The sequence below is a fragment of the Gemmobacter sp. genome (assembly GCF_046292685.1).
Taxonomy (GTDB): Bacteria; Pseudomonadota; Alphaproteobacteria; order Rhodobacterales; family Rhodobacteraceae; genus Wagnerdoeblera.
Window position 1 is genome coordinate 1 of sequence record NZ_JBKBQM010000006.1, and the last position, 55,786, is coordinate 55,786.

Genomic DNA, 55,786 nt, shown 5'->3' on the forward strand with positions numbered 1-55,786 from the left:
TGGTCAGCAGCCGGTCGCGGTTCTTGGTGAAGACCGTCGGCACCCAGACGGGATCGTCGATGCCGAGGCCCACGAACCAGCGGAACATCAGGTTATACTGCATCTGTTCCATCAACTGCCGTTCCGAGCGGACCGAAAACAGGATCTGGATCAGGCTCGCCCGGATCAACCGCTCCGGCGCAATCGAGGGCCGGCCAAAATCGGTGTAAAGCGCCTCGAACTCGGCATCGAGACTGGCCAGCGCCTCGTTGACCACCTGCCGGATCTTGCGCAGCGGATGCCGGGCGGGGATGCGCTCTTCAAGATCGACATAGCTGAACAGCGACCCGCTCGCCTCGTCCGTCCCGCGCATCATCACCCCCACCGTTGTCGTGCAAAGGGTGAAACATGTTCCTAACTCCGGGTCGAGGGCTGACTTCTTCAGCAGCCTGCTAGACCAGCCGGGCACCCTCCACCGCGGCACGCACGAAATCGGCGAACAGCGGGTGGGGGGCGAAGGGCTTGGATTTCAGCTCGGGGTGGAACTGCACCCCGATGAACCAGGGGTGCCCCTTGACCTCGACGATCTCGGGCAGACGTCCGTCGGGCGACATGCCCGAAAACACCAGACCGCAGGATTCCAGCTTGTCGCGGTAACGGATATCCACCTCATAGCGGTGGCGGTGGCGTTCCTCGATCTGGGTGGTGCCGTACACCTCGGCCACCTTCGACCCCGGCGCCAGCGTGGCGCTGTAGGCGCCCAGCCGCATCGTGCCGCCCTTGTCGTCGGTCGCCTTGCGTTCGACCTTGTGGTTGCCCTGCACCCATTCCTTCAGGTGGTAGACCACGGGGGTAAAGCGTTTGGCCCCTGCCTCGTGGTCGAATTCCTCGGACCCGGCATCGGCCATTCCGGCCAGGTTGCGCGCCGCCTCGATCACCGCCATCTGCATGCCAAGGCAGATGCCCAGATAGGGCACGCCCTTTTCGCGGGCGAATTGCGCCGCCTTGATCTTGCCTTCGGTGCCGCGTTCGCCAAAGCCGCCGGGCACCAGAATGGCGTGAAAGCCCTGCAACCACGGTGCCGGATCCTCGCGTTCGAAGATTTCCGCGTCGATCCATTCGGCGCGCACCTTGACCCGGTTGGCCATGCCGCCGTGGGTCAGCGCCTCGGCGATGGATTTATAGGCGTCTTCCAGCTGGGTGTATTTGCCCACCACCGCCACGCGCACCTCGCCTTCGGGGTGGGTGATGCGGTCCATCACGTCTTCCCAACGCGCCAGGTTGGGCCGCGGCGCCGGCGAGATGCCGAAGGCATCGAGCACCGCCTGATCCAGCCCCGCACGGTGATAGGCCAGCGGCGCCTCGTAGATGGTCTTGAGGTCATAGGCCGGGATCACGGCATCCTTGCGCACGTTGCAGAACAGCGCGATCTTCTCGCGCTCGCGGTCCGGGATCGGGTGCTCGGACCGGCAGACCAGCACATCGGGCGCAAGGCCGATGGATTGCAGTTCCTTCACGCTGTGCTGCGTGGGCTTGGTCTTCAACTCGCCGCTGGCGGCCAGGTAGGGCAGCAGCGTCAGATGCATCAGGATGCACTGGCCGCGAGGACGTTCGTGGATGAACTGGCGGATCGCCTCGAAGAACGGCAAGCCTTCGATATCGCCCACGGTGCCGCCGATCTCGCACAGCATGAAATCGCACTCATCCGCACCGATCCGCAGGAAGTCCTTGATTTCGTTGGTCACATGGGGGACCACCTGAATGGTCTTGCCCAGATAGTCGCCTCGGCGTTCCTTTTCCAGCACATTGGAATAGATGCGCCCCGAGGAAATCGAGTCGGTCTTGCGCGCGGCAACCCCGGTAAAGCGTTCGTAATGGCCAAGGTCCAGGTCGGTTTCCGCGCCATCGTCGGTGACGAAGACTTCGCCATGCTCGAACGGGCTCATCGTTCCGGGATCCACGTTCAGATAGGGGTCGAGCTTGCGCAACCGCACCGAATAGCCACGCGCCTGCAACAGCGCCCCGAGCGCGGCCGAAGCCAGCCCCTTGCCAAGCGACGAAACGACACCACCGGTGATGAAGATGTAACGAGCCAAGGCGGCCTCCCGTGGGCATGGGCGCAGAATCGCACCATCACGGGAATCCAGCTTTTAGCAGGACCGCGGCAGTGCGCAATGCACGTCTAGGATTGGGGGCACGATTTCCGCCCCCGACAAGCGGTTGTATCAGTCCACCCGCGGCGGCGTCAGCGGCTGGTCGCCCAGGCCGGGCGGCAGCAGGCTGGACCCGGGCGCTGCCGGTGCCGCCGGGGCGGTGGTTCCGCCCGTGGTGTCGATCACCGAGGTGGACGAGGCGTTCTGCCGGGCCAGAACCGTCAGCGTGATCGAGGTGGCGATGAACGCTACCGCCAAACCCCAGGTCACCTTGCCCAGAGCCGTGGCCGCCGACCGGCCCGAAACGACGCCACCGCCGCCGCCCATGCCAAGCCCGCCCCCTTCGGAGCGCTGCAGCAGCACAACGCCGATCAGCGCCAGCGCAAGGATCAGATGGACGGTGAGAACGACGTTTTCCATGCGCAAGGGGACCTGTCTGCTGCCGACAGGGCTATCTAGTCGGACCGTGCCCGAGGCGCAAGGGCCAAGGCTGCGGCACCGGCGGCGGTCAGCCGGTTTCCACCAGTTCCAGCGGCAAGCCGTCGGGGTCGGCGAAAAAGGTGAAGCGGGCCCCGGTCAGCGGATCGGTGCGCACAGGCTCCACCACCACGCCCTGCCCGGTCAACCAGTCCATCCAGACCGCCAGATCCTGCACGGCCAACGCGATGTGGCGCGCGCCGGCCGCCTCGGGGCGCGTCGGCCGCGGCGGCGGATCGGGAAAGCTGAACAGTTCCAGCTGCGCCCCGCAAGGCAGGCGCAGGTCCAGCTTCCACGACGAACGCTCGGCGCGCCAGGTCTCGGCCAGCACCGGCAGGCCCAGCACCTGCGTGTAGAATGCGCGGGCGCGATCATAGTCCGACACGATCAGCGCGACATGGTGCAGGCGGCGAAAGGGCGGTGCAGGCATGCGGTGTTTTTCCTGTTTCGCAGCCGGGGTGCTGCCGCTATAGGAAGGCGGGTTTTCAAGAGAGGCAAGGACCGTCGCAATGGCCAACGTGGTTGTCGTGGGCGCCCAGTGGGGCGACGAAGGCAAGGGCAAGATCGTCGACTGGCTGTCGGAACGCGCCGATGTGATCGCGCGCTTTCAGGGCGGGCACAATGCCGGGCACACGCTGGTCATCAACGGCAAGGTCTACAAGCTGAACGCCCTGCCTTCGGGGGTGGTGCGTGGCGGCAAGCTTTCGGTCATCGGCAACGGGGTGGTGCTGGACCCCTGGCACCTGGTCGAGGAAATTCGCAAGATCCGCGAACAAGGCGTTGAAATCACGCCGGAAACGCTGATGATCGCCGAAAACGTGCCGCTGATCATGCCGTATCATGGTGAACTTGACCGCGCGCGCGAGGCGCAGGCTGCCGGTTCCAAGGCCCAGATCGGCACCACCGGGCGCGGCATCGGCCCGGCCTACGAAGACAAGGTCGGCCGCCGCGTGATCCGCGTGGCGGACCTGGCCGATGCCGCAACGCTGGAATTGCGGGTGGACCGCGCGCTGGTGCATCACAATGCGCTGCGCGCCGGGCTGGGCCTCGACCCCATCGACCGCACCGCACTGCTGGCGGCCCTGGCCGAGATCGCGCCGCAGATCCTGCCCTATGCCGCCCCGGTCTGGCAGGTGATGAACGACCTGCGCCGCGCCGGCAAGCGCATCCTGTTCGAAGGCGCGCAAGGCAGCCTGCTCGACATCGATTTCGGCACTTACCCTTACGTCACCTCGTCGAACGTCATCGCCGGTCAGGCCGCGACCGGCGTGGGCCTTGGCCCCAATGCCATCGGTTTCGTGCTGGGCATCGTCAAGGCCTATACCACCCGGGTCGGCGAAGGCCCCTTCCCCACCGAACTCAAGGACGACATCGGCGAACGCCTGGGCCAGCGCGGGCACGAATTCGGCACCGTCACCGGCCGCAAGCGCCGCTGCGGCTGGTTCGATGCCGCGCTGGTGCGACAGACCTGCGCGATTTCCGGCATCAACGGCATCGCGCTGACCAAGCTCGACGTGCTGGACGGCTTCGACACACTGAAGATCTGCGTGGGCTATGACCTGGACGGCAAGCGGCTGGATTTCCTGCCGACCGCGGCCGACCAGCAGGCCCGTTGCGTGCCGATCTATGAGGAGGTCGAGGGTTGGCACGAATCGACCGAAGGTGCCCGGTCCTGGGCCGACCTGCCGGGCGCCGCGATCAAGTATGTGCGGCGGATCGAGGAACTGATCCAGTGCCCGGTGGCGATGCTGTCCACCAGCCCGGAACGCGACGACACCATCCTTGTCACCGACCCCTTCGCGGACTAGCTGACCGGAAACCACCGGAGCCGCCGATGACCCACCGCAACCGCAAGCGCCTGGCGCTGTTCATCCTGCTGGTCGGCATGCCGACCTATGTCGTGCTGGCGGCAACGGTCGTGGGCTGGATCGACCGGCCGTCGATCTGGGTCGAGCTGTTGGTTTATGCCGGGCTCGGCGTGGCGTGGGTTGTGCCGCTGCGCCGGGTGTTCCTGGGTGTGGCGCAGCCCGACCCCGGAAACGACAACGACGGCCCCGCAGGGCCGTCGCGCTAGGTCTGCGAAAAACGGTTCAGCGCGCGGCCTTGCGCGCCTTGGCCAGCGCAGGAGAGCCTTCGGGCAGCGTGAACATGCCACGACGCGCCTTCACGATGCGGCCTTCGCGCAGCAAGGTGCCAAAGGCTGCCATCGCCGCCTCGCGGCTTTCGGCCGCCTCGTCGGCGGCGGCAAGACGCATCAGTTGCGGGCGGTTGAACCCCTCCAGCCCTTCGGCGGCCATCAGCCAGGCGCCGGCCGCTTCCAACCGGTCGGCCAGGTCTTGCGGTGCGGTTTCGGCAGCCCAGTCAGCAAAGGCGCCAAGGCCGCCGAACAGGTTCGACGGGCCGCCCTCGAGGGTATCGCCCTGGTCAGGCTCGCTGTCGTCGAAGGCAAGGGCAGTGGCCGTGGCGGTCCGGGAGGGGCGCGTGGGCATCGGCGCAGGCCGGTCGATGCGCTGCGCCGACACCAACACCAGCGGCGCCACCCGCGACGTCTCGGTGCTGGGTGCACCGGCAGGCGCCGAGGCTTCGCCCGGGCGACGCGGCCGCACGGCGCTGGCCAGATCTTCGCGGTAAGCGGCGCTGACATCCGCAGCGGGTCGCGCGGCTTCGGCATTGCGGGGCGCCAGACGTTCGGCCACCGTCGCGGCGACGGCGGCCTTGAGATGCGCGATGGTCGAGGTGCGGCGGCGGGTTTCGGCTTCGGCCATTTCGGTATCGGCGTGGCGCAACAGCCGGTCCACCGCCGCTTCGTCGCGCGGCGGGGCGTCGGGAACCGAGGGGCGGCGGATTGCGGCCCGTTCCGGCCGGACCGGCCGCGCCGGGCTGACCGGTGTGCCAGGCGCAGCCGACCCGGCCTCGGGCCGAGGTGCGACCGGGCGCTGCGTGACCGGCCGCTGCGCCACGGGGCGCGCCGGCATCGGGCGCGACGGGCGAACAGGGGCGGCCGGCTGCCGGGCCTCGGCGGCAGCGCGAGCCTCCGCCTCGGCAGCGGCGCGAGCTTCCGCCTCGGCGACAGCGCGAGCTTCGGCCTCGGCGATAGCGCGAGCTTCGGCCTCGGCAGCTGCGCGGGCTTCGGCCTCCGCAGCAGCGCGGGCTTCGGCCTCCGCAGCAGCGCGAGCTTCCGCCTCGGCGATAGCGCGAGCTTCGGCCTCCGCAGCAGCGCGGGCTTCGGCCTCGGCAGCGGCGCGGGCCTCGGCTTCAGCAGCGGCGCGGGCTTCGGCCTCGGCGGCAGCGAGCGCTTCGGCCTCGGCTGCAACGCGGGCCTCAGTCTCGACGACGGCCGGGGCGGGAACCTCTGCTGCAGGGGGGGCGCGGCGCACCTTGACGACGCGAACGCGAGCCGGCGGTTCGGGCAGCGGCGCGGGCGCGGGCCGGGTTTCCGGCCCGGCAAGACGAGAGATCAGCGCAGCAACATCATCTTCGGCGGCAGCGGCCGGTGCAGGCGCGGCAACGTTCGGGCTGCCTGCCCCGGCAGCCTCGGCCTGAACCTCGGCCTCGATCCCCTCCAGCGTCGCTTCGAGCGCATCGAGATCGAAGTCCACCGCAGCGGCAGGCTCGGCCGGCCGGGACTCTGCCAGCGGTTCGCCGGCAGGCTCTGCAACAGCAGGATCGGGCGCGCCGGAGGCACCGGCAGCCTCGGCGGCGGCACGCGCGGCAGCTTCGCGGTTCAGGCGCCGTTGCCGACGACGCAGATGCCAACCCGAGACCTGACGCGGGGCCGGAGGCTCCGCAACCGGCGAAGCTACGGCGGGCGCTTCGGCGACCATCGTTTCGTCAGCGGTGGTTGCGTCGGACACCGCTTCGGCGGCGGCCGATGCGGCCGGCGCCTCGGCGGGTTCGGCGGCTGCGGCAAGCTCGATGGGGGCCTCGGGCGGAACCGAAGCAGGCGCCTCCTCGGCCACGACCGTTTCAGCTTCGGTATCGGCTTCGGGCGGGGGGGCGGCGGGTTCCGGAGTGGCCGCCACAGGAACGACCGCTTCGGCCTCGGGCCAGTCGCCGGATTCGCTTGCAAGTGGCGTGTTGTCTTCGGGCAGATCCTCGATGAGGTCGGCGGCCGGCGCCGGCGGCAGAGGCGCGGCTTCCGGCAGCTCGGCGTCTTCGATCTCGTCCAAGGTCGGCGCGGCGGCGCGGCTGCGATCCACCGCAGCGCGGATGCGGGCCAGTTTGGCCACGACACCTTCGTCCACGCCGCGCAGCTTCGGCGCCGGCTCGCCCCCTTGGGCGACGCGCGGCGTGGCGTCAACCGGCGCGACGGCGGGCGTGGCCACAGGTTCGGCCGGACGGGTCTTGACCGGCGCATCCAGCAGGTCGGCCGCGCGCAGGATGACGCCGTTGTCCTGGATTTTCGCCTCCACCCGGCGCTGAATCTCGCGCTCGGCAATGCGGTGCAGCATGGCGGCATCGGGCTGCGGCGGTTCGGCCCCGAAATAGCGGTCTTCGGCCGCGAGGTCGCGGAAATACTCGGCAATCGCCTTCATCGTGCCGAACGGGTCGTCGAACCCCTCCAACGTGCAGGAGAAGGTCCCGTAGGAAACGGTTAGGATCCGGTTCTGCGACACCATGACGTTCTGCCTTCTGCCTTTGGCCTTCATGCCCTTGTCGGTTCCTGATGGATCGATTCCGTGATCCGGCGGTGGCAATTTGAAGGATTGATCGTGTCCGCCGTTGCCAATGCCTGCCTTAATTGGAATGAGTTTCCGCATGGATAACGCGATTGTCGAGTCACATCAGGGCGTGACGCTGGTGGGGGGGGCGCCGGTGACGGCGGCTGCCCTGGCGCTGGCGCTGACCCATGCGCCGCGGCTGGTGGCGGCCGACGGGGGGGCAGACCGGCTGTTGCGCCTGGGGCACTTGCCCGAGGCGGTGATCGGCGACATGGATTCGCTTTCCGCCCCGGCGCAGATGCGGCTGGCAGGGCGCATCCACCGCATCGCCGAACAGGAAACCACCGATTTCGACAAGGCGCTGCGCAGCATTTCGGCGCCCTTCGTGCTGGGCCTCGGCTTTGCCGGGGCGCGGCTGGACCATGGGCTTGCGGTGCTGAACGGCCTTGCGCGCCACCCCGACCGGCGCTGCCTGATCCTGAGCGGGCAGGACGTGGCCTTTCTGGCGCCGTTGCGGCTGGAGCTGGCCTTGCCGCCCGGTTCGCGCCTGTCGCTGTTTCCGCTGGGGCCGGTGTCGGGCACCAGCGAAGGTTTGCGCTGGCCGATCGACGGTTTGCGCATGGCCCCCGACGGGATGATCGGCACCTCGAATCAGGTGGTGGCGCCGCGGGTGCGGCTGGGCTTCGACGCGGCGCGGATGCTGGTCATCCTGCCGCGCGTGCGCCTGCCTGCCGTGCTTGCCGCACTTTCGCTGCCGTCACCCGTTCGCGGTGGATGATGTAAAGGCCCGAGGCGACAATCACGCCGATGCCCGCCCAGGTCAGCGCGTTGGGAAAATCGCCGAACACGAGGTAACCGAGCGTCGCGGCCGACACGATTTCCAGGTAATGCAGCGGCGCCAGCGTGGCCGAAGGCGCAAGCTTGAGCGCATAGGTCATGAACATGTGGCTGACCGTGGCTGCCAGCCCCACGCCGAACAGCCAGGCCCAGGCCAGCCCTTCGGGCCAGACCGGATCGAGCGTGGCGATGCCGGTGCCTTCGGCCAGCACCACCACCGGCAGGCAGATCGCCGCCGCCACCCAGGCGGTGTGGAACTGCATCGCCTCGGGCGTCATGGCGCGCGAGGCTTCGCGGGTGATGAGCATGTAGGCCGCAAAGCTGAACGCCGTGCCGACCGGCAAAAGCGCGATCCAGCCGAAGGTGGCAAAGGACGGCTGAATCACCATCAGCGCGCCCAGGAACCCGACCGCCGAGGCCGCGATCCGGCGCGGCCCCACCTCGTCGTCGAAGATCAGCCGCCCGAGGATGAGCAGGATGAACGGCTCGACAAAGGCGATGGCCAGCGCGTCGGCAATCGGCATGTGGCTGACCGCCCAGACAAAGGTGAAGGTCGCCGTGATCGACGCGAGCGCGCGCCAGAGCGTCAGCCGCAAGGCGCGGGCCGAGATCCGCAACCCCTGGCCCAGCAGAAACAGCAAGGGCAGCATCAGCCCGCCTTGCACCACGAAACGGGCCAGCGTGATCTGACCGACCGGCACCGTTGCCGACGCCAGTTTCGAGGCGACGTCGATCAGCGGCGCAATCGCGCAAAAGCCCAGCATCAGCGCCACGCCGGGCAAGATACGGTCGTTGGTGGCGTTCATCGCGCAGATCCTTGCGGCGCGCACCTGGCGGTGCCGTCGGCAGCGGGGGTTTTGCACCCCCGCTCCCCCGCAGGATATTTCCGCAAGGTGAAAGGCAAGGGCCGAGGCGTGAGTATCCCGGCCGCTTGCCGGCGTCCAGAAGCAAAAGCGGGGGCAGGGTTGCGCCCCCCCTGCCCCCGCCGCCTGCCTGCGGCGTTACTGGCGCGCCTTGAGGTTCCAGATGCCGCCCGAGACGACCGAAATCGTCACGTCATTGGCCCCCTGGTGGTTTTCAGGGGTGTAGCGGATGCGGGTATCCAGCAGCTCGTCCTGATAGTCGAGGCTTTCCATCGCGGCGCGGAAACTGTCTTGCGTCAGATCCTTGCCGGCCGCTTCCAGCGCACGCACCAGCGTGTCGGCGGTGGTGTAGCCCAGCATGGCAAAGCCGGTCGCGGGCTGGCCGTATTTTGCGGTGTAGTCGGCGATGAACCTGGCCGGCACCGGATCGTCCTTGCGGGCCTGCAGGTCGACCCAGCCGGCGGCCGCGTAAAGCCCGTCGGTCACGCCGCCGGGCACGGCCGCCACCGCCTCGAGGAAGCCGGCCGAGGTGGCCAGGAATTTCACATCCGTCCAGCCGAGCTGCTTGGCGGTGCCGACCACGGTGATGCCGGCGCGCACGCCGAGCGCCATCGTCACCACCTGGCAACCGTCGGCACGCAACTTCTGCACGGCGCCGACGAAATCCTGCTCGTCGGGCTTGTGGGTGGTTTCGGACACGAAGGTCATGTTGGCCGCCGCCGCCTGTTCCTTGGTGGCGGCCGAGATTTCCATGCCGAAGTCGGTCGGCAGATACATGGTGCAGACCTTGGTCGCACCGTAGGTTGCGTTCAGGTATTTCATCCCTGCGACCGTCTGGTCGTAGTAGCTGGAAAAGGCGGTGAACTTGTTGGGGCTGTTGGGCTCGGGCAGCATTTCGCGCGCGGCCGTCAGCGGGTTGATGTTGAAGATGCCTTTCGGGTCCATGATCTGGAAGCCCGCCAGGTTGTGCGGTGTGCCGAGGCTGAGGATCATGGCAAAGACCTGGTCGCGATTCACCAGCTTGTTGTAGGCCTGCGTGGCCTTCGGCAGCTGATAGCCGTGATCCTCGACCACGAAGCGGATCTGGCGGCCGTGAACGCCGCCCGCGGCATTAGCCTGTTCGATGCGCAGCATGGCGCCGTTGATGGCCGGAACCCCGACGGCGGCGAAGATGCCGCTGAGGTCGTTGACCGAGCCGATCACCACTTCGGTGTCGCTGACGCCTTGCGTTTGCGCCGAAGCCTGGGCCAACCCCAGCGCCAGGGCGCCGGCGGCCAGTGCGGTTATCGTGCGTTTCATGGTTTCTCCTCCCTTTTTCCCGGTGCCGGGCCTTAACGATACATGTCGTCGATCAGCGCCTTGTGTTTTTTCTCCACGAAGCTGCGCTTGAGCTTCATGGTGGCGGTCAGTTCTTCGTCCTCGGCGGTCAGCAGCACGTCGATCAGCCGGAAATCCTTGATCTGCTCGACCCTGGCGAATTCGCGGTTCACCGCGTCGATTTCCGCGCGGATCAGTTCCTGCACGGCTTGCGCGCGGGTCAGCGAGGCGAAATCGGCATAGGGCACCCGGTGGGTCTGGGCGAATCTCTCGACATTCTCCTGGTCGATCATCACCAGGGCGGTCAGATACTTGCGCCGGTCGCCGATGATGACCGCATCGGAAATGTAATGGCTGAACTTCAGCCGGCTTTCGATTTCGGCCGGGGTGATGTTCTTGCCGCCGGCGGTGATGATGATGTCCTTGAGCCGCCCGGTGATGGTCAGGAAACCATCGTCGTCGATGTGGCCGATGTCGCCGGTGCGCAGCCAGCCATCTTCGGTAAAGGTTTCGGCGGTCTTTTCGGGCAGGTTCCAGTAGCCCTTGAAATTGGCCAGCGTCTTCGACTGGATTTCGCCATCGGGTGCGATGCGCAACGCGGTGCCGGGCATGGCGGGGCCGACGGTGCCCAGGCGGTTGGCGCCGGGGCGGTTCACCGTGCAGGTCGCGGCATTTTCGGTCATGCCATAGCCTTCGTAGACCGGCACCCCGATGGCGCGATACCAGCGCAAGAGCGCCGGGCTGATCGGCGCGGCCCCCGATATGCCCTGCTTCAGCCGATCCATCCCCAGCAGCTGGCGCAGGTTGCGAAACACCATCAGATCGGCCAGCGCCACCGCCGCGCGCTGCGGCAGCGTCAGGGCGCGGCCCTGCGCCTCGGCATCGGCGCGCAGCATCCCGGCCTTCATCGCAAGGCCATAGGCCACGCGCCCGACCCAGGTCGCCTCTTGCGCGAGGATCAGCACGCGGGAATAGATCTTTTCCCACACCCGGGGCACGGCGGAAAACGTGGTCGGGCTGACCTCGCGCAGGTTGTCGAACACGGTTTCGGGGCTTTCGGCAAAGTTCACCACCGATCGCACTGCTATGGGAAAATAGGCCGAATTGTTGCGTTCGAAGATATGGCACAGCGGCAGGAAGCAAAGCTGTTCGGCCCCAGCGTCGATGGCCAGTTCGCGCAGGCCCGCCTGCATGGCCGACAGGATGTTTTCATGGCTGAGCATGGCGCCTTTCGGTGCCCCGGTGGTGCCCGAAGTGTAGATCAGCAGCGCCACGTCCTCGGGGCGGCCACGTTCGATTTCCGCCTCGAAGGTGCCGGGGCGTTCGGCCTCCTCCTGCTGACCCAGGGCGTAAAGCTCTGGCAGAAACAGGAAACGTTCGCCCTTCAGGTCGTGCAGGCCCTCGTCCTCGAGGATCACGACCCGCTCCACGCCCGGCGCGCCATCGGGGATTTCCAGGAACTTGTCGAGCTGTTCCTCGTTTTCCACGATCAGGAAGCGGCAGCCGGAGTCGCGCAGGATATAGGCCACCTGCGCTGCGGAATCGGTGGTGTAGATGCCCGAGGAAATGCCGCCCACACACTGCACGCCCTGGTCGAAATAGAGCCACTCCTTGCGGTCTTCCGACAGGATCTGTACCACGTCGCCGCGTTTCAGCCCCAGGCGGCGCAGCCCGAGGCCGATCCATTTCGCGTGTTTCCAGTAGTCGCCCCAGGTGAAGGCGCGCCAGATGCCCAGCGTCTTTTCGCGGTGGGCGATGCGCCCGGGTTCGGCGGCGCAGCGGGCAGCAAACAGGCGGCTGATGGTATCGCAGCCGTCGACCAGCACCGGACGGCTGCCGGGTTCGGCGTTGATGGCAACGCCCTTGACCACGGTCATTTCGGGGATGGCGGCGTGGCGGGTCATGCTCATCTCCAGGTCTTGCGGCGCTTCCAGCGGCGTTCGCCGCGCGCACCTTCATTGGCGTGACCAAGATAGAAGTTGCGGATATCCTCGGAGGCCGCCAGCCGCTCGGCGCTGCCGTTCATCACGATGCGGCCCAGTTCCAGCACATAGCCGTCGTCGGCCAGTTCCAGCGCCACCGCAGCGTTCTGTTCCACCACCATCATCGTCACGCCTTCGTCGCGCTTGAGCCGCTTGAGGATGGCAAAGATTTCCTGCGTCAGCAGCGGCGACAGGCCAAGACTGGGCTCGTCCAGCAGCATCAGTTTCGGGCGCAGCATCAGGCCGCGGCCGATGGCCAGCATCTGCTGCTGGCCGCCCGAGAGGGTTCCGGCCTCTTGCGCGCGGCGTTCGGCGAGAATCGGGAAATAGCTGAACACCAGATCGCGGTCGCGGGCGATTTCGGCCCGGTCGCGCCGGGTATAGGCGCCAAGGGCAAGGTTTTCCTCGACCGTCAACAGGGGAAAGACCTCGCGGCCTTCGGGGACGTGCACGATGCCGGCCTGCACGATGCGGTGCGGCTCCCACCCGGCGATGTCCTGACCCTGAAAACGGATTTCGCCCTTTTCGGGGTCCATGATGCCCGAGACGGTCTTGAGCAGCGTGGTCTTGCCTGCGCCGTTGGCACCCAGCACGGTGACCACCCGGCCGGGGTGCACCTGCAGCGAAACCCCGCGCAAGGCCATGATCGGGCCGTAGAAGGTTTCGAGGTTGCGGATGTCGAGAAGGGGGGGCGTCATGCGAATTCACCCGTTGCAATGGGGGGCGCTGCCCCCCGTCGCGCAAGCGCGACTCCCCCCGGGATATTTGAGGACAGGAAATGAAGGGGGCCCGCAGGGAGGTGGTTCATCGGCGCGCGCCCCTTGCATCGGCGGTCTTGGAAATGGCGCCGGTGCCCAGATAGGCCTCGATCACCGCGGGGTGGGATTGCACCTTGAACGGCGTGCCCTCGGCGATGCGGCGGCCGCCGTCGAGCGCCAGCACCCGATCGCAGACCTTGGCCACCAGCCCCATGTCATGTTCCACCATCAGCACAGTGATGCCCATGTGGCGGCGGATGTCGTCGATCCACCAGCGCATGTTCTGTGTTTCCTCCACCGACAGCCCCGAAGCCGGTTCGTCGAGCAGCAGGAGCCGCGGCTTGCTGGCCAGGGCACGGCCGAGCTCGACCACCTTGCGCACCCCGTAAGGCAGGCCCGCGATGCGCTGGTCGCGGTAGGGTTGCAGATCGAGAAAGTCGATCACCTCCTCGACCGCGGCGCGATGGGCGCGCTCCTCGTCACGGACGCGCGGGGTGAACAGCATGTTTTCCACCATGCCGGCGCGGCGATGCCGGTGGCGGCCGACCAGCAGGTTCTGCAGGACGGTGGCCTGGTGGAACAGTTCGATGTTCTGGAACGTGCGCGCAATGCCGAGCGACGGCACCCGGTGCGCCGGCAACGCCAGCAGATCGGCGCCGTCGAACCGGATGGCCCCGGAAACCGGCGTGTAGAACCGGGAGATCAGGTTGAAGACCGTGGATTTGCCCGCGCCGTTCGGCCCGACCAGCGCAAAGACCTGGCCTTCCTCGACCGACAGGGACAAGGCGTTCACGGCGGTCAGCCCGCCGAACTTCAGGGTGACGTCGCGGATGTCGAGCAGGCTCACCGCAGGCGCTCCGTCTTGAGGTAGGATTTCTGGCGGCGGAACATGTCCTTGCGGGCAAAGGGGAACAGTTCCAGCCAGACGCGGATCTTCAGCCAGCGGCCGTAAAGGCCCATCGGCTCGAACAGGATGAACAGGATCAGCAGCCCTCCGAACACCGCCGCCTCGAGGCCGGGAATGGCCACCCCGCGCCCGAGCGTATCGGTCACGATCGACAACAGCTGCGGCAGGAAGGCGATGACCACCGCACCGAGGAACGCGCCGTGGATGAAACCCAGCCCCCCCACCACGATCATCATCACCAGCTGGATCGAGATGAGGAAGTTGAAGGTTTCGTTGTTGAACACCTCGGAAAACAGGCCCATCAGCGCGCCGCCGAGCCCGGTGATGGCGCAGGACAGGCCGAAGGCAAGGGTCTTGGTGCGCGCCACGTCCACGCCCATCGCCTGGGCCGAAATCTCGGAATCGCGCACCGCGGCAAAGCTGCGGCCCAGCGGCGTGCGCAGGATGTTGCGGTAGGCCCAGGTGACCAGCACCACCACCGCCAGCGCCAGCCAGTACCATGCGGCCGGATTGGACCAGCGGTTGAACTCGACCCCCAGAATGGTCACCGGCGGGGCATACTTGCCGTTGACGCCGCCGGTCCAGGCCGCAAGCAACACGATGATGTCGTCGGCCAGGATCGCAAGGGCCAGCGTGGCGATGGCCAGATACACCCCGTGCAGCCGCAAGGCCGGCACCGCGATGGCCGCGCCCACCAGCCCCGTCACGACCCCGGCCAGCAGGAACGCGGCGACAAAGGGCAGGCCCGCCTCCATCAGCAGCACGCAGGCATAGCACCCCAGCGCCATGAAGGCCGAATGCCCGAGGCTGACCTGCCCGGTCTGCCCGGTCAGCAGCATCAGCCCCAGCCCGGCCACCGCCCAGATCAGCACATTCGTTGCCTCGCCGACGTAGAAGTCGTTGATGAGAAACGGCAAGGCCACCGCCAGCGCCAGAAGCGCCAGGTAGAGGCCCCGCTTCCACCAGTCGGGAAACAGGTCGATGTCGGTGTCATAGCTGGTCTTGAAGTGGAACCGCATCGCTTACACCTTTTTCGTGCGCACTTGCGCGAACAGGCCATGCGGGCGGAACACCAGCACCAGGATCAGCAGCGCATAGGGGGCGATCTGGCTGTAACCGGGCGGCAGATAGCGGCCGGCGAAGGGCTCGATCACCCCGACGATCAGCCCCCCCAGCAGCGCGCCCGGCAGCGACCCGAAGCCGCCGATCACCGCCGCAGCAAAGGCCTTGATGCCGATGAAACCGGCGTTGGGCTCCAGCGCGCCCTTCGAGGCATACAGGATGCCCGCCACCGCCGCCACGATGCCCGCCAGCGCCCAGACCAGGCCCTGCACCCGCTTGACCGGAATGCCCATGTAATAGGCCGCCATCTGGTTCTGGCTGGCCGCCTGCATGGCGAGGCCCACCTTGGTCTTCTGGAAGAACTGCCACAGCAGCAAGGTCAGGATCAGCGTGACGACGATGACCGCAAGGTCCACCGTGCGCAGCACGACGCCGCCGAAACGGATGTCGCCAAGCGCCAGCGGCGAATGCAGCGACTGCGGCTCGTGCCCCCAGATTGCCCCGGCGACGAAGCGCAGGATGAAGCCGAGCGCGATGGTCAGGATGATGATGGCGGTCTGGCTTTGGCCGAACACCACGCGCAGGATGGTGGCGTCGATGGCATAGCCGATCGCCCCCATGAGCAGAAAGACCAGCGGCAGCGCCAGCCAGAACGGCAGCCCGGCATATTCGGGGTTCACAAGGCCCAGCGTGACGAAGGCGCCCAGCATCATGAAGTCGCCCTGGGCGAAGTTCACCGCTTCGGTGGCCTTGTAGATCAGCACGAACCCCAGCGCGACCAGACCGTACACGCAGCCGTTCGCAAGCCCGCTGACCAGCAGCTGCAAGACGTCCATCCAATCCTCCCATCGGCGGGCCGTCCTCTGTCGGGGCGGTCCCGCATGCCTGTCCTGCCCCGGTTCCGGGACGGACAGTTTTGTGGCGTGAACGTCATGTTGGCATGTCGGCGCCCTGCGTCAATGGGGTTGCGGGCATGACGCAACGGAAACCCCAGGCCAGGAAAAAACCCCGCCCGGTCAAGGGCGGGGTTCGTTTCGACAGGCAAAGACGCGATCAGGCGTGCAGCTTCTTGCCCTTGACGCCCGACCACAGCTTCTTGTTGGTCAGGTACAGCAGCGAGGTCAGCACGATCAGGAAGATCACGGCGGTAAAGCCGGCCTGCTTGCGCGCCATCATCTTGGGCTCGGCCGTCCACATCAGGAAGGCGGCCACGTCCTGCGCCATGTGGTGCACGTCGTTGCCGTGGCCGTCGGCGTATTCCACCTGACCATCCGACAGCGGCGGGGCCATCGCGATCCAGCTGCCCGGAACGGTCGAGACGCCCTTTTCGTCCTTGCAGCCTTCCGGCACAGCGCCGGCGGCGAAGGCGGTGTTGTAGTAGAAGCCGTCGATCCCGTCCGGGGCGCAGGCCGGGTTATCCTGATAGCCGGTCAGCAGCGAGGCGATGTATTCCGGCCCGCCGATGCCGCGCAGGAACTGGTTGATCCCCAGACCATAGGGGCCGTGGAAACCGGCGCGCGACTTGGCCATCAGGCTGAGGTCGGGCGCGTTCGACAGGCTCGACCCCGGGAAGGGGTCGGTCGGCACGCGCGGGCGGTCCTCGCCGCTTTCCTTGTCGGTGATCTCGGCCAGGTTCGCGGCATAGGCGCGCACCTGGTCGGCGGGCAGCTGCGGCCCGCCTGCGTCGGCCAGCGACCGGATCGGCACGAACTTCAGCCCGTGGCAGGCCGAACACACCTCGGTAAAGACCTGAAGGCCGCGCTGCAGCTGCATCTGGTCGTAGGTGCCGAAGGGCCCTTCGAAGCTGAAGGCGAAGTCCTCGACATGGCCGGCACCGCCGGCCGCCAGGGCCGGAGCCGCCGACAGCGACAGCGCCGCAAGGGCCGAAAGGGTGAGTTTGCGGATCATGGATATTGTCCCCTGTCTCACTCGGCCGGCTGGCCATAGTGGGCTTTGAAATCGTCCTCGATGGTCGCGGGCTGCGGCAGCGGCTTTTCGATCAGCCCCAGCAGCGGCAGGATCAAGAGGAAATAGGCGAACCAGTAGGTTGCCGCGATCAGCGAGATCCAGGTGTAGATCCCTTCGGCCGGCATCGCGCCCACCCAGGTCAGCACCACGAAGTCCACCACCAGCAGCCAGAACCACCACTTGAACATCGGGCGATACTTGCCCGACCGCACCGACGAGGTGTCCAGCCACGGCACCAGCGCCATGACCGCGATCGCGCCGAACATCGCCAGCACGCCGAAGAACTTGGCGTCAACGATCCCGAAGGTCAGGAACTGCACCAGCTGCACCACCCAGACGTCGCCGGTAAAGGCGCGCAGGATCGCGTAGAACGGCAGGAAATACCATTCCGGCACGATGTGCGCCGGCGTCGCCAGCGGGTTGGCCATGATGTAGTTGTCGGGGTGGCCCAGGTAGTTGGGCATGAAGCCGACGATGGCAAAGAACACGATCAGGATGACGCCGAGCGCGAACAGATCCTTGATGACATAGTAGGGCCAGAACGGCACGGTGTCCTTTTCCGCCTCGGCCTTCGAGGTGCGGCGCACCTCGACCCCGGTGGGGTTGTTGTTGCCGGTGGTGTGGAACGCCCAGATGTGCACCGCCACCAGCGCCGCGATGACGAAGGGCAGCAGGTAATGCAGGCTGAAGAAGCGGTTCAGCGTGGCGTTATCGACCGCCGGCCCGCCCAGCAGCCAGGTCTGGATATCGGGGCCGATCCCGGGGATCGCGCCGAACAGCCCGGTAATCACCGTGGCGCCCCAGAACGACATCTGCCCCCAGGGCAGCACGTAGCCCATGAAGGCGGTGGCCATCATCGCCAGATAGATCAGCATGCCGACGATCCAGGTCACCTCGCGCGGCGCCTTGTAGGAACCGTAGTAGAGACCGCGGAAGATGTGCAGATACACCGCCACGAAGAACAGCGAGGCGCCGTTCGCGTGCAGGTAACGCAGCATGTGGCCGCCGTTGACGTTGCGCATGATGTGCTCGACGCTGGCGAAGGCCAGATCGACATGCGGGGTATAGTGCATCACCAGCACGATGCCGGTCACGATTTGCAGCACCAGGCAGAACGCCAGCACGATGCCCCAGATCCACATCCAGTTCAGGTTCTTGGGCGTGGGGATCATCAGCGTGTCATAGGCCAGGCCCAGAATGGGCAGGCGCTTGTTCAGCCACTTCTCGAAGCCGGACTTCGGCTCGTAATGGTCGTGGGGAATACCAGCCATGGGTCGCTCCTCAGCCCAGCTTGATCGTGGAATCGTCGGCAAACACGGCGACGGGGATGTGCAGGTTCTCGGGCGCGGGGCCCTTGCGGATGCGGCCGGCGCTGTCGTAATGCGACCCGTGGCACGGGCAGAACCAGCCGCCGAAATCGCCTGCGCCATCCCCGATCGGCACGCAGCCGAGGTGGGTGCACACGCCCGACATCACCAGCCATTCGCCGGCTTCGTCCATCGTGCGGTTGACATCCGAGGCGTCGGCGCCTTCGCGGTTGGGGTTGCGCGCCGAACGGTCGGGCAGCTGGTCCAGCGGGGTTGCGCGGGCGGCCTCGATCTCGGCTTCGGTGCGGCGGCGAATGAACACCGGCTTGCCGAGGTATTTCACGGTCAACTGTGTGCCGACTTCAACGCCCGAGACATCGACGAAGATCGACGAGAGCGCCTGCACGTCGGCCGACGGATTCATCTGATTGACCAGCGGCCAGACCGCCGCGCCGGTGGCAACCACCCCTGCGCCGGCGGTGGCATAATACAGGAAGTCCCTGCGGGTGCCTGCGGTATCGTCTGCGTGGGACACGTATCCAAACTCCCTCTGAGGGCCGGGTGGCCGGCCCAATGCGGTGCAAGGCAGCGCCCTGACGCTCCCTTCGCGGTCGGCTTTTAGCCCCCTGCCCGCGTCGCGTCCAGCGTGCAAAGCGCCACATAGCCGCGGATTTTGCGGTTGCGATGCGTCAATGCGGCGCGGGGGCTTGATCGGTGCGCGTTTCGCACCGGGCGCGCTCAGCCCAGTTGCGACCAGGCAAGGCGCGCAGCGAACACCAGAAAGAACACCGCGACCCCGGCATTGATGACGGGCGCTGCGCGCAAGTAGGCCCGCGCCGCCACCGGCGTCGAAAACGCAAAGGCGTAGACGGAGTGAATCAGGAACGACAGCGTGCAGGCCCCAATGCACAGCAGCGCCAGATCCGCCGCCTCGGCCCGCGCCACGGGAAACATCGCCAGAACCGCAACCCAGGTGGTCAGCGCCTTGGGGTTGCTGGCGTTGACCGACAGCGACCGCAGAAAGGCCCCCTGCATGCCCACGCCGGCGCGCCCTTGCATGGGCATCGCGGTGCCGCGCGCGCGCCACCCCTGCCCGGCCGCACTCAGGTATCGGCTGGCGAACCAGATCAGCAGCCCGCAAGCCAGCAGCGTCATGGCCGTGCGCAACCACGGCGCATGCTGAAAGGCCACCGACAGGCCCAGGCTCATGCCCAGGCACCACAGCCCGATGCCGAGGCCGACCCCCAGTGCCGAGCCGATGCCCGCGCGCCGCCCCGAACCGATGGCGAGTGCGATGGTGTTGAGCACGTTGGGCCCAGGCGTGGCGATGTTCATCGCAAGAAACGCCCAAACCGTCAGGAACGACGACAGGGGCACCGCCAGATCAGGCAAGACCGGCCCCCTGCCTCTTGCCGATTGTCATGGATGTTCCCCCTCCGCCCGGCCTGTACGTGGGTAATGCCACGTGATGCGTCCGGGCGGAAGGGGGTGGAGGCGGCCCGCGCCGCCCCCTGTCAGGCCGCGCGGGTCAGGCGTCGGCCAACCGGGTGATCTCTTCCTTCAGGCGCAGCTTCTGCTTTTTCAGCTCTGCAATCTTGAGCGGGTCCGCACCCGGGCTGCGCTGTTCCTTTTCCACCATGTCAGAAAGATGCTCGTGCTTGCGGCGCAGTTCGTGCAGGTGCGAAGCAATGGTCATGTCAGGCTCCCTTCCGATTGTGAACGTAAGGGTAGTGCAACACGAAATCCGAGTCGTGTCACCAAAACTCGGTGTCACGAGCCCGTCATAATGCCGCAATTCAATCGAATCCCGCCAGGGCCGCGCCATCGCGCAGCACCGCCCGCGCTGCGGGGCTGTAATTCTCGCGGTCGCCGTCATGGGCCGGGCCATCGTGCAGGATCAAGGGGGCCAGCAGGCGGAAGGGGCCGCGCGCCCCCTTGCGCGCCCGCAGGATCACCCGGTTGGCCGGCCGCCCCGGGCGCGGCGCCAGCGGCAGCACGGAAACCGCGCCGAAACCCTCCATCCCGGCCAGCAGATCGGGCAGCCGATCGGCCAGCTGGATCAGCGTGAGCCAGCCGCCCGGCTGCAGGCGGCGGCGCGCGGCAGCCAGCCAGTCGGCCAGCGGCGTCGCCTCGCGCTGAGCGGTTTCCCGGCCGGGATCGCGGGCGGCGGTGCCGTCTTGCGGCGCAAAATAGGGCGGGTTGGCGATGACGTGGTCGAAAGGGATTCGCAACGCCGGCGGCATGTCGCGCAGGTCGCCTTCGTGCACCTCGAGGCTGATGCCGCTGACGCAGGCGTTGTGGCGGGCAAGCTCGGCATATTCGGGCTGCAATTCCAGCCCCGACAGCCGCAGCCCCGCCACCCGGGTGCCAAGGCACAAGGACGCCACCCCGACGCCGCAGCCCAGTTCCAGCACCGATTGCCCGGTGCGCGCCGGGCAAGCCGCCGCCAGCAGCACCGGGTCGGCCGCCGCACGATAGCCCCGACGCGGCTGCGAGAGCCGCAACCGCCCGCCCAGAAACAGGTCCTGGGTCTGATCCTCGGGGGCGAAGGTCACGGGCTGGGCTCCAGCCCGTTGTCGGCCAGCACGGCCCGGGCCACGAAGGCATCCCGGTCAGCCACCATCAGGCGGCGCGGCAGGATGCCGATCGAACCTTCGAGGATGCTTGTGTGGACGTCCAGCACGAAGGCCGCTATACCCTCGCCGGAAAGCAGCGCCTCGGCAAAGGCGATCTGGGTCGGATCGGTGCTGCGCAGGATTTCCCTCATGGGACCGGGTTAACGGCAGGCTGCGGGCTTGTCGAGACGGGGCGAAGGAAGATGGCCTTGGACAGCAACGCAACGAAACCGCATGACCGGCTGGCACAGGCGCTGGCCGACGAGATGGCCGCCGTCAACGCCCTGATCCGCGACCGCATGGCCAGCGAACATGCGCCGCGCATCCCCGAGGTGACGGCGCATCTGGTAGAGGCCGGCGGCAAACGGCTGCGCCCCATGCTGACGCTGGCCGCAGCACGCCTTCTGGGCGGCGCGGGGGACCGGGCGGTCAAGCTGGCAGCGACGGTCGAGTTCATCCACACCGCCACGCTGCTGCATGACGATGTGGTGGACGAAAGCACCCGGCGCCGCGGGCGGCCGACGGCAAACCTGCTGTGGGACAACAAGTCGAGCGTGCTGGTGGGCGACTACCTGTTCGCGCGCAGCTTCCAGCTGATGACCGAGTGCAATTCGCTGGCAGTGATGGCGGTGCTGGCCAATGCCTCGGCGGTGATCGCCGAAGGCGAGGTGCTGCAACTCACCGCGGCGCAGAACCTGGGCACGACCGAGGCGGTCTATCTGCAGGTGATCCGCGGCAAGACCGCCGCCCTGTTCGCCGCCGCCTGCGAGGTGGGGGCGATGGTGGCAGGCGGCAGCGCCGCGCAAGTGGCGGCGATGCGCGCCTATGGCGATGCGCTGGGGATTGCCTTCCAGATGGCCGACGACCTGCTGGATTACGGCGGGACATCGGCGATCGGCAAGAACATCGGCGACGATTTCCGCGAACGCAAGCTGACCTTGCCGGTGATCCGCGCCGTGGCGGCGGCCGATGCGACCGAACGGGCCTTCTGGGAACGGGTGATCGAAAAGGGCGACCAGCGCGAAGGCGACCTGGACGAGGCGCTGCGCCTGATGCGCCGCCACGGCACGCTCGAGGCGACGCGGGCCGAAGCGAACGCCTGGGCCGAGACGGCGCGCGCGGCGCTGGCCGAGATGCCGAAGCATCCGGTGCAGGCGATGCTGGCGGATCTGGCCGCCTATGTGGTCGCGCGGTTGACCTGAGGTCTGTGCTGGCGGAAGGCGCGGACCGGGGGTTTCACACCCCCGGACCCCCGTGGGATATTTTCGGACAGAAAATGGGCAGGATCAGGCACCGGGCAGCGCCTGGACCAGCGCCATGAAGTGCTCGCCGCGTTTTTCGAAGTTGGGGTATTGGTCGAAGCTGGCGGCGGCCGGGGCCAGCAGCACGGTATCGCCGGGTTCCGCCTCGGCCGCCGCGCGGGCGACGGCACGGTCCAGCGTTTCGCAGATTTCCTGCGGGGTGGCGCCCAGTTGAGTGGCGAAGTCGCGCGCCGAATGGCCGATCAGATAGGCCTTGACCACATTGCCGAGGTCGGGGGCGAGCGCCGCGATGCCGCCGTCCTTGCCCAGGCCGCCGGCGATCCAGCGGATGCGGGGAAAGGCGCGCAAGGCCTGGGCGGCGCTGTCGGTGTTGGTGGCCTTGGAATCGTTGACGAAGCGCACGCCGCCGATGTCGCGCACCAGCTGGCTGCGGTGCGGCAGGCCCCTGAAGCTGGCCAGCGCGGCCTCGATTTCGCGCGGAGCGAGGCCGAGGGCACGGGTGGCGGCCCAGGCGGCGGCCGCGTTCTGGTGGTTGTGGGCGCCCGGCAGGCCGTCAAGGCCCCGCAGGTCGCACGACGCCACCTGCCGCCCCTTGCGCCATTCCGCGAGAAAGCCCTTGCGCGCAAAGACCGACCAGCCGAACCCTTCGAGCTTTTGCCCCGAGGAGATGCGGATGACCCGGTCGTCCATCGGGCCTTGCGACAGTTGCCCGGCCAGGAACGCGCCTTCGGCCTCGTCGACGCCGATCACGGCGCGGTCGGGGCCGCCTTCGGCAAACAGCCGGCGCTTGGCGGCGAAATAGCCGCCCATGCCGTTGTGCCGGTCCAGATGGTCGGGCGACAGGTTGGTGAACACCGCCACATCGGGGGTCAGGGCGCGCGCGAGCTCGGTCTGATAGCTGCTGAGTTCCAGCACCACGAAGGCGCCGTCCCCGGGCGGGTCGATATCCAGCACGCCGCGGCCGATGTTGCCGGCCATCTGCACCGGGCGACCCGATTCGGCCAGGATATGCGCGACCAGCGCCGTGGTGGTGGACTTGCCGTTGCTGCCGGTGATGGCCACCACGCGCGGGGGACGGTCCAGCGCGGCCCAGTCGGCCTGGCCCAGCGAACGGAAGAACAGCCCGATGTCGTTATCCACCGGGATGCCAAGCGCCATCGCCCGGGCAATCGCCGGGTGCGGCCGCGGGTAAAGATGCGGGATCCCGGGCGAGGTGACGAGGCAGGCAAGACCCGACAACACCTTGTCGAGCCGCAGATCCTGCGGTTGCCAGCCTTCCGCCTCGGCCTTGGCGCGGGCCTCGGGGCTGTCGTCCCAGACCACGGGCGCGGCGCCGCCGGCCGCCAGGGCCCGCGCCGTGGCCAGCCCCGACCGGCCGAGGCCCAGAACCCCCACCCTTTGCCCTGCGAAACCCTGAACCGGGATCATCGCGTCAGCCCAGTTCCGCCAGCCGCGCCAGGGCGGCGCGCAGCTTGCCGGCCTCGTCCTCGGCGCGTTCCAGCGTGTCGCGGGTTTCCATCACCACATCCTCGGCCGCCGAGGCCACGAACTTCGGGTTGCCCAGCCGCGCCTGCAGGCCGGCAATGTCCTTGTCGAGCTTTGCCAGCGCCTTGGTCAGCCGCGCCTGTTCGGCGGCCACGTCGATCACGCCGGCCAGCGGCAAGGCGAAGGCGCCGCCTTCGACCGGAATCGTGACCGAACCGCGCGGGGCGGTGCCCTCGGTCATCTCGCCCAGTCGCGCGAGGCGGGTGATGAGGCCGGCGTTGCGCGCCCACGCGGCACGGCCGCGGGCATCGAGCGCGCTCATCACGATGGGCAGGTACAGCCCCACCGGCACCCCCATCTGCGCCCGGGCCGAGCGGATATCCTCGATCAGGGCGATCACCCAGCGCATTTCGCGCATCGCCTCGGCATCGACCAGGTCGGGGCCGAGCTCGGGCCAGGGTTGGTGGCAGAGCAGCCCTGCACGCTGCCCGGTGATCGACCACAGCTCCTCGGTGATGAAGGGCATCATCGGGTGCAACAGCATCATGCAGCGGTCCAGCACCCATGCCATCGTGGCGCGGGTTTCGCCTGCAAGGCCCGGGTCGGCCAGCAGCGGCTTGGCGAATTCCACATACCAGTCGCAGACCCTGCCCCAGACAAAGGCATAAAGCGCCGAGGCCGCATCGTTGAAACGGTAGTCGGTCAGCGCGGCATCCACCTCGGCCACCACGCGGGCGGTTTCGCCCAGGATCCAGCGGTTGACGGTGGCTTGCGGCGCAGGGGGCGTGTCTTGCGTGGCGTGGCCTTCCCAGACCCCGTTCATCTCGGCAAAACGGCAGGCGTTCCACAGCTTGGTGCCGAAGTTGCGGTAACCCGCGATGCGCTGGGTATCGAGCTTGAGCACCCCGCCCAGCGCCGCCATCGCCGCCGAGGAGAACCGCAAGGCATCGGCGCCGTATTCGTCGATGATCTCCAGCGGATCGACGACATTGCCAAGCGACTTGGACATCTTCTTGCCCTTGGCGTCGCGCACCAGACCATGCAAGTAGACGTCGCGGAACGGCACCTCGTTCACCACGGCCAGTTGCATCATCATCATACGCGCCACCCAGAAGAACAGGATGTCGGACCCGGTGACCAGCACGCTGGTCGGGAAATAGCGTTGCAGTTCCGGGGTATTCTCGGGCCAGCCCAGCGTGCCGATGGGCCAGAGCCCCGAGGAGAACCAAGTGTCGAGCACGTCGGGGTCGCGCCAGACCGGGTAGACGAGGCGCGTCGGATCCTGCGACAGGTTGTAATCCGCAAGCGCCCGCGAAAACGCCTCCAGCGCCGCGGCGCGGTCGGCCACCTCGACCACGCGCGCGGCATGCAGCGGGGTGGGCAGGCGGCCGATGTCGTGCCGGAACAGGTCGATCACACCGTCAAGGTCGGGCGCGCAGTGATGCCGCTCGCCGGCGTGGACCAGCCCTTCGGACAACAGGCGGAACAATTCGACCTCGTCCAGCGCGCCATCGCCCTGATCGTCGGCAAAGGTGGGCGCCGAAAGGTCGAGGCCATACCAAACCGGAATCTGGTGCCCCCACCACAACTGGCGCGAAATGCACCAGGGTTCGATGTTCTCGAGCCAGTGGTAATAGGTTTTCTCGCCCGACTCCGGCAGGATGCGCACGCGGCCGTCGCGCACTGCGTCCAGCGCAGGGCCGACGAGCTTGCCGGCATCGACGAACCACTGGTCGGTCAGCATCGGCTCGATCACGGTTTTCGACCGGTCGCCGAAGGGCTGCATGATCTTCTTGGCCTCGACCAGCGGCACGGCCGCATCGGCCCCCTCGGCCCCGGGTTTCAGCGCCGCCTTGCCCAGGCGGGCATCGCTGGCCACGGTGGTGACTGCGAGGCCCTCGGCGGTGATCTCCTCGACCAGGCGCTTGCGCGCCTCGAAACGGTCAAGGCCGCGCAGGTGGTCGGGCACGAGGTTCAGCGCGTCGGCTTCGGCCTCGGTCAGCGTCGTGTCGCCGCGCGCCACCGCCTGGGCAATCGCCGCCGCCTCGGCATAGGGCAGCCCGTCGGCACGCAGCCGGGCGCGCGTGTCCATCAGCCGGTAGCAGGGGATGCCGGCCCGCCTGGCCACGCCATAGTCGTTGAAATCGTGCGCCCCGGTGATCTTGACCGCGCCCGACCCGAAGGCCGGGTCGGGGTATTCGTCGGCGATGATCGGGATCAGGCGCCGATGCGCCTTGGGCCCCACCGGGATTTCGCAAAGTTTTCCGACGATTGCCGCATAACGCTCATCCGATGGATGAACCGCCACCGCCCCGTCGCCCAGCATGGTTTCAGGCCGCGTCGTGGCGATCGAGATGTAGTCGCGGATTTCGTCCACGATCACGCGGCCTTCGGCATCCTTCTCGACGTAGCGATAGGTCGCACCCCCGGCCAGCGGATACTTGAAATGCCACATGTGGCCGTCGACTTCGATGTTCTCGACCTCCAGGTCGGAAATCGCCGTCTCGAAATGCGGATCCCAGTTCACCAGACGCTTGCCGCGGTAGATCAGCCCCTTGCGATACATGTCGACAAAGACCCGGATCACCGCGTCGTGGAAGTTCGGCCCCTTGCCCGCGTCGGGGTCGCCGGCCGCACCGCCCATCGTGAAGGCCTCGCGCGACCAGTCGCACGAGGCGCCCAGCCGCTTGAGCTGCCCGATGATCGTGCCGCGCGACTTCACCTTCTGCTGCCAGACCCGGGCGACAAAGGCATCGCGCCCCATTTCGCGGCGCGAGGGCTCGCCGTTGGCGGCCATCTCGCGCTCGGTCACCATCTGGGTGGCGATCCCGGCATGGTCGGTGCCCACCTGCCACAGCGTGTCGAACCCGCGCATCCGGTGCCAGCGGATCAGGATATCCTGCAACGTGTTGTTGAAGGCATGGCCCATGTGCAGGCTGCCGGTCACGTTCGGCGGCGGGATCATGATGCAATAGCTGTCGTCGCGCCGCCTGGCTGCCCCTGCGGCAAAGGCGTTCGCCGCCTCCCACCGCGCAGAGACCCGGGCTTCGGCTTCGGCGGGGGTAAAGGTCTTGTCCATCGGCATCGGCAGGCTCCCTTGATCGCGCGGGTTCTAGCGCGACCAAGGGCAAAGGGGAAGGTCACACAAGCAACGGCCGGTCCGACAACGCCCGCACAAAGGCCCACAGCACAAGGCCGGCATAGGCCCCCCCCGGCCAGCCAGACCGCCGCGCGCGACCCCGCCAGCGGCACCACATGTAGCGCATGGGTTGCGAGGAAAGGCGCGAACCGCAGGTCGCCCACCTCGCGCGACCAGCCCATCAGCGGCACCCGCGCGCCGCTTGCCGGCACACCCACAAGGTGCCCCGGCCCCGCCGCCATGCCCCAGGCCGCCACCATCGTCAGCCCGAAGGTCAGCACCAGACCCAGGCCCATGCCATCCCGCAAGGCAGGCGTCAGCACCGCCTGGTTGCGCCAGATCGCCAGCCCCTTCACCAGCGTCAGCGCCGTCAGCACCGAGGCCACCAGCCCCATCGCCGCGCAAAGCGCCTGCAACGGCGGCGTGCCCGGATGGAAATCCGAGGCCACGCCCAACGCCGCCCCGTCGATCCACATCATCTCGATCACCGCCGCGGCCAGCACCAGACCCTGACGCGCCTCGGTCGGCATCAGGGAACGGCAAGGCAGGGCAGCCCGGGCCGCATCGGTCGCGGCACGTGTCACACGAGCATACCCCCGGAAAAGATCGAAATCTTCGGCCCGCCGTGTCAGCGCCCCGGTGGCCGGACAGGTCGGTCGCGGCCATTCGATCGCGTCGCGGCCAACAGACCTTCCATCGTCGAATTTAGACTTGACACTGTCAAACCCGAAGTCGAGCGAAATCTTGACAGTGTCACACGGCTTCGACATTGCTAGGGGCACGGGCCCGACCCGTTCACCTTGGCCAAATATCCTGCGGGGGTCCGGGGGTGCAAAACCCCCGGTCCGCCCGCCCGACCGGGACACCGCACATGAACGACCCGCGCCCCTATCACCACGGCGACCTTCGGGCCGCGCTTCTGGCGGCTGCCGAAGCCGAACTGGCCGAACGCGGGATCGAAGGGTTCTCGCTGCGCGCCGTGGCCAAGCGCGCCGGCGTCAGCCATGCTGCCCCGGCGCATCACTTCGGCGATGTCACCGGGCTGTTGACGGCGCTGGCTGCCGAAGGCTTCCGCAGCTTCCTCGCGCACATGACCGCGCGCGGCACGCCCGACGACCCGCCGGCGCAACGGATGCAGGCCGCGGGGCTCGGCTACGTCGATTTCGCCCAAAACCGGCCGGCGCTGTTCCGGCTGATCTTTTCGTCGCGCCGCCCCGACTTCGCCGACCCCGACCTTTGCGCCGCCTCCGAAGCTGCCTGCGGCCACCTCGTCGCCCTGGTCGCGGAACTGGGCGGCGGGCAGACCGATGTCCTTGCCATCTGGGCGCTGGCCCACGGCGCAGCCGACCTGATCGCCGGCGGGCGGCTCAAGGGGCTCGACAAGATGCCGCCCGACGCCCGCGACGCGGTGCTGCGCGCCATGCTGGCGCGGGTGATGCCCCGAGGAACCGGCACCGACGCGCCGCCCGCCGCAACGCCCTGCTAGACCGCCCGGTCGATCCGCGTGCTCAGGTGAATGAGCGATTCCGAACTTTTCACCCCGGTCATCTGGCCGATGCGGTCCAGCACCTCGTCCAGCGCCGCCGTGCCCGGCGCCGCCACCTGCAACAGCAGGTCGAACCGGCCCGAGGTGGAATGCGCCACCTCGACCTCGGGCACGGCCTTCAACCGTTGCAGGATGCCGGCCTGGGCGCGCGGTTCGATGGTCAGCAGAATCGTGGCGCGGATGCGGGCGGCCTTGGCGGCCTCGCCCAGCTTCAGGGTATAGCCGGCGATGATGCCCGTGGTTTCCAGCCGCTCCAGCCGGGCCTGCACCGTCGAACGCGCCACCTTCAGCCGCCGGGCCAAGGTGGCCACCGACATGCGTGCATCGGCGCTGAGCAGCCCCAGAATGGTCCGATCCATGTCATCCACGGCACACCTCTCTACTTGTCTTGCCATTTCGTCATTATAACGACGCCACGCTGCATAACACAGGTTTTCATCGCGCGGAATGTGCCCCATATGCGCGGTCCACGTTTTCAGGAAAAGGGCGGCTCATACGCACCTGGCCTGGTTGGTCGAAACGCATCACGCGCGTTCCCCAACCCGTCAAGCCGGGGCAAGGACTGCGTTCTGTTGGCAGCAGGAAGGATACGCCGATGGGACTCTCGAAAACGATCTGGGCCAAGCCGGCCGAATATGTGGCCAACCAGCAACCGGAAAACCCGGTGCTGTTCTTTGCGCCCGGCGTGCTGCAGGCGACCGCCCGCCGCTTCATCGACGGCTTTCCCGGCATGGTCACCTATGCGGTAAAGTCGAACCCGCAGGAAATGGTCATCGAGAACCTCGCCGCCGCCGGTGTGCGCGGGTTCGATGTCGCCAGCCCCGCCGAGATGCTGATGATCCGCCGGCTCGCGCCCGAAGCGGCGATGCACTACAACAACCCTGTGCGCGCGCGGTCGGAAATTGCCGTTGCGGTGGCGCTGGGTGTCAAGTCCTATTCGGTGGACAGCCGTTCGGAACTGGCCAAGCTGATCGAGATGGTGCCGGCGGCCGACACCGAAATCACCGTGCGCTTCAAGCTGCCCGTGCAGGGTGCCGCCTATAACTTCGGCGCCAAGTTCGGCGCCACGCAGGAACTGGCGGCCGAACTGCTGCGCAGCGTGGCCGAGGCCGGGTTCATCCCGTCGATGACCTTCCACCCCGGCACGCAATGCATCGACCCGCAGGCCTGGGAAAGCTATATCCACGCCGCTGCCCGCATTGCCGAGGCCGCGGGCGTGCGGATTGCGCGCCTGAACGTGGGCGGCGGCTTTCCCAGCCATCGGCTGAACGGCGTGCTGCCCGACCTGGAGGCGATCTTTGCCCTGATCGACCGCACGACCGAAGCCGCCTTCGGTGCCGACCGGCCGGTGCTGGTGTGCGAACCCGGCCGCGGGATGGTCGCCGAAAGCTTCACCCTGGCCGCACGGGTCAAGGCGGTGCGCGATGACGAGCATGTGTTCCTGAACGACGGCACCTATGGCAACCTCGACGAGCTGCCGATGATCGGCATCATCGACCGCACCGAGGTGCTGAACCCCGAAGGCACCGCGCGCACCGGCGCGCCGCGCGCGCGCATCGTCTTTGGCCCGACCTGCGATTCGGTGGACCGCCTGCCGGGCGAGTTGATGCTGCCCGGCGACATCGCCGAAGAAGACTATGTGCTGTTCCACGGGCTGGGCGCCTATTCCATCGCCACCAACACCCGCTTCAACGGCTTCGGCGACGTGGCCATCGAAACCGTGCTGTCGCTGCACTAAGCGCACCGCCGGCAAAACGGCAGACGCCTGCGCCGGCACCGGCGCGGGCTTCGGCTTTTGCGGCCCGGAAGATCGCCGTTCGCGGCCCCGATCAGCCGCGTTCGAAAAACGCCGCGATCCAGCCTGCCATCCGCGCCCGGTCGGCCGGGCGCGCCATCGAGGCCCGCGCCTCGGCCAGCAGGTCTGCCGGCAGCTTGCCTTCCAGCTCGTCCAGCAGGTCTGCCATGAAGTCGGCGGTGATCTCGGGGTGATACTGCGTCGTCAGGATGCGCGCCCCGATGGCAAAGGCCCCGACCGGGCAGGCCGCATTGCCCGCCAGCACGCGCGCGCCCTTCGGCAGGTCCAGCACCTGTTCGCCATGCGCGGCATACAGGCCCACCGGCCCGCCCGCGCCCATCCAGGGCTCGGGCGCGTGGTAATCGGTCTCCACACGGCCGATGACGAAGGGCCCCGGGTTGCGCCCGACCCTGCCCCCCAGCGCCCGCGCAATGGCCTGATGGCCGAAACAGGCGCCGAACATCGGCACCCCTGCCGCCGCAATCGCCCGGATCAGGTCCATCAGCCGGTCCACCCAAGGGTCCGGGTCGTTCACCGAGGCCGGGCTGCCCGAGATGATCCAGCCATCCACCACGCATGGGCCGTCGGGGAACACCCCGTCCTTCACCGGCCAGACCGAAAGCCGCCAGTCGGGGCGCACCTCGGCCAGAAGCCGCGCCCATTTCGCGCCATCCTTGGGCCGCGCCTGGGCAAAGGCGCTTTCGTCGGTGTTGGCCATCAGCAGTCCGATATGCACGAAGCCGCCCCTTTACATACAGAAGACCTTGTATCAGTATACATGTTAAGCACCCAAGGGCAAGGGAGAGGCCCATGAGCATCTGGCACCCCACCGACGACGGTTTCGCCGACCTGACCAGCCACGACACCTTCACCGCCGGCCCGCCGCACGCCACCTTTGCCCGCCTGCGCCGCGAAGACCCCCTGCACTGGTCCGACTGGTCGGGGGGCCAGGGGTTCTGGTCGCTGACCCGCCATGCCGACATCATGGAGATGAACCGCCAGACCGACCTTCTGTCCTCGGCCCGCGGCATCCGGATGGAGGATCAGACCTACGAGGAATACCTCGCCCGCCGCACCTTTCAGGAAACCGACCCGCCGGAACACACCCAGACCCGGATCAAGGTTGCGAAAGCCTTTTCCAAACCCGTGATCGCCGGGTTCGAAGGCGTCATCCGCGCGCTGTGCCGCGAAATCCTCGACCAGGCGCTGGCAAAGGGCACCTTCGACGCCACCAGGGACATCGCCCGCCAGCTGCCCATGCGGATGCTGGGGCGCATCATCGGCACACCCGATGCCGACCTGCCCTGGCTGGTGGAAAAGGGCGATGCCCTGATCGCCAACACCGACCCGGATTTCACCGATCACGTGCTGGACCGGATGCAGACCGACGAATACCGGATGATGCCCTTCAACTCGCCCGCGGGGGCCGAGCTTTACGATTATGCCAAGCGGCTGATGGCCGACAAGGCCGCGCGCGGCGATACCGAAGGGGTGCTGCACCTGATCCTGCAACCGGGCCCCGACGGCAGCACGATTTCGGAAACCGAGTTCCGCAACTTCTTCTGCCTGCTGGTGGCGGCCGGCAACGACACCACGCGCTATTCCATCGCCGCGGGCATCCACGCCTTGCTGCACCAGCCCGGCTTGCTGGAGCAGATCCGGTCCGGCGCCGTGGACGACACGATGGCCGACGAGATCATCCGCTGGGCCACGCCGACACTTTACTTCCGCCGCACCGCCACACGCGATTTCGACATGCACGGCAAGACCGTGCGCGCCGGCGACAAGGTGCTGTACTGGTTCGTCTCGGCCAACCGCGACGAGGCAGCGTTCGAAGACCCCTTCCGCCTCAACCTCGCCCGCACGCCCAACCGGCACCTCAGCTTCGGCCAGGGCGGCCCGCATGTCTGCCTCGGCATGTGGCTCGCGCGGCTGGAAGTGCGCGTGCTGTTCCAGGAGCTTGCCGCCCGCCTCAGCAGCATCGAACCGGCGGGGCCGGCGCAGTTCCTGCGCTCCAACTTCATCGGCGGCATCAAGGCGCTGCCGGTGACCGTGACGCTTCGATAACCGGGCCGGCAAGAGCCCAAACCCACAGGGAAACCCATGCGCGACCGTCTGCGACCCTTCTTCTGCGATCACCTGTCGATCATGCACAGCAAACTGCTGCCGGCCGACAAGATCGCCAATGGCTACACCCGCTTTGCCCAGCCCAACTTTGCCGTGCACTACGACAAGGATCTGATCGTGGATGCCCCCGGCACCCTTTGCATGGACGGCCTGCCCGACATGGAACTGCACTGGCGGGCCGAAGACATCCGCCAAGGGTGGGAGCCGCGCACCAAAGTCGTCACCGGCGACCTGTTCGACCGCACCGGGGCGCCGGTGGAAATCGCCGGGCGCCATGTGCTCAAACGCGCGGTGGCCGACTGGGCGCGCCACGGCCTGACCCCCAAGGTGGGGATCGAGCTGGAAGCCTTCGCCTTCACCCGCGATGCCGACGGCAGCTTGCGCCCCTACGACACGCCCGGCGCGGTGGTCTATGGCAACGGGCCCTTCAACGACCCGCTGGGCTTTACCGATGCGATCTGGGACGCGGCCGAGGCGGCGGGCTTCCGGCTGGACCTCATCACCTCGGAATACGACACGCCGCAGTTCGAATTCACGCTCGCCTTCGACGAGGCGGTAAAGGCGGTGGACGACATCGTGCTGTTCCGCCAGATGGCGCGCGAAATCGCGCTGCGCCACGGCATCCTGCTGACCTTCCTGCCCAAGCCGCTGTTCGACCGGGGTGGGTCAGGCCTGCACATCAACCTGTCCTTTGCCGATGCGGCCGGCAACAACGCCCTGGCCACCGGCGAAAAGGGCGGCATCGCCGGCATGAACGATCTTGCCCGCGGCTGCATCGCGGGATGGATGCGCCATCACCGCGGCCTGGCCGCCCTGCTGGCGCCTTGCGTGAACAGCTATGCCCGGCTGCAACCGGCCAGCATGTCGGGCTACTGGTGCAACTGGGGCGAGGATCATCGCGGCGTGACCGTGCGCATCTCGGCCGAAGGGGGGAAAAAGGCGCGGCTGGAACACCGCATGGCCGATGCCTCGGCCAACCCCTATGCCGCCGTGGCGGCGGTGCTGCAAGCCGCCCGCCTGGGGGTCGAAGGCGGCTATCCCCTGCCGCCGTCCGAAACCGGCGACTGCTTCACCGGCAACGATGCCGAAGTCGGCGTGGCCGAAAGCCTGGCCGCCGCGCTGGACGACCTGGAGGCGGACGCCCCCCTTCGCGCGGCGGTGGGCGAGCTGTATTGCGCCCATCACCTGCACATGAAACGGGTCGAGGTGACGAAAACCGCCGACATGACGCGCGAACAGGCGCGCGACTGGTATATCTGGTTCGTCTGACGGGGGGATGCGATGAAAGCCACCTGGATCCTGCCCGACGGGCGCAGCATCACCGCCGAGGTGCCCGCCGGGCGCAACCTGATGGAGGCCGCGCTGGCCGCCAACGTGCCGGGCGTGGTGGGCGAATGCGGCGGGTCGCTGTCCTGCGCCACCTGCCATGTGCATGTGGCGCCGGATTGGGCCGCCGCCGCAGGCACCCCCGGCGACTTCGAGGAGGCGATGCTCGACCTGGCCGACGCCGCACGGGCGCCCACCTCCCGGCTGTCGTGCCAGATCGTGATGACGCCGAGCCTCGACGGCATCGTGCTGCGCGTGCCGCAAGGCTGAGCGCCCCCCTGCCCGGCGCGCGCCGTCAGGCGCCGGGCGAGTCGCGGAAATGGTTCTGCAACTGCACGCGCAGATCCTTTTTCGACATCTTGCCGGTCGCGGTCATCGGGATCGCCTCGACAAAGGCCACGGCGTCGGGCAGCTGCCACTTCGCCATGCTGCGCCCGATATGCGCGAGGATCTCGGCCTCGGTCGCCATCGCGCCGGGGCGCAGCACCACCGCCAGCACCGGGCGCTCGTCCCATTTCGGGTGCGGCACCGCCACCGCTGCCGCCATCGCCACCGCCGGGTGCGAGGCGGCGGCATTTTCCAGGTCGATCGACGAGATCCATTCGCCGCCCGACTTGATCAGATCCTTGGTGCGGTCCACGATCACCAGGTCGCCTTGCGGGGTGATGCGCGCGACATCCCCGGTGCGGAACCAGCCTTCGGCGTCAAAGGCGCGGGCGCTGGCGGCAGGGTCGTTGTAATAGCCGGAAATGATCTGCGGCCCGCGCACCAGCAATTCGCCCACCGCCTTGCCATCGTGCGGCAGGCGGGTGCCATCCTCGGCCACGATCTTCAGGTCCACCCCGAACAGCCGCTTGCCCTGCGGCAGGCGCGCGGCGATGCGGGCCTCCATGTCCTGCCCGGGCTGGCTGCGGCTGACGGTGCCGACCGGGCTCATTTCCGTCATGCCCCAGCCGTGCAGCACCTCGATGCCGAACTCCTCCTCGAGCGCGCGGATCATCGCGGGCGCGGCCGCCGAACCGCCGATCAGCAGCGAATGCAGCCGGTCGGGCCGGGCGCCGCGCTTGCGCATCTCGTCGATCAGGCCGGTCCAGACGGTGGGCACCCCCCAGGCCGCGGTCACGCCCTGCGCTTGCATCAGATCCCACAGCGACGCCCCATCCAGCCGCGGCCCGGGAAAGACCAGCCCCGTTGCCGCCAGCGGCGCCGAATAGGGCAACCCCCAGGCATTGACGTGGAACAGCGGCACCACCGGCAGGATGCGCTGATCGACCCCGAAGCTGCGCGGCGCGCCCAGCACCACCGAAAAGGCGTGCAGCAGGCTGGAACGGTGCGAATACAGCGCCCCCTTCGGGTCGCCCGTGGTGCCCGAAGTATAGCACAGCGCCGCGGCGGTATCCTCGGGCAGGTCGGGCCAGTCGTAGCGCTGCGGCTGGCCGGCCAGCAGGTCTTCGTAGGCCAGCGCCTCGGGCACATCGGGGCGATGCGCGGCATCGCACAGCGCCACCAGCCGGATGCCCGGCGGCATCCGCGGGCGCAAGGCATTGACCAGCGGCACGAAGGTCAGGTCGAAGCACAGCACGCTGTCGGCAGCGTGGCCCATGATCCAGGCGATCTGGTCGGGAAACAGCCGCGGGTTGATGGTGTGGCACACCGCCCCGATGCCCGCCACGGCATAGTAAAGCTCGAAATGGCGGTAGCCGTTCCAGGCCAGCGTGGCCACCCGGTCGCCGGGCTTCACGCCCAGCGCCACCAGCGCATGCGCCAGTTGCCCGATGCGGTCGCGCGATTCGGCGTAAGAATAGCTGTGCACCCCGCCTTCGACGGTTGCCGAAACGATCCGCTGGTCGGGGTAGACGTCGGCGGCATAGTCGATCACGGCAGGGATCGACAGCGGCCGATCCATCATCATGCCTTTCAGCATCGTGTCATCCTCCCTCGGGTCCGGCCTCTGCGGGCGCGGCTGGGGGGACGATAGGCCATTGCCGCCTGCAGGCAAGCGCCTTGTCAGCCGCCCGCCGCGGACGACAAGGCGGCGGCGGCAAAGGCCCGCGCCTCGGCCGGGGCATCGCCCAGCGCGCCCGGCCCCGCCAGCCGTGCAGCCCAGTCGGTGCCCGGGAAATCGCGCGCAGCGAGGTCTGCCAGCGGGGTGGCGCTGGCCAGGGCCTCGCGGCACAGCGCCGCGACACGGGCGGCGGCTTCGGGGCGCGGCAACTGCCCGGCCAGCGCAAAGGTCAGCGCCTCGGCCATCAGGGTGCCCTGCCCTTCGGCCAGGCCGCGGGCCATCGCCGCCGGGTCGGGGCGCACGCGGGCGGCCAGGTCGGCCGCCAGCACCAGCGCCCGGCCGGTGGAATGCACCAGTTGCGGCAGCGTCAGCCATTCGGCAAACCAGGCCGCACCGTCGCGCTGCAGGCCATGCACACCGGCGCCTTGCACCACCTCCGCCAGGGCCGCACTCTGGCGCGCCAGGGCAACCAGCACCGAAGGCCCCACCGGGTTCTGCTTTTGCGGCATGGTCGAGCTGCCGCCCGCCCCGGCCATCGCCACTTCGGCAATGCCGGTCTGCGACAGCAGGATCAGGTCCTGGCCCATCTTGCCCAAGGTTGCGGTCAGCCCGGCCATCCAGGCAGCAAAGGCCCCGATCCCGTCGCGTTCGGCGTGCCAGCTTGCCCCCGGATCGGCCAGACCCAGCGCCTGCGCCAGCCCCGCCCGCACCGCCGCCGCCTGCGGCCCCAGCGCGGCCGAGGTGCCGGCCGCCCCCGACAGCGACACCCTCAGCAGGTCGGGCGCCAGCGCCGCCAGCCGCGCGCGATGCCGCATCACCGGGCGCCCCCAGCCGGCAACCAGCGCGCCGAAGCTGGTGGGCACCGCCGCCTGCCCGTAGGTGCGCGCCGCCATCGGGGTTTCGGCATGGTCCGCCGCCATCTGCCCCAGCGCGGCCGCCAGCGCGCCCAGCCGAACATCCCACAAGGCCACCAGACGCTTCAGCCGCAAGGCCAGCGCGGTATCCATGATATCCTGGCTGGTCGCCCCCCAGTGCAGCCAGCGCGTCATCTCGGGCGCCTCGGCGCCCTTGCGGAAGGCGGCGACCAGCGCGGGCACCGGCACGCCGTTGCGGGCGGTTTCTGCCGCCAGCGCGGCCGGGTCGATCTGCACCTCCAGGCTGGCGCGGTGCAGAAAGGCCGCCGCCTCGGCCGGGATGATCCCAAGGTCGCCTTGCACCCGGGCCAGCGCACCTTCGACGATCAGCATGGCGCGAACCTCGGCACTGTCGGTGAACAGCGCCGCGGTCTCGGCATCGCCGAACAGGTCGCGGTAGAGGGCGGAGTCGGCCGGGGCGGCAGGCATGGGTCTACTCCGGCTGGCGCAGGCCCAGGATCTGGCGCGCCTGCCGCCAGGTGGCGACGGGGCGTTCGTAACGCTCGCACAGGTCCGCCACCCGGCGCACCAGCGCGGCATTGCTGGGGGCAAGGGTGGTCTTGTCCAGCCGCACGTTGTCTTCCAGCCCGGTGCGCGCATGCCCGCCCGAGGCCACGGCCCATTCGTTCAGCACGATCTGGTTGGGCCCGATGCCGGCCGCACACCACGGCGCATCCGCACCGAACAGACGTTTGACGGTGGCGATGTAGAAATCGAACACCACCCGGTCCACCGGCATCGCGTTCTTGACGCCCATGACGAACTGCACGTAGGGCCTGCGGGCGATGCGCCCCTTGTCCCACATCTCGCGCGCCTTGAGGATGTGAGAAAGATCGAAGGCTTCGATCTCGGGCTTCACATCATGCTTCAACATCTCGCCGGCCAGCCAATCGACCAGATCGGGCGGGTTTTCGTAAACGCGGTTGGGAAAGTTGTTCGACCCGACCGAGAGCGAGGCCATGTCGGGCCGCAAGGGCAGCATGCCGCCGCGGGTCTGCCCCGCGCCCGACCGCCCGCCGGTGGAAAGCTGCACGATCATGCCGGGGCAGTGCTTTTCCACGCCTTCCTTCAGGCGGGCGAACCGCTCGGGGTCGCTGGTGGGCTTGCCTTCGTCGTCGCGCACATGGGCATGCACGATGCTGGCGCCGGCCTCGAATGCGGCATGGGTGGATTCCACCTGCTCGGCAATGGTGATCGGCACCGCCGGGTTGTCGGCCTTGGTCGGCAGCGATCCGGTGATGGCCACGCAGATGATGCAAGGGTCAGACATCGATGAACACCGTTTCCCCTTCGCCTTGCAGGCGGATGTCGAACCTGTAGGCCCCCGGCCCGGTTCGGGTTGCGATCAGCGTCGCCACCCTGTCGCGCTGTTCGATGCTGCGCAAGACCGGATCGGCCCCGTGCAGCGCCGCATCCTCGGGGAAATACATGCGGGTGTTCAGCCCGATGTTGATGCCGCGCGCCACCAGCCACAGGTTCAGGTGCGGGGCCTGCATGTCGCGGCCGCGGCCCGGCGTCGCCCCCGGCTTGATCGTGTCGAACCCCCAGAGCCCGGTATCGAAATCGGTGATGACCCGGCCCCAGCCGCGAAAGCCGGGCGCAACCTGGCCGTGGCGCGGATCCTCGGGGTGGGCATAGATGCCGCTGGCATCGGCTTGCCAGACCTCCAGCAGCACATCCTTGACCGGCGCGCCGGTGCCGTCGATCACCAGCCCCTCGACCCGGATGCGTTCGCCCGGGGCGTTCGGCCCGGCGATGTCCCAACCCAGCTCGCGCTCGAAGATGCTGAACCCGGCCGCCCCCGGCGCCAGGCCGATATGCACATAGGGCCCGGCGGTCTGCGACGCGGTTTCCTTGAGGTAATCGAGTTTCTGCACCATCTCAGTTCCCCTCGAGGCGGTTTTCGAACAGCGTCGAGCGCCGCCCGCGCAGCACGATGTCGAACTTGTAGGCCAGGCAATCCATCGGGACCGAAGCGTTCAGGTCCATCGCCGCGATCAGGCGTTGCACCGCCTCGGGGTCGGGGATGGTCTGCACGATCGGGCACAGCGGAATCAGCGGATCGCCTTCGAAGTAAAGCTGGGTGATGAGCCGCTGGCTGAAGGCGGTGCCGAACACCGACACATGGATGTGCCGCGGCCGCCACGAGTTGATGTAGTTCATCCAGGGATAGGGCCCCGGCTTGATGGTGCGGAAGCAGTAATACCCGTTCGCATCCGTCAGCGTGCGCCCGCAGCCGCCGAAATTGGGGTCCAGCGCGCCCAGGTAGATATCCTTCTTGTGGCGATAGCGCCCGCTGGCATTGGCCTGCCAGATTTCCACCAGCGTATTGGGCACCGGCCGGGCGTTTTCGTCCAGCACGCGCCCGTGCAGGATCATCCGTTCGCCCACCGGGTCGCCGCCGTGGTTGAAGTTGGCGATCAGGTCGTTGTCCAGCGGCCCGAAATCGTTGTGGCCGAAGGTCGGGCCGGTGATCTCGCTGGGGGTCTGGTGCATGGTCAGCAGCGGCATGCGCGGCGAACGCGGGACCGAGGTCTTGTAGCCCGGGTGATGCGCCGGCGGGTGCATCGCACGGTCGCGCATGTAGAATTCGGCAGGTTTCATCGGGCGGCCTCCTCGTCCATCTCGGCGTAGGTCTGCTTGGCCAGCCTGATCGCGTGGTTCGCGCGCGGCACCCCGGCATAGATGGCGACGTGCTGGAACGCCTCCATCACGTCGCGGCGGCTGGCGCCGGTGCGGGCGGTGGCGCGGATGTGCATGGGGATTTCGTCGAAATTGCCGGTGGCCGCCAGCAGCGCCAGCGTCAGCATCGACCGTTCGCGCCGGCTGATCGCATCCGAGGCCCAGACGGTGCCCCAGGCAGCTTCGGTGATCAGATCCTGAAACGGGGCATCCAGCGGGGTCTTGGCGGCTTCGGCACGGTTCACATGCGCGTCGCCCAGCACCGCGCGGCGCACGGCCATGCCGCGGGCGTGGCGGTCGGGGGGGGCGGGTTCGGTCATGGGCATCTCCTCAGTAAGGAAGGCCGACATAGTTCTGGGCAAAGGCGACCTGGGCGGCGTGGTTGTCGCGCAGAAAGGCGATTTCGGCCGCCTGCATGCGGCGATCAAAGCCGGTCTGGTCGGGAAAGCGGTGCAACAGCATGGTCAGCGACCAGCTGAAACGCTCGGCCTTCCACACCCGCAACAGCGCCTGTTCCGAATAGCGCTCCAGCCCTTCGGCGTCGTTGGCGCGGTAATGCCGCGCCAGCGCCTGCCACAGGTAATGCACGTCGCTGGCAGCGGTGTTCAGCCCCTTGGCACCGGTGGGCGGCACGATATGCGCCGCATCCCCCACCAGGAACAGCCGGCCCCAGCGCATCGGCTCGGTCACGAAGGATCGCAGCGGCGCGATGGATTTCTCGATGCTGGGCCCTGTCACCAGCGCCTCGGCCACATGAGCCGGCAAGCGGCGGCCGAGCTCGGCCCAGAAACGGTCGTCGGACCAGTCCTCCACCCGGTCCATCGCGGCGCATTGCACGTAATAGCGCGACAGGTTGGCATTGCGCATCGAACACAGTGCAAAGCCGGCATCCGACCCGGCATAGATCAGCTCGTGGCTGACCGGCGGCGTCTGCGACAGAATCCCCAGCCAGCCAAAGGGATAGACCTTTTCGTAATCCCGTCGCACCGTGCCCGGAACCGTGCGGCGGCTGACGCCGTGGAACCCGTCGCAACCGGCCACGAAGTCGCAGTCGATCCGGTGTTCGACGCCGTGGCGGGTGTAGGTCACATGCGGGCGGTCGCCATCGGCGCCATGAATCGCCACATCCTCGGCAGTGTCGATCAGCGGCAGGCCGGCCGCGGCGCGCGCATCGTAAAGGTCGCGCGTCACTTCGGTCTGGCCATAGACGATCACCGGCTTTCCGGCCAGCGCGGAGAGGTTCAGCCGGAACATCTGCCCGTCGAAGGACAGGTTGGTGCCTTCGTGGACATAGCCTTCGCGGTGCAGCCGGTCGGCGACGCCCGCGGCCTCCATCAACCCGATCAGCCCCTGTTCCAGCACCCCGGCGCGGATGCGCGACAGCACATGTGCCCGGTCGCGCCGTTCCAGCACCACGTTGTCGATGCCCTCGCGGTGCAGAAGTTGCCCCAGCAGCATGCCCGAAGGCCCGCCGCCGACGATGACGACCTGTGTGCGCATGTCGATCCTCCCTGCGCGCAGGATGACCTATGGATTTCGGCAAGTAAAATGAGATATTCGGATCGAAACTTGCCGGAAATCGCAATCATGGATCGCCGAATCAAGCTGCGCCACATCCAGGCCTTTGTCGAGATCATCCGTGCCCGCAGCCTGAAGAAGGCGGCCGAGCGGTTGTTCCTGACCCAGCCCGCCATGTCGCGCACCCTGGCCGAGCTGGAAGACATCGCCGGCGCCCCGCTGATGACGCGCGGGCGCGCCGGCGTGGCGCTGACCCCGCAAGGCGAGCTGTTCCACCGCCACGCGCAAGCCAGCCTTGCGCAGATCGAACGCGGGCTGGCGGCGCTGGCGCAACCCGACCCGGGCGCCCGGCGGCTGGCGCTGGGGGTGCTGCCCTCGGTGGCCACGCGCGTCATGCCCGGGGTGGCGGCCGAGCTGGCGCAGATGGCGCCGGAGCTGCACCTGACCATCGCCGATGGCCCGCACGACCAGATGACCGCGCAGCTGCGCGCCGGCCAGCTGGACGCCGTGATCGGCCGCATGGGCGCCCCCGATACCATGCGCGGCCTGGCCTTTGCCCAGCTTTACATGGAACAGGTCGCCATCGTGGTGCGCCCCGGCCACCCGCTGCTGACCGACCCCGACCTGCACGCGCTTGGCCGCTGGCCGGTGATCTGGCCGCCGCCCTGGGCGGCCATCCGCCCGCTGGTCGAACGGTTCTTCATCCTCAACGGCGTGCCCGAGCCCGCGCACCGCATCGAAACCGTTTCGGGCGCCTTCGGGCGGGTGCAGGTGCCGCAGACCGATGCGGTCTGGTTCATCTCCGAAGGGGTGGTCGCGCTGGAACTGGCCGACGGGCGCCTGGCGCGGGTGCCGTTGTCCACCGCCGGCACCGAAGGCCCGGTCGGCCTGATGACCCGCGCCGACGAGGCGCCTTCGGCGGAACGCCGCCTGCTGGGGCTGGCGCTGGACCGCACGCTGGCGCGGCTGGGGCTGGCCTGACCTTGCCCTTGCCGCAAGGTCGCCCTAGGGTGCCGCGCGACAAGCGCAAGGGGTCTGGCATGGACGCGGTTCCGGTTCTGGTGACGGGGGGGGCGGGCTACATCGGCTCGCACGCCTGCAAGGTGCTCAAGGCGGCAGGGTTCCTGCCGGTGACATTCGACAACCTCAGCACCGGCTGGCGCCAGGCGGTGCAATTCGGCCCGCTGCACCAGGGCGACCTGACCGACCGCGCCAGCATCGACGCCGCAATGGCCGAATGGAAACCCGCCGCGGTGATGCACTTTGCCGCCCTCTCGCAGGTCGGGGAATCGATGAAGGATCCCGGCCTCTACTGGCGCGAGAACGTGCTGGGCGCGCTGAACCTGATCGAATCGGCGCTGGCCCATGACGTGCGCCGCTTCGTGTTCTCCTCGACCTGCGCGACCTACGGCGACCAGGACGGCGTCGTGCTGAACGAAGACACCGCCCAGGCCCCGATCAACGCCTATGGCGGCTCCAAGCGCGCGATCGAGGACATGCTGCGCGACTTTGCCCCCAAGGGGCTGGAGGCGGTGATCTTTCGCTATTTCAACGTCGCCGGCGCCGACCCCGAGGCCCAGGTGGGCGAGTTCCACCAACCCGAAACCCACCTGATCCCCCTGATGCTGGACGCGATTTCGGGCCGCCGCGCGGCGCTGACGCTGCACGGCACCGATTACCCCACGCCCGACGGCACCTGCATCCGCGACTATGTGCACGTGATGGACCTGGTCGATGCCCATGTGCTGGGCCTGCGCTGGCTGCTGGACGGGCGCGGCAGCCGCGTGTTCTGCCTTGGCACCGGCAAGGGGTTTTCCGTGCGCGAGGTGGTGGATGCCAGCCGCGCCGTCACCAACCGCGACGTCCCCATCGTCGAAGGGCCGCGCCGCCCGGGCGATGCGGTGCGGCTGGTGTCGGGGTCGGAACGCGCGGCGCGCGAACTCGGCTGGGCGCCGCACCGCTCGACCATGGCGCAGATGATCGGCGATGCCTGGCGCTGGCACCAGACCGGGCATTACAGCGAATGACGCGCGCGCCCCGGCGCGTCTGCGGGGGCGACCCGCTCAGTTGGTCGGCTGCTTGTAGACGCCCTGTTCCTTCAGCGCATCCATGACCTCCTTGGGCATGTAGGTCTCGTCGTGCTTGGCCAGAATCTCGCGGGCCTGGAACACGCCGTCCACCAGCTTGCCGGTGCCGATCATGCCCTGGCCTTCGGAAAACAGGTCGGGCAGCACGCCGGTAAAGGCCACCGGAATGCTGGCGCCCCCGTCGGTCACGCGGAATGTCACGGTTTCGCCTTGCCCGCGCACGATCGACCCTTCCTCGACCAGCCCGCCCAGGCGGAAGGTTTCGGTCGGCGGCGGCGGGTCGGCCATCACCTGCGCCGGGGCCCGGAAAAAGTTGATGCCGTCGCGCATGGCATAACCGATCAGCGCGGTCGACAGCGCCAGCGCCACCGCGGCCACCGCCAGAATCTGGATACGGCGTTGTTTCTTCAGCGTCTTCATGGCGTCACGGAAAGCAGGGGGCCAGCATCAGCCCCAGGGTTTCATCCAGGCCCAGCATCAGGTTGGCGTTCTGGATCGCCTGCCCCGACGACCCCTTGGTCAGGTTGTCCAGCACCGCCACGATCACCGCGCGGTTCGGCATCCGGTCGCCCACCACCCCGATGTGGCAGAAGTTCGACCCCCGCACATCGCGCGTGCTGGGCAGCGCGCCGAAGGGCAGCACCTGCAGGAAGGGCTCGTCCGCATAGGCCGCCGCCAGCGTCCGGTGCACCACCGCCGGATCGCCGTCGACATAGACCGTGGCGAGGATCCCGCGGTTCATCGGCAACAGATGCGGCGTGAACTGCACCTGCACCGGCCGCCCCGCCAGGGCCGAGAATTCCTGGTCGAACTCGCCCAGGTGCCGGTGCTTGCCGCCGGCGGAATAGCTGTGCGTGCCTTCGGACAATTCGGCATGCAGCAGGTTTTCCTTCAGGCTGCGCCCCGCGCCCGACACCCCGGCCTTCAGGTCGATCACGATGCGGTCCAGGTCGATCACCCCGGCCGAAATCAGCGGCCGCAGCGCGTATTGCCCGGTGGCCGCATTGCACCCCGTGCCCGCCACCAGCCGCCCGCCCCGAATGGCATCGCGGTAGAACTCGGTCAGCCCATAGACCGCCTCGGCCTGCAACTCGGGCGCGGCATGCGGCTGGCCATACCACTTCTCGTAGGCGGTCACATCGCGCAGCCGGAAATCGGCCGAAAGGTCGACGATCTTCAGATCGCGCGGCAAGGCGGAAATCACCGCCTGGCTGGTGGCATGCGGCAGCGCACAGAAACACAGATCCACGCCGGAAAAGTCGATCTCCTCGATCTTCACCAGCCGCGGCAGGTCCAGATGGCGCAGAAAGGGGAACACCTCGGCCATGCCTTGCCCGGCCTTGCGGTCGGCCGACAAGGCCACGATGCGCATGCCCGGATGCGTCGCAATCAGACGTACCAGCTCTGCCCCCGTATAGCCCGATGCCCCCAGAATGGCGATGCGCTGCATGGTCCGATCCTCCTCGCTCGCGTTGCCCGTATGTGGCGCCATCCGCGCCGCGGCACAAGCCTTGCCGCATGTTCACCCGCAGGAAATTGACCGCCGCTCCTGCCCCTGCCGCTTTCACCTTGCCCAAATATCCCCCCCGGAGGGCGGGGGGTCCGGGGGGCAGCGCCCCCCGGCCCCGGGCCGGTCGCCCGGCGCGGCTCAGATTTCGGGCGCCGCGCCCCCCCCCCCGCCGCCCCAGGCCCCCCGCGCGGCGCGCGCCCGGGCCATCCCAGAGGGCCGCGCGCGCGGCGAACAGCTCGGCCTGGCTTTGCAAGACCAGCCCGTCCGACAGCACCTTCAGGTGGTTGGCGCGCAGCGTCTCGCCGGAACTGGTGATGTCGGCCACCGCCTCGGCGGTCAGGTTGCGCACCGTGCCTTCGGTGGCCCCCTGGCTGTCGACCAGCTGGTATTCCGCCACCCCCGCCGCGCGCAGGAAATCGCGCACCAGGCGGTGATACTTGGTCGCAATGCGCAGGCGCTGGCCATGCCGGGCGCGGAACTGCGCCGCCACCGCATCCAGATCGTCCAGCGTATCGACGTCGATCCAGCAGGCCGGCACCGCGATGATCAGATCGGCATGGCCAAAGCCCAAGGGCGCCACCTCGGCCACCTGCGATTCCCAGTCCGCCAGCTTCTCGCGGATCAGGTCGGTTCCGGTCACGCCCAGATGGATGCGCCCCGCCGCCAGCTCGCGCGGGATCTCGCCCGCCGACAACAGCACCAGCTCGCAGCCCGGCACGCCCTCGACCCGGCCGGAATATTCCCGCTCGTCGCCCGCCTTGGCCATCGTCACGCCGCGCGCGCCGAACCAGTCGAAGGTCTTTTCCATCAGCCGCCCCTTGGACGGCACGCCGATCTTCAGCATCAGGCGGCTTCCTTCAGGTCGGCAATGACCCCGGGGCGGATGATCCCGCCCACGGCCGGTATCTCGCGCCCGCCGCCCAGCACCCGGGTCAGCGCATCATAGCGCCCGCCCGAGGCCACCGGCGGCAGCCCCGCGCGCTCGGACAGGAACGAGAACACGAAGCCATCGTAATATTCCAGCGTGCTGCGGCCGTGGCTGGCCTCGAAGGTCACCTGCCGCAACCACGCGCCGGCGCGTTCCATCGCCTCCATCCGTGCGGCCAGCCGCGCCACCGCCGGCCGGATCGCCGGCAGGTCCACGCCCAGATCCTCCAGCCGGGCCAGCGCCTGCGGCGCGGGGGCCGCGAGGCGCAGAAGATCGTCGATCAGGTCGGCCTCGCGCGCCGGAATCGCCGGCGCGGCGGCATCCTCCAGCAGCGCCGCGGCCCGGTCGGCGATTTCCCAGGGCTCGCGCAGGCCGATATGCGGGCCCGCCTGCCCCATCAGCTCGGCCGCCGACCCGGTGGCCAGCCGTTCCAGCAGCCGCAGCCGCGCCGCAGGTGCCGGCACGCAGCCGGCAAAACGGTCCAGCAACGCACGAAACCGCCTGGGGCGCCAGATGTGGCGCTTCAGCGCCGCCTTGCGCCGCGGCGTGGTCGACAACCCCTCGACCGCCGCCAGCAAAAGCCCGATGTCGCCCATCGCCGCGCGCAGGCGCAAGGGTGCCAGCAGATCGTCGAACAGGGCAAAGACCTCGGCCTCCGCCCGGGCCGGGGCCTCGCGCTCGAACACCTCGTAGCCCACCTGCAGGTATTCGCTGGCGCGGGGGCCTGCGTGCTCCTGCCGGCGGAACACCTCGCCCATGTAGCAGTAGCGCGCCGGGTCCGCCCCATGCGCCATGTGCATCTGCACCACCGGCACGGTGAAATCGGGGCGCAGCATCATTTCGCCGCGCAAGGGATCCCAGGTGACATAGGCCCGGGCGCGGATATCCTCGCCGTAAAGGTCCAGCAGGGTTTCGGCCGGTTGCAGGATGTCGGTTTCCACCGGCAGCGCCCCCGCCTCGCGGAAGGCGTCCAGCAGGCGCGCGGCCTCGGCCCGGGCGGCGGGGGAAATCGGCATGGCTCAGCCTTGCTCCAGCATCCGGCGCACCGCCGCCACCAGCCCCGCGCGCGGCACCTCGACCTGGGCGGGGCGGTCCTTCCATTCCTCCAGCGTGGCGCTGGCGGCGATCTGCGCGCCCAGCACCAGATCCTTCAGCACCACCACGCCGCGCGCCGCCTCGTCGGAGCCCTGGATCACCGCCACGGGGCTTGCGCGCTTGTCGGCATATTTCAACTGGTTACCGAAGCTCTTGGGGTTGCCGAGGTAAACCTCGGCGCGAATGCCCGCGCGGCGCAACTCGGCGGCCATGCCGAAATAGTCGGCCATCCGGTCGCGGTCCATCACCGTCACCACCACCGGGCCCGGCGCCTGCCCGCCCGTGCGCCCCTTGGCGCGCAGCGCGGCCAGCAGCCGGTCCACCCCGATGGAAACGCCTGTTGCCGGCACCGCCTGCCCGGTAAAGCGCTTGACCAGGTCGTCATAGCGCCCGCCCCCCGCGACCGACCCGAAGGACCGCCTGTTGCCCTTTTCATCCAGGATTTCAAAGGTCAGTTCCGCCTCGAACACCGGGCCGGTGTAATAGCCAAGGCCGCGCACCACGCCGGGGTCCAGGATGATGCGGTCGGCGCCATAGCCCTGCGCGCCCAGCAGCGCGGCGATGGTCTCCAGCTCTGCCACCCCTTCGCGCCCCGTGGCCGAGGCCCCGACCAGATCGCGCAAGGCCGCCAGCGTTTCAGCCCCGCTGTCGCGGCGGGCGGCCATGAAGCCCATCACCACATCGGCCTGCGCGTCCGACAGCCCGGCCCCCTTGGTGAAATCGCCCGACTCGTCCTTGCGCCCGGCCCCCAGCAGCGCGCGCACGCCCGCATCGCCCAGCCGGTCGATCTTGTCGATGGCGCGCAGCACGATGCCGCGTTCCTGGGCAAAGCGCTCGGGGTCGGCCGGGTCCAGCACGCCGGCCACCTCCATCACGCCGTTCAGCACCTTGCGGTTGTTCACCCGCACCACATAGTCGCCGCGCGGGATGCCCACGGTTTCCAGCGCATCGGCCAGCGTGGCGCAGATCTCGGCATCCGCCGCCACCGAAGGCGCGCCCACCGTATCGGCATCGCACTGATAGAACTGCCGGAACCGCCCCGGCCCCGGCTTTTCGTTGCGCCAGACCGGCCCCATCGCGTAGCGCCGGTAGGGGCTGGGCAGGTCGTTGCGGTACTGCGCAGCCACCCGCGCCAGCGGTGCCGTCAGGTCATAGCGCAAGGCCAGCCAGTCGCCATCCTCGGCCCAGGCGAAGACGCCTTCGTTCGGCCGGTCCACATCGGGCAGGAACTTGCCCAGCGCCTCGACCGTTTCCACCGCGCTCGTCTCCAGCGCGTCGAAGCCGTGGCGCTGATAGACCTCGGCAATCGCGTCCAGCATCGCCTTGCGCTCGGTCACCTCGGTGCCGAAATAGTCGCGGAACCCCTTGGGGGTTTCGGCACGCGGGCGACGGGGGGTCTTGTCCTTGGACATCGGGGCCTCGCGGGTTCACTCACGCGCGCGGGCTTAGCAGTGCCCCCGCCGCGGAGCAAGGCCGCCGACGGCCGCGCGCCACACGCCGGAAAAACTTTCGCCCCCGGCGACGGAAAAGACATTCAGCGCGTTGAATACGTATTCGCAACCGGAGTCCTCCGATGACACGCCTTCCGATCCTGCTGGCCGGCCTGCTGGCAACCGCCTTGTCCACCCCCGCCGTTCTGGCTCAGGGCCAGGGCATGGCCCCCTTCGTCGCCGAATGGGACATGAACGGCGACGGCGCCGTGCAGCTTGCCGACATGGCCGAACGCCGGCAGTCGCAGTTCGAGATGTTCGACCTCGACGGCAACGGCAGCATCGACGCGGCCGAACAGACCAACATGGCCGAAACCATCGCCGCGGCGATGGCGGCGAACCACGAAGGCGGCAAGGGCGGCGGCCACGGCCCCGGCGCGCGCATCCACGCCGCCATGACCGCCGACTACGCCGACACCGACCGCGACGGCGCCATCGCCAGGGCCGAATGGGAGGCCGCCACCCTGCGGCTGTTCGCCGACCTCGACCGCAACGGCAACGGCAACGGCGTGCTGGAACCCGCGGACCTGCGCCTGCAAGGCTGATCGCGCCACGCCGCACGTCGCTTTCGGGCGATGCGGGGTCGGGTCCACCTGTCATGGCACGGCAAATTGCGGCAAACAGGGGCAAACCCGGTTTGCGGAGAGAGTCGCGCCATGAAAACCCATGTAAAGGCCCTTGTCGTCGGCGGCGGTGCGGTGGGCACCGGCATAGCCTATCACCTGGCCAAGGCCGGGTGGGACACGATGCTGGTCGAACGCGACGAGCTGACCGCCGGCTCCACCTGGCACGCGGCGGGGCTGCTGCCCCTGTTCAACATGAGCTACGCCACCACCCACATCCACAAGTATTCGGTGGATTTCTACAAGGGACTCGAGGCCGAGACGGGCCTGAACCCCGGCTTCTACGTCGTGGGCAACCTGCGCATGGCCCAGACTCAGGACCGGATGGACGAATACATGCTGTATTCCTCGGTCGCCGAAACCGCCGGCGTCTATCACGAATTCCTGACGCCGAAAGAGATCAAGGATCGCTGGCCGCTGGTGCGCAGCGACGACCTCAAGGGCGCGCTGTTCCACCCGCAGGACGGCTACATCAACCCCGCCGACGTGACGCAGGCGATGGCCAAGGGCGCGCGGCAACTGGGCTGCACCATCGAACGCAAGGTGCAGGTCGATGCCTATCGCTGGACGGGCAGCGAATGGGTGGTGTCCTGCACCCGGATGGTCGAACAGGGCGGGCGCCTGGTGCCCGGCGAGGAACGATTCACCATCACCGCCGAACATGTCGTCACCGCCACCGGCAACCACGCACAGCGCACCGCGCGGCTCCTGGGCATCAAGATCCCCGCGATTCCGGTCGAACACCAGTATATCGTCACCGAACCCGACCCCGCCCTGGTCGAATGGCGCAAGTCGAACCCGCAGCACCCCGTCCTGCGCGATGCCGATGCGAAATGGTATGTGCGCGAGGAGCGCGGCGGCTGGATCCTCGGCCCTTACGAACGCGGCGCCCCCGCCCGGTTCCTCTATGACGTGCCGGAAAGCTTCCGCGCCGATCTGTTCCCGCTCGATCTGGAACGGATCGAGGCGGAATACATGAGCATGATCCACCGTATTCCGTCCTCGGAAACCGTGGGTCTGAAAGACGATTTCAACGGCCCGATCTGCTACACCCCCGACGGCAACCCGCTGGTCGGCCCTGCGCCGGGCCTGCGCAACATGTGGCTGGCCGAAGGCTTCAGCTTCGGCATCACCGCCGCGGGCGGCACCGGCCATTACCTTGCGCAGCTGATGACGCAAGGCGAGGCGGAAATCGACATGGCCAGCCTCGACCCCAGGCGCTACGGCTCGTGGATGACGACCGAATACGCCGCGCGCAAGAACGAGGAATGCTACGAACACGTCTTCATCCTGCACCACCCCGACGAGGAACGGGAGGCTTGCCGCCCGCTGCGCACCGCCCCCAACTACGACCGGCAGAAGGCGCTGGGGGCCCAGTTCGGCCAGGTGAACGGCTGGGAACGGCCCAACTACTACGGCCCCGTGGATGCGCCGGCCGATTACGACCACCACGCCCGCAGCTTCCGCCGCGCCGCCTGGCACCCCTTTGCCGTGGCCGAGGCGACGGCGATCCGGCAGACCGCCGGCATCATCGACGCCACGGCCTTTACCAAGCATCTCGTGCGCGGGCCGGGGGCGACGGCCTTCCTCGACTGGTTCACCTGCAACAAGCTGCCGGCGGTGGGCCGCATCAACCTGACCTATGCCCTGAACGACAACGGCACCACGCAGTCGGAATACACCATCGTCCGGCTGAAGGATCAGGAATACTACATCATCTCGGCCGGGGCCTGGACGGCCTATGACGGCGACTTCCTGCTGAAGGCGGCCGAGGATTTCATGGGCCGCGGCGGCGGGTATGTGGACATCCACGATGTGACCACCCAATGGGGCGTCTTTGCCCTGGCCGGCCCCAACAGCCGCGCCATCCTGCGCGAGATCGTCAAGGACGCCGACCCCGACACCGTGCTGGGCAACAAGCGCTTCCCTTGGCTGACCATGCGCAACATCGAACTGGGCATGTGCCCGGTGCGGGCCGTGCGCGTGGCCTATACCGGCGAGCTTGGCTGGGAACTGCACCACCCGATCGAGATGGGCCGCTACCTGTGGGATCTGATCTGGTCGGTGGGCGCGCGTCACGGGCTGAAACCCGTGGGGGCCCGGGCGCAGAACTGGCTGCGTCAGGAAAAGAGCTACCGCGCCTTCGGCAACGAACTGGGCCGCGATGCCACGCCGCTGGAAGGGGGCCTCGACCGTTTCGTGGACCTCGGCAAGGACTTCCGCGGCAAGGCGGCGATGCTGGCGACCGGCATCCGCAGCAAATGCGTCACCCTGCTGATCGACGGCCCCGCCGACACCGACCCCTGGGGCAAGGAGGCGCTGCTGCTGGATGGGGTAAAGGTCGGGCGGCTCACCTCGGGCGGCTGGTCGGTGGCCTTCGGCAAGCAGATCGGCATGGGCTACGTGCGCCCCGATCTGGCGGTGCCGGGCCAGCGGCTGAAGGTGCGCATCCTGCGGCAGGAATGGGAAGCCGTGGTCACCGAGGACAGCCCCTACGACCCCGCCAACGCCCGCATCCGGGTAGATGGCTGACCCGACCCGCGCGGCAGGGCAGGTTGGCGGCAAACCGAAAGGCGCACGATGCAGACCATCCAGCAATCCCCCACCGATCCGGCCTTCGTCCAGAACCCCTACGCCTTCTACCACCGCGCCCGAGCGCTGGGGCCGCTGGTGTTCTGGGCCGATTACGGGATGCCTGCCGCCCTGTCGGCGGCGCTGGTGAACACCATCCTGCGCGACCGCCGCTTTGGCCGCGAGGAGCCGGCCGAGCTGCGCCAACCGATCCCCGCGGCACTCGCGCCGTTCTACGCGGTCGAGGCGCATTCCATGCTGGAGCTGGAGCCGCCGCGCCACACCCGCCTGCGCAGCCTGGTGCTGCGCGCCTTCACCAGCCGGCGCATCGCGGCGCTGGCGCCCGAAATCGCGGCGCTGGCGGCCGAGCTGGCCGCGGCGCTGCCCGAAGGCGAAGCCTTCGACCTGCTGGATCGGTTCTGCACCCCCATCCCCGTGCGCATCATCGCCCGCCTGCTGGGCGTGCCCGAAAGCATGGCGCCCGAGCTGCTGGCCTGGTCGCACGCGATGGTCAAGATGTATCTGCCCCAGCGCAGCCCGGCGATGGAGGCGGCCGCGGTGCAGGCCACGCAGGATTTCGTCGCCTTTCTGCGCGGCTATGTCGAGGAACGGCGCTCGCGCCCCGCGGACGACCTGATCACCCATCTGATCGCCGCCGAGGAGGCGGGCGAGCGGCTGAGCACCGACGAGCTGATTACCACCTGCATCCTGCTGCTGAATGCCGGGCACGAGGCCACGGTTCATTCCTTGGGCAACGGGGCCAAGGCGCTGCTGGAGCATCGCACCCCGGCGGCGATGCTGGCGCCCGACCGGATCGGCGGCACGGTGGAGGAGATCCTGCGCTGGGATCCGCCGTTGCACCTGTTCACCCGATTTGCCTATGAGCCGGTAGAGATCGCCGGCCACACCTTTGCCAGGGGCGACCGGGTGGCCTTGCTCCTGGGCGCGGCGAACCGCGACCCCAAGGTGTGGGACGCGCCCGACCGCTTCGACCCCGCGCGGCCCGAAACCGCGCATGTCGCCTTCGGGGCCGGGCTGCATTTCTGCGTCGGCGCCCCGCTGGCGCGGCTGGAGCTGCAGGTGGCGCTTCCGGTGCTGTTTGCGGCCCGGCCAGGGCTGAAGCTGGCGGGCAAGCCGCGCTATGGCGACACCTATCATTTCCACGGGCTGGAACGGCTGATGGTGACGGGCTGAGCGCCTGTCCCTGCGAGGGACAATGCTGCCGCCCATGAAAATCAAGGGCTTGCGCGGACGTTTTCACGAATCGTTAACTCGGGTTTCGACGGCGACAGGTGCAGCGGACCTTGCGGGTTCCCGGGCGGGGGCCCGAGCCGGCGTCCGGGGGCGCTGCCCCCGGGCCCCCGGGATATTTGCGGCAAGGTGAAAGGGGGGCGCGCGCTGGCGCGGCGGGGGCGGCGGCGCGTCGCGCCTCGGCGGGCGGCGCCGGCGGGCCTCGGGGGGTCGGGGGGCCGGGAACGCGTGTGGCGTCGATCCGGTCCGGCGGCCGTTGGACCGTGACGCGGTGATGCCGGACCGGGTGCCGGCGTGCCGCGCCCGGACTGCCGGCGGCCGCGACGGGTCGAGCCTTGCCGGTGTCCGGGGGCGGTCGGTGTCCGGGGGCGGTCGGTGTCCGGGGGCGGTCGGTGTCCGGGGGCGGTCGGTGTCCGGGGGCGGTCGGTGTGGGGGGGGGGGGGGGGGGCGGGGCGCGGGCCGGCGGGGTCGCGCGTTGCGGGTGTCGGGGGGGGGTGGGGGTCGGGGGGCGGGGGGTGTCCGGGGGCGGTCGGTGTCCGGGGGCGGTCGGTGTCCGGGGGCGCTGCCCCCGGGCCCCCGGGATATTTGCGGCAAGGTGAAAGGGGGGGCGGCGGGGCGACGCATGGGCGCGCGACGGCGGGGGGCGGCGTATCGCCCGCGCCGCGCCATTGCCGCCCGGCCGAACCTGCGGGGGTGCGGTTGCGTCGGGATGACCTTTGCCTTGCGCGCGCCGCTCAGGCCCCGGCGCGCGTGAGCATGCCGAACAGGTCGCGCGGGTCGTCGGGGTCGGCGATCATGTCGAGCATCTGCGCCAGCCCGGTGCCTTGCACCCGGGCGTGCAGCCAGCACAGGGCGCTGAAATCCTCGACCGCGAAGCCCACGCCGTCGAAGATGGTGACCTGCGCCGCATCGGTGCGGCCCGGCGCCCGGCCGGCGAGCACCTGCCACAGCTCGGTGACCGGAAAATCGGCCGGCATCTGCTGGATGTCGCCTTCGATGCGGGTCTGCGGCTCGTATTCCACAAAGACCGGGCCGCGGCGCAGCACGGCCGGGGCCAGTTCCGTCTTGCCCGGGCAATCGCCACCGATGGCGTTGATGTGCACGCCGGTGCCCACCAGATTGTCGGTGAGGATGGTGGCATGCGCCTTGTCGGCGGTGCAGGTGGTGACGATCTGCGCCCCCAGCACCGCCGCCGCCGCATCGGCGCAAGGCACCACGGTCAGCCCGGCACCGGCAAGGTTGCGGGCGCATTTCGCAGTGGCGGCGGGGTCGATATCCCACAGGCGGACGGTGTCGATGCCGCAGACGGCCTTGAACGCCAGCGCCTGGAACTCGGCCTGGGCGCCGTTGCCGATCAGCGCCATGGTGCGCGCCCCGGCCGGGGCCAGCGCCCGCGCCGCCACGGCGCTGGTGGCCGCGGTGCGCAGCGCGGTGAGCAGGGTCATTTCCGTCATCAGCAGCGGATAACCGGTGGCCACCTCGGCCAGCACGCCGAAGGCGGTGACGGTCTGCAACCCCTGCCCCATGTTGCCGGGATGGCCATTGACATACTTGAAGCCATAGCGCGCCCCGTCGGAGGTGGGCATCAGCTCGATCACGCCCACGGGCGAGTGGGCCGCCACGCGCGGCGTCTTGTCGAAATCGGGCCAGCGGCGGAAATCGGCCTCGATCGCATCGGCCAGTTCGCGCAGCACGGTTTCGACACCGATGCGGTTGACCAGCCGCATCATGGCGGCGACGCTGATGAAGGGCACGAGGGCCAGCGGCGAAGGGGCGGGGGCGGCTTTGAGCGCGGCGGGCATGGGTTCGGTCCTGTTCGCGACGTTTCGCCAAATGTGACAGGCAAATCGGCCGTCCGGCAGGCGCAGAGTGCAGTGTTTTCCGGCGATATGACGAGACTTGCAACAAGGCGGACGGGGTGGCGGCGGACCACCCTGTCCCGGGCTTGACCCGGGACCTCCAACCCGGCCGGGTTACAGGAGGGGGAGGGACGAGGCCCCGGGTCGAGCCCGGGGCGGGGATCCGTTGCAACCGGGGCGCGCCCATGCTTGCCCGTTCACGGGGCTTTGCGAAAGGCTGAAGCCGGCAAGGCAGCAAAAAAGCCCCCGCGCCGGGCTGCGGCGCGGGGGCTGGGATCGGGGCGCGCGGATCAGGCGCCGACGGCCGCCTTCAGCGCGACCATGTCGGCGGCGTATTTTTCCGCCGCCGCCTTGTCGGAGGCGGTTTCCGCGGCCTTGCGGGCCTCGGCGATCAGCGCGTCCAGCACGGCGGCGCTGGCCTCGGCCACCGGGATGGCGCGTTCGGCCAGAACCGATACCGAGCCGGCGGTGATTTCGGCAAAGCCGCCGGTGACCGCATAGGCCTGGGTGCCGCCGGCCGACACGGCCTTGAGCACGCCGGGGCGCAGCGTGGTGATGGTGGGCGCGTGGCCCTGCATCGCCGTCAGGTCGCCTTCGGCGCCGGGGATCTGGACCTCGGAGGCCGCGACCGAGGCCAGACGGCGCTCGGGCGACACGAGATCGAATTGCACCGTGTTGGCCATGATGCCCCCTTACGCCGCAGCGGCGAGGCGTTCGGCTTTCGCGATCACCTCGTCGATGTCGCCGACCATGTAGAAGGCGGCTTCGGGCAGGTGGTCGTATTCGCCGTTCACCACCGCCTTGAAGGACGCGATGGTCTTTTCCAGCGGCACCTGCACACCGTCCGAGCCGGTGAAGACCTTGGCCACGTCGAAGGGCTGCGACAGGAAGCGCTGGATCTTGCGGGCGCGGGCCACGGTCAGCTTGTCTTCTTCGCTGAGCTCGTCCATCCCGAGGATGGCGATGATGTCCTGCAGCGACTTGTAGCGTTGCAGGATGCCCTGCACCGCGCGGGCGACGTTGTAGTGTTCTTCGCCCACCACCTGCGGGTCGAGGATCCGGCTGGTGGAATCGAGCGGGTCCACCGCCGGGTAGATGCCGAGTTCCGAGATCGCGCGGCTGAGCACCGTGGTGGCGTCGAGGTGCGCAAACGAGGTGGCGGGGGCGGGGTCGGTCAGGTCGTCGGCCGGCACGTAGATCGCCTGCACCGAGGTGATCGAGCCGTTCTTGGTGGAGGTGATGCGTTCCTGCAGCGCGCCCATGTCGGTGGCCAGCGTCGGCTGGTAACCCACGGCCGAGGGGATGCGGCCCAGAAGTGCGGACACCTCGGAACCCGCCTGGGTGAAGCGGAAGATGTTGTCCACGAAGAACAGCACGTCCGTGCCCGACTGGTCGCGGAACTGTTCGGCCAGCGTCAGGCCGGTGAGCGCCACGCGGGCGCGGGCGCCCGGGGGTTCGTTCATCTGGCCATAGACCAGCGCCACCTTGGATTCCGACAGGTTGTCGATCTTGATGACGCCCGATTCCATCATCTCGTGATACAGGTCGTTGCCTTCACGGGTCCGCTCGCCCACGCCGGCGAACACCGAATAGCCCGAGTGCACCTTGGCGATGTTGTTGATGAGCTCCATGATGAGCACGGTCTTGCCCACGCCGGCGCCGCCGAACAGGCCGATCTTGCCGCCCT

The 55,786-nt window shown here is 68.5% G+C and carries 52 protein-coding genes and 1 pseudogene (1 of these 53 cut by a window edge); 14 read left to right on the forward strand and 39 right to left on the reverse strand.

Annotated features, from left to right (window positions below):
• From ACK4S2_RS02695 to ACK4S2_RS02710, 4 genes are all read right to left on the reverse strand, one after another.
• The coding region (locus ACK4S2_RS02695) for a transposase (RefSeq protein ID WP_409620060.1) at positions 1–352 on the reverse strand (352 nt) is incomplete at its 3' end.
• A gap of 79 nt (positions 353–431) precedes the next feature.
• The gene (locus ACK4S2_RS02700) at positions 432–2,075 is read right to left on the reverse strand and encodes a CTP synthase (RefSeq protein ID WP_409620062.1); all 1,644 of its coding nucleotides are present in this window, start codon (positions 2,073–2,075) and stop codon (positions 432–434) included.
• Between the two features lie 129 nt (positions 2,076–2,204).
• Entirely contained in the window at positions 2,205–2,552 is a 348-nt protein-coding gene (gene secG, locus ACK4S2_RS02705) for a preprotein translocase subunit SecG (protein ID WP_409620064.1), read from the reverse strand.
• A gap of 88 nt (positions 2,553–2,640) precedes the next feature.
• Complete coding sequence (locus ACK4S2_RS02710) at positions 2,641–3,039, reverse strand: VOC family protein (protein ID WP_409620066.1); 399 nt, start codon at positions 3,037–3,039, stop codon at positions 2,641–2,643.
• 79 nt (positions 3,040–3,118) lie between these two features.
• Between ACK4S2_RS02710 and ACK4S2_RS02715 the strand changes: the two genes are divergently transcribed.
• Entirely contained in the window at positions 3,119–4,417 is a 1,299-nt protein-coding gene (locus ACK4S2_RS02715) for an adenylosuccinate synthase (protein ID WP_409620068.1), read from the forward strand.
• Positions 4,418–4,443: 26 nt separating this feature from the next.
• On the forward strand, positions 4,444–4,683 hold the full coding sequence (locus ACK4S2_RS02720) for a DUF2842 domain-containing protein (protein WP_409620070.1): 240 nt from the start codon (positions 4,444–4,446) through the stop codon (positions 4,681–4,683).
• Between the two features lie 16 nt (positions 4,684–4,699).
• Here the strand turns inward: ACK4S2_RS02720 and ACK4S2_RS02725 are convergent, their stop codons facing one another.
• Entirely contained in the window at positions 4,700–7,258 is a 2,559-nt protein-coding gene (locus ACK4S2_RS02725) for a hypothetical protein (protein ID WP_409620072.1), read from the reverse strand.
• A 109-nt stretch (positions 7,259–7,367) separates the two neighbouring features.
• Here ACK4S2_RS02725 and ACK4S2_RS02730 point away from each other — a divergent pair, with 109 nt between their 5' ends.
• A complete protein-coding gene (locus tag ACK4S2_RS02730; protein ID WP_409620074.1) occupies positions 7,368–8,048 on the forward strand; it encodes a thiamine diphosphokinase in 681 nt (226 codons plus the stop codon).
• Here the strand turns inward: ACK4S2_RS02730 and ACK4S2_RS02735 are convergent.
• From ACK4S2_RS02735 to ACK4S2_RS02800, 14 genes are all read right to left on the reverse strand, one after another.
• The gene (locus tag ACK4S2_RS02735) at positions 7,975–8,913 is read right to left on the reverse strand and encodes a DMT family transporter (protein ID WP_409620076.1); all 939 of its coding nucleotides are present in this window, start codon (positions 8,911–8,913) and stop codon (positions 7,975–7,977) included. The two genes, ACK4S2_RS02730 and ACK4S2_RS02735, sit on opposite strands and share 74 nt — an antisense overlap.
• Before the next feature lie 195 nt (positions 8,914–9,108).
• Positions 9,109–10,269: an ABC transporter substrate-binding protein gene (locus ACK4S2_RS02740; RefSeq protein ID WP_409620078.1), complete on the reverse strand. Its 1,161-nt coding sequence runs from the start codon at positions 10,267–10,269 to the stop codon at positions 9,109–9,111.
• 32 nt (positions 10,270–10,301) lie between these two features.
• Positions 10,302–12,197, reverse strand: coding sequence for an AMP-dependent synthetase/ligase (locus ACK4S2_RS02745; protein WP_409620080.1), 1,896 nt, complete (start codon positions 12,195–12,197; stop codon positions 10,302–10,304).
• On the reverse strand, positions 12,194–12,967 hold the full coding sequence (locus ACK4S2_RS02750) for an ABC transporter ATP-binding protein (RefSeq protein WP_409620082.1): 774 nt from the start codon (positions 12,965–12,967) through the stop codon (positions 12,194–12,196). The genes ACK4S2_RS02745 and ACK4S2_RS02750 overlap by 4 nt, the downstream gene beginning before the upstream one ends.
• A 106-nt stretch (positions 12,968–13,073) precedes the next feature.
• Positions 13,074–13,874 carry an ABC transporter ATP-binding protein gene (locus ACK4S2_RS02755; protein WP_409620084.1) on the reverse strand — a complete coding sequence of 267 codons (801 nt, stop codon included), beginning with the start codon at positions 13,872–13,874 and terminating at the stop codon, positions 13,074–13,076.
• A complete protein-coding gene (locus tag ACK4S2_RS02760; protein WP_409620086.1) occupies positions 13,871–14,953 on the reverse strand; it encodes a branched-chain amino acid ABC transporter permease in 1,083 nt (360 codons plus the stop codon). The genes ACK4S2_RS02755 and ACK4S2_RS02760 overlap by 4 nt, the downstream gene beginning before the upstream one ends.
• 3 nt (positions 14,954–14,956) lie before the next feature.
• A complete protein-coding gene (locus ACK4S2_RS02765) occupies positions 14,957–15,832 on the reverse strand; it encodes a branched-chain amino acid ABC transporter permease (protein ID WP_409620088.1) in 876 nt (291 codons plus the stop codon).
• A gap of 217 nt (positions 15,833–16,049) precedes the next feature.
• Positions 16,050–16,904, reverse strand: coding sequence for a cytochrome c1 (locus tag ACK4S2_RS02770; protein ID WP_409620090.1), 855 nt, complete (start codon positions 16,902–16,904; stop codon positions 16,050–16,052).
• Between the two features lie 17 nt (positions 16,905–16,921).
• Entirely contained in the window at positions 16,922–18,235 is a 1,314-nt protein-coding gene (gene petB / locus ACK4S2_RS02775; protein ID WP_409620092.1) for a cytochrome b, read from the reverse strand.
• A 10-nt stretch (positions 18,236–18,245) separates the two neighbouring features.
• Entirely contained in the window at positions 18,246–18,806 is a 561-nt protein-coding gene (gene petA, locus ACK4S2_RS02780) for a ubiquinol-cytochrome c reductase iron-sulfur subunit (RefSeq protein ID WP_409620094.1), read from the reverse strand.
• A gap of 203 nt (positions 18,807–19,009) precedes the next feature.
• Positions 19,010–19,663: a LysE family translocator gene (locus ACK4S2_RS02785; protein ID WP_409620096.1), complete on the reverse strand. Its 654-nt coding sequence runs from the start codon at positions 19,661–19,663 to the stop codon at positions 19,010–19,012.
• Between the two features lie 136 nt (positions 19,664–19,799).
• Positions 19,800–19,967 (reverse strand): YdcH family protein, encoded by a 168-nt coding sequence (locus tag ACK4S2_RS02790; RefSeq protein WP_409620098.1) that lies wholly within the window; start codon positions 19,965–19,967, stop codon positions 19,800–19,802.
• Between the two features lie 100 nt (positions 19,968–20,067).
• Positions 20,068–20,826 (reverse strand): tRNA1(Val) (adenine(37)-N6)-methyltransferase, encoded by a 759-nt coding sequence (locus ACK4S2_RS02795; RefSeq protein ID WP_409620100.1) that lies wholly within the window; start codon positions 20,824–20,826, stop codon positions 20,068–20,070.
• Positions 20,823–21,038: a DUF2007 domain-containing protein gene (locus ACK4S2_RS02800; RefSeq protein WP_409620102.1), complete on the reverse strand. Its 216-nt coding sequence runs from the start codon at positions 21,036–21,038 to the stop codon at positions 20,823–20,825. The genes ACK4S2_RS02795 and ACK4S2_RS02800 overlap by 4 nt, the downstream gene beginning before the upstream one ends.
• A 51-nt stretch (positions 21,039–21,089) precedes the next feature.
• Here ACK4S2_RS02800 and ACK4S2_RS02805 point away from each other — a divergent pair, with 51 nt between their 5' ends.
• Positions 21,090–22,088 carry a polyprenyl synthetase family protein gene (locus ACK4S2_RS02805; RefSeq protein WP_409620103.1) on the forward strand — a complete coding sequence of 333 codons (999 nt, stop codon included), beginning with the start codon at positions 21,090–21,092 and terminating at the stop codon, positions 22,086–22,088.
• Between the two features lie 84 nt (positions 22,089–22,172).
• Here ACK4S2_RS02805 and murD read toward each other — a convergent pair whose 3' ends face one another.
• Genes murD through ACK4S2_RS02820 form a run of 3 tightly spaced genes read right to left on the reverse strand, consistent with a single transcriptional unit; the run spans position 22,173 to position 27,302 of the window.
• Positions 22,173–23,576, reverse strand: coding sequence for a UDP-N-acetylmuramoyl-L-alanine--D-glutamate ligase (gene murD / locus ACK4S2_RS02810; protein WP_409620105.1), 1,404 nt, complete (start codon positions 23,574–23,576; stop codon positions 22,173–22,175).
• Positions 23,577–23,580: 4 nt separating this feature from the next.
• Positions 23,581–26,712 (reverse strand): valine--tRNA ligase, encoded by a 3,132-nt coding sequence (locus tag ACK4S2_RS02815; protein ID WP_409620215.1) that lies wholly within the window; start codon positions 26,710–26,712, stop codon positions 23,581–23,583.
• Positions 26,595–27,302, reverse strand: a complete 708-nt coding sequence (locus tag ACK4S2_RS02820) for a hypothetical protein (RefSeq protein ID WP_409620107.1) — start codon at positions 27,300–27,302, stop codon at positions 26,595–26,597. Before ACK4S2_RS02820 ends, ACK4S2_RS02815 begins: the two co-directional genes overlap by 118 nt.
• A gap of 341 nt (positions 27,303–27,643) precedes the next feature.
• Between ACK4S2_RS02820 and ACK4S2_RS02825 the strand changes: the two genes are divergently transcribed.
• On the forward strand, positions 27,644–28,258 hold the full coding sequence (locus tag ACK4S2_RS02825; RefSeq protein ID WP_409620109.1) for a TetR/AcrR family transcriptional regulator: 615 nt from the start codon (positions 27,644–27,646) through the stop codon (positions 28,256–28,258).
• On the opposite strand, the gene ACK4S2_RS02830 is transcribed toward ACK4S2_RS02825, so the two are convergent.
• Positions 28,255–28,686 carry an Lrp/AsnC family transcriptional regulator gene (locus ACK4S2_RS02830; protein WP_409620111.1) on the reverse strand — a complete coding sequence of 144 codons (432 nt, stop codon included), beginning with the start codon at positions 28,684–28,686 and terminating at the stop codon, positions 28,255–28,257. The two genes, ACK4S2_RS02825 and ACK4S2_RS02830, sit on opposite strands and share 4 nt — an antisense overlap.
• A gap of 227 nt (positions 28,687–28,913) precedes the next feature.
• Here ACK4S2_RS02830 and ACK4S2_RS02835 point away from each other — a divergent pair, with 227 nt between their 5' ends.
• Positions 28,914–30,056 (forward strand): type III PLP-dependent enzyme, encoded by a 1,143-nt coding sequence (locus tag ACK4S2_RS02835; protein ID WP_409620113.1) that lies wholly within the window; start codon positions 28,914–28,916, stop codon positions 30,054–30,056.
• A 91-nt stretch (positions 30,057–30,147) separates the two neighbouring features.
• On the opposite strand, the gene ACK4S2_RS02840 is transcribed toward ACK4S2_RS02835, so the two are convergent.
• Positions 30,148–30,849, reverse strand: a complete 702-nt coding sequence (locus ACK4S2_RS02840; protein ID WP_409620115.1) for a type 1 glutamine amidotransferase — start codon at positions 30,847–30,849, stop codon at positions 30,148–30,150.
• A gap of 74 nt (positions 30,850–30,923) precedes the next feature.
• Here ACK4S2_RS02840 and ACK4S2_RS02845 point away from each other — a divergent pair, with 74 nt between their 5' ends.
• From ACK4S2_RS02845 to ACK4S2_RS02855, 3 genes are read left to right on the forward strand one after another with little or no spacing between them, the layout of a single operon-like run.
• Complete coding sequence (locus tag ACK4S2_RS02845) at positions 30,924–32,180, forward strand: cytochrome P450 (protein ID WP_409620117.1); 1,257 nt, start codon at positions 30,924–30,926, stop codon at positions 32,178–32,180.
• Positions 32,181–32,216: 36 nt separating this feature from the next.
• A complete protein-coding gene (locus ACK4S2_RS02850) occupies positions 32,217–33,509 on the forward strand; it encodes a glutamine synthetase (RefSeq protein WP_409620119.1) in 1,293 nt (430 codons plus the stop codon).
• A gap of 12 nt (positions 33,510–33,521) precedes the next feature.
• On the forward strand, positions 33,522–33,836 hold the full coding sequence (locus ACK4S2_RS02855) for a 2Fe-2S iron-sulfur cluster-binding protein (protein ID WP_409620121.1): 315 nt from the start codon (positions 33,522–33,524) through the stop codon (positions 33,834–33,836).
• 25 nt (positions 33,837–33,861) lie between these two features.
• Here ACK4S2_RS02855 and ACK4S2_RS02860 read toward each other — a convergent pair whose 3' ends face one another.
• From ACK4S2_RS02860 to pobA, 7 genes are all read right to left on the reverse strand, one after another.
• Positions 33,862–35,490: a long-chain-fatty-acid--CoA ligase gene (locus tag ACK4S2_RS02860; protein ID WP_409620123.1), complete on the reverse strand. Its 1,629-nt coding sequence runs from the start codon at positions 35,488–35,490 to the stop codon at positions 33,862–33,864.
• An 83-nt stretch (positions 35,491–35,573) separates the two neighbouring features.
• Positions 35,574–36,914 carry a lyase family protein gene (locus tag ACK4S2_RS02865; protein ID WP_409620125.1) on the reverse strand — a complete coding sequence of 447 codons (1,341 nt, stop codon included), beginning with the start codon at positions 36,912–36,914 and terminating at the stop codon, positions 35,574–35,576.
• A 4-nt stretch (positions 36,915–36,918) separates the two neighbouring features.
• A complete protein-coding gene (locus ACK4S2_RS02870; protein WP_409620127.1) occupies positions 36,919–37,755 on the reverse strand; it encodes a 3-keto-5-aminohexanoate cleavage protein in 837 nt (278 codons plus the stop codon).
• Positions 37,748–38,365 carry a protocatechuate 3,4-dioxygenase subunit alpha gene (gene pcaG, locus ACK4S2_RS02875; RefSeq protein WP_409620129.1) on the reverse strand — a complete coding sequence of 206 codons (618 nt, stop codon included), beginning with the start codon at positions 38,363–38,365 and terminating at the stop codon, positions 37,748–37,750. The genes ACK4S2_RS02870 and pcaG overlap by 8 nt, the downstream gene beginning before the upstream one ends.
• Before the next feature lies 1 nt (position 38,366).
• The gene (gene pcaH, locus ACK4S2_RS02880) at positions 38,367–39,089 is read right to left on the reverse strand and encodes a protocatechuate 3,4-dioxygenase subunit beta (RefSeq protein WP_409620131.1); all 723 of its coding nucleotides are present in this window, start codon (positions 39,087–39,089) and stop codon (positions 38,367–38,369) included.
• Positions 39,086–39,487, reverse strand: coding sequence for a 4-carboxymuconolactone decarboxylase (gene pcaC / locus ACK4S2_RS02885; protein ID WP_409620133.1), 402 nt, complete (start codon positions 39,485–39,487; stop codon positions 39,086–39,088). The genes pcaH and pcaC overlap by 4 nt, the downstream gene beginning before the upstream one ends.
• A 10-nt stretch (positions 39,488–39,497) precedes the next feature.
• Positions 39,498–40,667 carry a 4-hydroxybenzoate 3-monooxygenase gene (gene pobA / locus ACK4S2_RS02890; RefSeq protein ID WP_409620135.1) on the reverse strand — a complete coding sequence of 390 codons (1,170 nt, stop codon included), beginning with the start codon at positions 40,665–40,667 and terminating at the stop codon, positions 39,498–39,500.
• Positions 40,668–40,754: 87 nt separating this feature from the next.
• Between pobA and pcaQ the strand changes: the two genes are divergently transcribed.
• Positions 40,755–41,666, forward strand: coding sequence for a pca operon transcription factor PcaQ (gene pcaQ, locus ACK4S2_RS02895; protein WP_409620136.1), 912 nt, complete (start codon positions 40,755–40,757; stop codon positions 41,664–41,666).
• Positions 41,667–41,725: 59 nt separating this feature from the next.
• A complete protein-coding gene (gene galE, locus ACK4S2_RS02900; protein ID WP_409620138.1) occupies positions 41,726–42,712 on the forward strand; it encodes a UDP-glucose 4-epimerase GalE in 987 nt (328 codons plus the stop codon).
• A 36-nt stretch (positions 42,713–42,748) separates the two neighbouring features.
• On the opposite strand, the gene ccmE is transcribed toward galE, so the two are convergent.
• The 5 genes and pseudogenes from ccmE to hisS all read right to left on the reverse strand — a co-directional run bounded on the left by ccmE (position 42,749) and on the right by hisS (position 47,717).
• Positions 42,749–43,192: a cytochrome c maturation protein CcmE gene (ccmE, locus tag ACK4S2_RS02905; protein WP_409620140.1), complete on the reverse strand. Its 444-nt coding sequence runs from the start codon at positions 43,190–43,192 to the stop codon at positions 42,749–42,751.
• A 4-nt stretch (positions 43,193–43,196) separates the two neighbouring features.
• Positions 43,197–44,222 (reverse strand): N-acetyl-gamma-glutamyl-phosphate reductase, encoded by a 1,026-nt coding sequence (argC, locus tag ACK4S2_RS02910; protein WP_409620142.1) that lies wholly within the window; start codon positions 44,220–44,222, stop codon positions 43,197–43,199.
• A gap of 232 nt (positions 44,223–44,454) precedes the next feature.
• Positions 44,455–45,129, reverse strand: a pseudogene (gene hisG, locus ACK4S2_RS02915) (ATP phosphoribosyltransferase); the annotation flags it as partial.
• Positions 45,126–46,226, reverse strand: coding sequence for an ATP phosphoribosyltransferase regulatory subunit (locus tag ACK4S2_RS02920; RefSeq protein WP_409620144.1), 1,101 nt, complete (start codon positions 46,224–46,226; stop codon positions 45,126–45,128). The gene ACK4S2_RS02920 and the pseudogene hisG, both read right to left, overlap by 4 nt.
• A 3-nt stretch (positions 46,227–46,229) precedes the next feature.
• Positions 46,230–47,717, reverse strand: coding sequence for a histidine--tRNA ligase (hisS, locus tag ACK4S2_RS02925; protein WP_409620146.1), 1,488 nt, complete (start codon positions 47,715–47,717; stop codon positions 46,230–46,232).
• Positions 47,718–47,878: 161 nt separating this feature from the next.
• Here hisS and ACK4S2_RS02930 point away from each other — a divergent pair, with 161 nt between their 5' ends.
• The 3 genes from ACK4S2_RS02930 to ACK4S2_RS02940 all read left to right on the forward strand — a co-directional run bounded on the left by ACK4S2_RS02930 (position 47,879) and on the right by ACK4S2_RS02940 (position 52,183).
• Entirely contained in the window at positions 47,879–48,340 is a 462-nt protein-coding gene (locus ACK4S2_RS02930) for an EF-hand domain-containing protein (protein WP_409620148.1), read from the forward strand.
• A 111-nt stretch (positions 48,341–48,451) separates the two neighbouring features.
• The gene (locus tag ACK4S2_RS02935) at positions 48,452–50,950 is read left to right on the forward strand and encodes an FAD-dependent oxidoreductase (RefSeq protein WP_409620150.1); all 2,499 of its coding nucleotides are present in this window, start codon (positions 48,452–48,454) and stop codon (positions 50,948–50,950) included.
• Positions 50,951–50,998: 48 nt separating this feature from the next.
• Positions 50,999–52,183: a cytochrome P450 gene (locus tag ACK4S2_RS02940; protein WP_409620152.1), complete on the forward strand. Its 1,185-nt coding sequence runs from the start codon at positions 50,999–51,001 to the stop codon at positions 52,181–52,183.
• Between the two features lie 791 nt (positions 52,184–52,974).
• On the opposite strand, the gene ACK4S2_RS02945 is transcribed toward ACK4S2_RS02940, so the two are convergent.
• The 3 genes from ACK4S2_RS02945 to atpD all read right to left on the reverse strand — a co-directional run.
• On the reverse strand, positions 52,975–54,042 hold the full coding sequence (locus tag ACK4S2_RS02945) for an ornithine cyclodeaminase (protein WP_409620154.1): 1,068 nt from the start codon (positions 54,040–54,042) through the stop codon (positions 52,975–52,977).
• Positions 54,043–54,389: 347 nt separating this feature from the next.
• Complete coding sequence (locus tag ACK4S2_RS02950; protein ID WP_409620156.1) at positions 54,390–54,782, reverse strand: F0F1 ATP synthase subunit epsilon; 393 nt, start codon at positions 54,780–54,782, stop codon at positions 54,390–54,392.
• A 9-nt stretch (positions 54,783–54,791) separates the two neighbouring features.
• On the reverse strand, positions 54,792–55,786 hold the 3' portion of the coding sequence (gene atpD, locus ACK4S2_RS02955; protein ID WP_409620158.1) for a F0F1 ATP synthase subunit beta. 433 nt of this gene lie beyond the right edge of the window; 995 of the gene's 1,428 nt are visible here — the last part of the coding sequence; its start codon lies beyond the right edge, outside the window — the gene reads right to left on this strand; it ends in the stop codon at positions 54,792–54,794.

What these genes read in the sequence shown, in the direction of transcription:
- ACK4S2_RS02920 (WP_409620144.1), bottom strand. Translation starts at nt 46,226, where the DNA reads ATGCCGATTTCCCCCGCCGCCCGGGCCGAGGCCGCGCGCCTGCTGGAC.
- hisS (WP_409620146.1), bottom strand. Translation starts at nt 47,717, where the DNA reads ATGTCCAAGGACAAGACCCCCCGTCGCCCGCGTGCCGAAACCCCCAAG.
- ACK4S2_RS02865 (WP_409620125.1), bottom strand. Translation starts at nt 36,914, where the DNA reads ATGCCTGCCGCCCCGGCCGACTCCGCCCTCTACCGCGACCTGTTCGGC.
- ACK4S2_RS02850 (WP_409620119.1), top strand. Translation starts at nt 32,217, where the DNA reads ATGCGCGACCGTCTGCGACCCTTCTTCTGCGATCACCTGTCGATCATG.
- pobA (WP_409620135.1), bottom strand. Translation starts at nt 40,667, where the DNA reads ATGCGCACACAGGTCGTCATCGTCGGCGGCGGGCCTTCGGGCATGCTG.
- ACK4S2_RS02935 (WP_409620150.1), top strand. Translation starts at nt 48,452, where the DNA reads ATGAAAACCCATGTAAAGGCCCTTGTCGTCGGCGGCGGTGCGGTGGGC.
- pcaC (WP_409620133.1), bottom strand. Translation starts at nt 39,487, where the DNA reads ATGACCGAACCCGCCCCCCCCGACCGCCACGCCCGCGGCATGGCCGTG.
- pcaH (WP_409620131.1), bottom strand. Translation starts at nt 39,089, where the DNA reads ATGAAACCTGCCGAATTCTACATGCGCGACCGTGCGATGCACCCGCCG.
- ACK4S2_RS02730 (WP_409620074.1), top strand. Translation starts at nt 7,368, where the DNA reads ATGGATAACGCGATTGTCGAGTCACATCAGGGCGTGACGCTGGTGGGG.
- ACK4S2_RS02720 (WP_409620070.1), top strand. Translation starts at nt 4,444, where the DNA reads ATGACCCACCGCAACCGCAAGCGCCTGGCGCTGTTCATCCTGCTGGTC.
- ACK4S2_RS02815 (WP_409620215.1), bottom strand. Translation starts at nt 26,712, where the DNA reads ATGGACAAGACCTTTACCCCCGCCGAAGCCGAAGCCCGGGTCTCTGCG.
- ccmE (WP_409620140.1), bottom strand. Translation starts at nt 43,192, where the DNA reads ATGAAGACGCTGAAGAAACAACGCCGTATCCAGATTCTGGCGGTGGCC.
- galE (WP_409620138.1), top strand. Translation starts at nt 41,726, where the DNA reads ATGGACGCGGTTCCGGTTCTGGTGACGGGGGGGGCGGGCTACATCGGC.
- ACK4S2_RS02855 (WP_409620121.1), top strand. Translation starts at nt 33,522, where the DNA reads ATGAAAGCCACCTGGATCCTGCCCGACGGGCGCAGCATCACCGCCGAG.
- ACK4S2_RS02845 (WP_409620117.1), top strand. Translation starts at nt 30,924, where the DNA reads ATGAGCATCTGGCACCCCACCGACGACGGTTTCGCCGACCTGACCAGC.
- ACK4S2_RS02750 (WP_409620082.1), bottom strand. Translation starts at nt 12,967, where the DNA reads ATGACGCCCCCCCTTCTCGACATCCGCAACCTCGAAACCTTCTACGGC.
- ACK4S2_RS02715 (WP_409620068.1), top strand. Translation starts at nt 3,119, where the DNA reads ATGGCCAACGTGGTTGTCGTGGGCGCCCAGTGGGGCGACGAAGGCAAG.
- murD (WP_409620105.1), bottom strand. Translation starts at nt 23,576, where the DNA reads ATGATCCCGGTTCAGGGTTTCGCAGGGCAAAGGGTGGGGGTTCTGGGC.
- ACK4S2_RS02945 (WP_409620154.1), bottom strand. Translation starts at nt 54,042, where the DNA reads ATGCCCGCCGCGCTCAAAGCCGCCCCCGCCCCTTCGCCGCTGGCCCTC.
- ACK4S2_RS02940 (WP_409620152.1), top strand. Translation starts at nt 50,999, where the DNA reads ATGCAGACCATCCAGCAATCCCCCACCGATCCGGCCTTCGTCCAGAAC.
- ACK4S2_RS02710 (WP_409620066.1), bottom strand. Translation starts at nt 3,039, where the DNA reads ATGCCTGCACCGCCCTTTCGCCGCCTGCACCATGTCGCGCTGATCGTG.
- ACK4S2_RS02870 (WP_409620127.1), bottom strand. Translation starts at nt 37,755, where the DNA reads ATGTCTGACCCTTGCATCATCTGCGTGGCCATCACCGGATCGCTGCCG.
- argC (WP_409620142.1), bottom strand. Translation starts at nt 44,222, where the DNA reads ATGCAGCGCATCGCCATTCTGGGGGCATCGGGCTATACGGGGGCAGAG.
- ACK4S2_RS02760 (WP_409620086.1), bottom strand. Translation starts at nt 14,953, where the DNA reads ATGCGGTTCCACTTCAAGACCAGCTATGACACCGACATCGACCTGTTT.
- ACK4S2_RS02725 (WP_409620072.1), bottom strand. Translation starts at nt 7,258, where the DNA reads ATGAAGGCCAAAGGCAGAAGGCAGAACGTCATGGTGTCGCAGAACCGG.
- ACK4S2_RS02745 (WP_409620080.1), bottom strand. Translation starts at nt 12,197, where the DNA reads ATGAGCATGACCCGCCACGCCGCCATCCCCGAAATGACCGTGGTCAAG.
- ACK4S2_RS02740 (WP_409620078.1), bottom strand. Translation starts at nt 10,269, where the DNA reads ATGAAACGCACGATAACCGCACTGGCCGCCGGCGCCCTGGCGCTGGGG.
- petB (WP_409620092.1), bottom strand. Translation starts at nt 18,235, where the DNA reads ATGGCTGGTATTCCCCACGACCATTACGAGCCGAAGTCCGGCTTCGAG.
- ACK4S2_RS02770 (WP_409620090.1), bottom strand. Translation starts at nt 16,904, where the DNA reads ATGATCCGCAAACTCACCCTTTCGGCCCTTGCGGCGCTGTCGCTGTCG.
- ACK4S2_RS02800 (WP_409620102.1), bottom strand. Translation starts at nt 21,038, where the DNA reads ATGAGGGAAATCCTGCGCAGCACCGATCCGACCCAGATCGCCTTTGCC.
- pcaQ (WP_409620136.1), top strand. Translation starts at nt 40,755, where the DNA reads ATGGATCGCCGAATCAAGCTGCGCCACATCCAGGCCTTTGTCGAGATC.
- ACK4S2_RS02820 (WP_409620107.1), bottom strand. Translation starts at nt 27,302, where the DNA reads ATGCCGACCGAGGCGCGTCAGGGTCTGGTGCTGGCCGCGGCGGTGATC.
- ACK4S2_RS02790 (WP_409620098.1), bottom strand. Translation starts at nt 19,967, where the DNA reads ATGACCATTGCTTCGCACCTGCACGAACTGCGCCGCAAGCACGAGCAT.
- ACK4S2_RS02835 (WP_409620113.1), top strand. Translation starts at nt 28,914, where the DNA reads ATGGGACTCTCGAAAACGATCTGGGCCAAGCCGGCCGAATATGTGGCC.
- ACK4S2_RS02950 (WP_409620156.1), bottom strand. Translation starts at nt 54,782, where the DNA reads ATGGCCAACACGGTGCAATTCGATCTCGTGTCGCCCGAGCGCCGTCTG.
- ACK4S2_RS02735 (WP_409620076.1), bottom strand. Translation starts at nt 8,913, where the DNA reads ATGAACGCCACCAACGACCGTATCTTGCCCGGCGTGGCGCTGATGCTG.
- ACK4S2_RS02825 (WP_409620109.1), top strand. Translation starts at nt 27,644, where the DNA reads ATGAACGACCCGCGCCCCTATCACCACGGCGACCTTCGGGCCGCGCTT.
- ACK4S2_RS02860 (WP_409620123.1), bottom strand. Translation starts at nt 35,490, where the DNA reads ATGCTGAAAGGCATGATGATGGATCGGCCGCTGTCGATCCCTGCCGTG.
- pcaG (WP_409620129.1), bottom strand. Translation starts at nt 38,365, where the DNA reads ATGGTGCAGAAACTCGATTACCTCAAGGAAACCGCGTCGCAGACCGCC.
- ACK4S2_RS02805 (WP_409620103.1), top strand. Translation starts at nt 21,090, where the DNA reads ATGGCCTTGGACAGCAACGCAACGAAACCGCATGACCGGCTGGCACAG.
- ACK4S2_RS02930 (WP_409620148.1), top strand. Translation starts at nt 47,879, where the DNA reads ATGACACGCCTTCCGATCCTGCTGGCCGGCCTGCTGGCAACCGCCTTG.
- secG (WP_409620064.1), bottom strand. Translation starts at nt 2,552, where the DNA reads ATGGAAAACGTCGTTCTCACCGTCCATCTGATCCTTGCGCTGGCGCTG.
- ACK4S2_RS02765 (WP_409620088.1), bottom strand. Translation starts at nt 15,832, where the DNA reads ATGGACGTCTTGCAGCTGCTGGTCAGCGGGCTTGCGAACGGCTGCGTG.